The following is a 57671-nucleotide window of genomic DNA, read 5'->3' as shown; positions in this document are numbered from 1 at the left end:
ATAAACAAGCTCGTATATTGGTATTTTCTTCTCTTCTGAGGCTATTATCACTTCAGGTTCAGGTATTTCTTCAGGAAGTTCTCTTTTTGAATGAACCCTTTCAAAATGTTCTTTTGCTTTTATTGCAGCATCTTCGTCATGAAATCTGGTTACTATATACATTGCAAGCTGTTTTTTTACTTCCATTGGATGAAGTGTGCCTGCTTCAACGTCTTTTTTCATCTTTTCTATCTCTTCAACTGTAAGGTCAGTAAGTAGTTCCCAGTAATCCCACATAAGCTCGTCCGGAATAGACATTATCTTTCCAAACATCTCCTCAGGTGGTTCTGTTATGCCGATGTAGTTTCCGTATGATTTACTCATTTTTCTAACGCCGTCAGTTCCAACAAGGAGAGGAAGAAGAATTGCCACCTGCGGTTTTTCTATGCCGTATTCCTTTTGAATATCCCTTCCTATTAGGAGATTAAATCTTTGGTCTGAACCTCCAAGCTCAACATCTGCTTTTATTGCAACAGAGTCATAAGCCTGAAGTAATGGATAAATAAACTCATGTATAGCAATTGGTCTGTTTTCTTTGAATCTTTTTTTGAAGTCATCCCTTTCAAGCATTCTTGCCACTGTATACTTTGCTGTTAGCCTGATAAGGTCTTCTGCTGTCATGTCCCCAAGCCATTCGCTGTTGAAAACAACCACTGTTTTTTCAGGGTCTAAAACCTTAAAAACCTGCTCTTTATATGTTTTTGCATTTTCTAAAACTTGTTCCCTTGTTAAAGGTGGTCTTGTTTTGTCCCTTCCTGAAGGATCTCCTATCATAGCTGTAAAATCACCGATTATGAAATAAACAGTATGTCCAAGCTGCTGAAAAGTTCTAAGTTTTTGCAAAAGAACTGTATGTCCAAGATGCAGGTCTGGTGCTGTAGGGTCAAAACCTGCCTTTACAATAAGAGGTCTTCCTTCCTTTAATTTTTCAAGGAGCTCTTCCTCATTTATGATTTCAATAACACCTTTTTTTATTATTTTTAGCTGCTCCTCTGGAGACAGACCATGAAATTCCATCAATATAAAATTTCCTCCTAAAACTTTTTAGGAATTATTATATCTGATTAAGAAAATCTTTTATGTCTGATAAGCAACATCTACCGCTTGGATTTTTGATTTCACACTGACAGCCTATCTCTTTTATTTTTTGTTTTATTTCTTCTACGGTGTTTTCATTTAAATCCTCTATATTATAGCCGAAACAATAGCAGATAGGTCTTGGAGGCTCTTTTTCTTTAATGCCGACACGGACATTAAGCTGGTCTTTTTTGATAGTTATTTTTGCTGTGTTGTTAAAATAAACCACTTCACAATCTGGATTATGACAAAAGAAAAAGCCGGCATAGGTTCGCAGCGGTTGTTGAACAAAATTTTTTAATGTAATTTCTTTTACAGGGAAACCCCTTTGTTTACACTCTGGACAGTTTTCAATTTCTGATAATTTCCCAAGTCCTGAAAACACAATTTCCATAGCTGGTGCTCCTGTTTTATAATTTTAGTGATAATTACGAGTATATCAGGAGAATAAATGGCTGAAAACTTTATTGAAGAAGGAAATAAATATCTAATTGGAAATTATGCCAGATATCCGGTTTCTTTTGTAAAAGGTGAAGGGGTTTATCTGTATGACACACAGGGAAAAAAATACCTTGATATGCTTGCCGGTATAGCGGTTAATACCTTAGGCCATGCAGACCCAGATTTAGCAGAAGCTATCTGTAATCAGGCTCAGCAGGTTATTCATGTATCAAATCTTTTTTATATACAACCCCAGATAGATGTGGCAAAAATTCTTGTGGAAAATTCCTGTTTAGACAAAGTCTTTTTCTGTAATTCAGGTGCAGAAGCCAATGAAACAGCAATAAAACTTGTTAGAAAGTATTTTTATGATAAAGGAAGACCGGACAAATATGAAATAATAACATTTACTGGCGGATTTCACGGAAGAACAATAGGTTCATTGACAGCAACAGCCCAGCCTAAATACCACGAAGGATTTAAGCCTCTGCTTCAGGGGATTAGATATGCCTCTTTCAATGATATAGACAGTCTTAAATCTGCGGTAACAGAGAACACAGCAGCAATAATGTTTGAACTGATACAGGGAGAAGGTGGTATTAATCCAATAGATAAGCAGTTTTTACAGGCTATAAAAGAACTTGCAGAAAAACATAAGCTCTTAATTGTGATAGATGAAGTCCAGACAGGAATAGGCAGAACAGGAAAACTGTTTGCATATCAGCATTATGATATATGCCCTGACATAATAACACTGGCAAAAGGCCTTGGTGGAGGTGTGCCAATAGGTGCAGTCCTTGCAAAAGAGAAAATAGCTGCTTCTTTTACTCCGGGAACTCATGGTTCAACATTTGGGGGGAATTATCTGGCAACAACAGCGGCAAAAGTTGTCTTAAATAAGGTGCTGCAAAAGGGGTTTTTAGAAGAAGTAATCGAAAAAGGAGAATATCTAAAAGAATTGCTTACAGATATTGGTCTTAATCCAAGGGGAAAAGGCCTTATGATAGGTTGCCCGCTTCCTCCGGAAAAAGATGCATCCCAGATAGCCAAAAATTGTCTTGAAAATGGGCTTATAATAGGAACTGCAGGCGGAAACACACTGCGATTTGTTCCTCCTTTAATCATAACAAAACAGCAGATTGAAGAAGGGATAAAAATACTAAAGGATTGTCTATAAACAATTTATAACTTAATATGTTAGATAGATATTAAATGGTAAGGGGAGTATATGGATATAACAGAAAAAGATATTATTAATTTTTTAAAGCATAGAGGAAAACCTGTCTATTTTAAAATGCTCCAGAGGAAATTAGGAGTTCCTAAATCCGAAAAAAAAGTTCTCCGCAAGCTCCTAAAAAAACTCCAAAAGAAAAAAATAATCAGATATGAAAAAGGAAAATATCTGCTTACAGAATGGAAACAAAAGGAAGAAAATCTAATTGAAGGCAGAGTAGAAGCCCATCCAAGCGGTTATGGATTTCTAATCATAGGGGATGAGGTTGAGGATTTATTTATCCCTCCTCCGGAAATGAGATATCTGTTTGACGGAGATATTGTTCTTGCCCGTGCAGTTAAAAGAAGAAAAAAAGATGAAGCAAAAATAGTAAAAGTAATAGAAAGAGCGATAAAAACAGCTGTTGGAAGATATTATAAAGACAGGACAGGACATTATATTCTTTTATCAGACACAGTTTTACCCCATAAAATATATATTTCAAAAAAAGAAGCAAAAAAACATAAATTAGAACCGGGAACTTATGTTGTTATAGAAATAACCCAGTATCCAGCACCCCGTATCAGAGGCAGAGGGAAAATACTTAAAGTCTTAGGAAAAACAAAAAATACATTAACAGTAGCAGAAATCATAGCCAGAAAGTATAACCTGCCAACAGAACATTCAAAGGAAGCAATAGCTGAAGCAGAAAAACTGCCATCAACAGTTAGGATAACCAAAAATAGAAGAGACCTTACAAAGCAGATATGTTTCACAATAGACCCACCATCCGCCAGAGACCATGATGATGCGGTGGCAATAGAAAAAGAGGGTAATTTATACAGACTTTATGTCCATATAGCAGATGTATCCCATTATGTTAAAGAAGGTTCTGCAATTGATAGGGAAGCATTTGAGAGGGGTAATACATACTATCTTCCTGAAAGAGCACTTCACATGCTACCAGAAAGACTTGCAGCAGAACTTTGTAGTTTAAGACCAAACGAGAAAAAATATGCTTTTACCTGTGAGATGCTTATTAACAAAAAAGGTCAGGTGGTTGAATACGACATATATGAAAGTGTTATCGTAAGTAAAGCAAAACTGACCTATGATGAAGCACTGAGACTTATTGTTGGTGACCCTGCACTTGAGGAAAAATATCCGGATGTTGTTCAACCCCTTAGATATATGGAAGAACTGGCAAAAATCCTTATGAAAGCAAAGGAAAAAAGAGGAAGCATTGATTTTGATATGCCAGAAAGTCAGATATTATTCACAGAAACAGGAGACCCTTATGATGTCGTTCCATACGAGAGACATCTGGCACACCGAATAATAGAAGAATTTATGATAATTGCCAATGAAACAGTTGCAAAACATATGTTCAAAAAAGAACTGCCTTTTATATACAGGGTTCATGAAGAACCAGATTTAGACAAAGTTATAAAATTTGTTGACCTTGTTGCAGGTCTTGGATATGACGTTTCATACCCAGAGAAAATAACACCAAAATTTATCCAGAAAATCCTTGAAAAAGTTGCAGGCACCCCTGAGGAAAATCTTGTCAGATTTATGGCTCTAAGGACTATGAGACAGGCTAAATACTCCACAGAAAACATAGGACATTTCGGGCTTGCTTCCGATTGTTACACTCATTTTACCTCACCGATTAGAAGATATGCAGATATAAATGTCCACAGAATGCTCAAAAAAGAGATAAAAGGAAAATTCACCAAAAAAGACCTCCAGATACTTCCTGCCAAACTTGAAGAAATTGCCAAACAATGCTCAAAAATGGAAAGGGTCGCTGACGATGCAGAAAGAGATGCCCTTGAAATCTTGAAACTAAGAATTCTAACTAATCATATAGGTGAAGTATTTGAAGGAATCATAACAGGAGTTGTTTCTTTTGGGCTATTTGTTGAAATTGAAAAATATTTAATAGAAGGACTTATTCCTATAGCCACATTACCTGGATATTTCAAATATGATGAACTCAACCAGAGACTTATCAGCGAAGGCAAAATTTTTAGATTAGGAGACAAAATCAGAGTAAGGATTGAAAATGTTGATGAAGACCTAAAAAAATTAGACCTTTCTTATGTGGAAACTTAAAAATTCTTTGAATCTTAATAACTCTCTGAAGATTTCATAAACAAGTATAACACTTTATCTTTGAACTTTATATAACTATTGTGATATGATAATTAAGATTGAAATCAATCTGTGGAGGACTTAGGAGAATGCCTGAGGTTCATGTAATACCGGATATTACTCTGTTTGTGCAACTTGCCATATTCCTTGTTTTTATGTTCATTATGAAAAAAATCTATTTTGACCCTTACCTTGAAGCATTTGACGAAAGGGAAAAAACTGTAGAACAGCTTTTAGCAGAAGCTGAAGAAAATAAGAAAAAAACAGAAAAAATCCTTGAGGAAGTAGAAAAAATCCTTGCTCAAACAAGAGAAGAATCTAAGAAAATTATGGAACAATACCACAAAGAAACTACACAAATGGTAAATGATATTCTCAGAAAAGCTCAGCAAGAAGCAGAAAAAGAAATAGAAGATGCCAAGAAGGAAGTGGCTTTAACAGTTGAAGTAGAAAAGAAAACAATGGACAAAATAATAGAAAAAATTGCAGAAGAAATTACAGAAAAACTACTTCTCAAGGAGAAAGCAGCATGAGAAAAATCTTCCTGTTAAATCTGGCTATTGTTTCCCTGTCTGTTGCCTCAGAAGGAGAAGGCAGTTTAATGTTGTGGAAAACTATAAATACTCTTATTTTGGTTGCTCTTTTGGTATGGGTTTTCAAAAAATGGATAGCTCCTGCTTTAGAAAACAGAAGACAATCTGTAGCTTCAATGGTTCAAGAGGCACAAAAAGCACAAGAAGAAAGCAAAAAAGCTCTTGAAGAAGCACAGGCAAAACTTGAAGAAACCAAACAAAAATTCCATGAAAGCTTAAAAATAGCAGAAGAAACTGCAAAAAAAGAAAGAGAAGCAGCTTTAAAAGAAGCTGAAGAAATAGCCCAGAGAATAAAAGAACAGGCTAAAGAAATGATAATGGTTGAGATTAAAAGAGGAGAAAACGAACTTAGAAAATATGCAGTTCAAAAGGCTATAGAAATTTCAGAAAAAATTGTAAAAGAAAAAGCAAATCCAGAAGTTGAGAAAGAATTAATTCTTAAAACTCTCAAAAGCATATCCTAAAACGGAGGTTCAAATTGAAAGTAGATAAAAAGATATTAAAAAGAGTTGTAAAAGTTCTTTTAAATAAACTTCCTAAAGAAGAATCAGTTTTAATCAAAGTTGCAGATGATCTTTCTCTTGTTCAAGATTTATACAGAAAAGATAAAACATTTAGAAATATAATCCTCAATCCACAATTACCTTACGAAGAAAAAGAAAAAGTAATTAATCTTCTTGCTGAAAAAGCATCTCTTAATGAGCATGTAGTAGAAGCTCTTAAATATATTGTTAAGATTAACAAAGGTAATATTCTTAGGGAAATTTCAGATCAGTTCTCATTTGAGGTTGAAAAATTCTTTGCAACTGTGAAAGGAGAAGTAATTACAGCCTATCCAATAGATGAGTCGTTACTAGAAGAAGTAAAAAAAGCAGTTGAAAGTAAATTAGGTAAGAAAGTTGAATTTGAAGTAAAACAAGACCCATCAATAATAGCAGGAATTATCGTAAAAGCAGGAAGTTATATTCTTGATTCCTCTGTAAGAACATATCTGAGAAAATTAGAACAACAATTAACATCTTACTAAGAAATAAAATTAAGAAGATAAAAGGAGGTTTTAGATGTCTGCAATAAGAGCGGAAGAAGTAGCTGAAAGCCTTAAAAAACAATTAGAAGAATTTGAAGCTAAAGCAAATCTTGAAGAAGTTGGAACAGTTCTTCAGGTTGGTGATGGTGTTGCAAGGGTATTTGGTCTTGAAAAGGCTATGTATGGTGAAATGGTTGAATTTGAAAATGGAAAATTAGGTGTTGCATTCAACCTTGAAGAAGATAACGTCGGTATTATTCTTCTCGGTGATGAAACAGGAATAGAAGAAGGAACTATAGTAAAAAGAACAGGAAAGATACTTGAAATCCCGGTTGGAATGGGGCTTGTAGGAAGAGTTGTTGATGGGACAGGAAAGCCAATAGACGGAAAAGGACCAATAGAAGATATAGCATACTACTCACCTGTTGAAAAAATTGCTCCAGGTGTTGTTACAAGAAAATCTGTTCATGAACCACTTCAAACAGGTATCAAAGCTATTGACGCAATGATACCTATCGGAAGAGGACAGAGGGAGCTTATTATCGGTGACAGGGCTACAGGTAAAACAACTATTGCTATAGATACTATCCTTAACCAGAAAGGTGAAAATGTTTACTGTGTATATGTTGCAATAGGGCAAAAAAGGGCTGTTGTTAGACAAATAGTTGAAACACTCCAGAAACACGGAGCTATGGAATATACAACAGTTGTTGCTGCTACAGCTTCTGACCCTGCAACAATGCAGTATATCGCTCCATTCGTTGGTTGCACAATTGCTGAATACTTTAGAGATAACGGAATGCACGCTCTTATTATATATGACGACCTTACAAAACATGCTTATGCATATAGACAGCTTTCACTTCTTCTCAGAAGACCTCCGGGAAGGGAAGCTTACCCTGGTGATGTTTTCTATCTCCACTCAAGACTTCTTGAAAGAGCTGCTAAGCTGAATGATGACCTTGGAGCAGGTTCATTAACAGCTCTCCCAATTATTGAAACACAGGCAGGTGACGTTGCTGCTTACATCCCAACAAACGTTATCTCTATTACAGATGGACAGATATTCCTTGAAACTGACCTTTTCCACAAAGGTGTAAGACCTGCTATTAACGTTGGTCTTTCTGTTTCAAGGGTTGGTGGTGCAGCTCAGATTAAAGCTATGAAACAGGTTGCAGGAACACTCAGACTGGAGCTTGCACAGTTCAGAGAGCTTGAAGCTTTCGTTCAGTTTGCTTCTGAACTTGATAAAGCTACTCAGCAACAAATCGCAAGGGGACAAAGACTTGTAGAACTCCTCAAACAGCCACCAAACAAACCGGTTCCGGTAGAAAAACAGATAGCAATCATATATGCAGGAACAAAAGGATACCTTGATGATGTCCCTGTTAACGCAATACAGAAATTTGAGCAGGAATTCTATACATTCCTTGACACAGAAAAACCTGAAGTTCTTGAAATGATTAGAGCAGAGAAAAAACTTACAGATGAAATAGAAACAAAACTGAAAGAAGCAATAGAAGAATTTAAAAAGAAAGTTGCCTTTTAGTGAGGTAAGGAAGAATGGCAAAACTCTCACCAAGGGATATTAAAAGAAAGATACAGGGTATAAAGAATACACAGCGTATAACAAAGGCAATGAAGGCGGTTTCCGCCGCCAAACTTAATAAAGCAAGGGCGATGCTCAATGCAACCCGCCCTTATTCTGAAAGGCTTTATGACCTTATAAATGACCTTGCAATGTTTGTTGATAGGGATATACATCCCCTTTTAAAAATTAGAGAAGAGAAGACTATAGATTACATCGTAATCACAGCAGACAGAGGTCTTGCAGGTGCATTTAACTCTTATGTTATAAAGCAAACCCTTAATGATGTTAAAAAATTCGAAGAAGAAGGCAAAAATGTTAATCTTATTCTGATTGGAAGAAAGGCTGTTCAGTTCTTCAAAAATAAAAACTTCAATATAATTGCAGAATACGAAGATATTTACAGAGACCATTTAAACCTTGCTTTCACATCTCAGGTTGGCGGAATAATTGCAGAAAGATATGAAAATGAAAAAACAGATGCAGTTTATATGGTAAATAATGAACTACTGACAACAGCCACCTATGAAACAAAAGTCAGAAAACTTTTCCCTATTGAGCCGGAGCTGGATTTTTCAAAACTTTCTGAACTTTCAAGATATAACATAGAACCATCTGCAGAAGATGTGCTTGAAGAACTACTTAAAAGATATATAAACTTCCAGCTTTACAGGGCATTGGTTGAATCCTCAACTGCAGAGCATGCAGCAAGGATGATAGCAATGGATAACGCAACCAGAAATGCCGGAGAAGCAATCAAAAAATGGACAATTATATTTAACAAAGCAAGACAGGAAGCAATTACTACAGAACTTATTGATATTATTAATGCTTCTAATGCAATTCAGTAAAAAGAAATATAGGAGGATATAAAGAATGGCAGATAACAAGGGTAAAATTGTTCAGGTCGTAGGACCTGTAGTAGACGTTGAATTTGAAACAGAAGAACTTCCAGAAATAAGATGGGCATTAAAAACAACAAGAATAGCAATTGATGACAGGGGAAACGAAACAACAGAAGACCTTTATCTTGAAGTTGCACAGCACCTTGGAGAAAAAAGGGTAAGAACTATTGCTTATGGTCCAACAGATGGTCTTGTTAGAGGACAAGAAGTTGAAAGTATAGGTGGACCACTTCAAATACCGGTAGGCAAAGCAGTTCTTGGAAGAATATTCAACGTTGTTGGACAACCAATTGACGATGCCGGACCTGTTGAGGCTGAGGAAAAATGGCCAATATTCAGACCTGCACCATCATTTGAAGAGCAGTCAACAAAAGTAGAAATATTTGAAACAGGTATTAAAGTTATTGACCTTCTTGTTCCATTCATCAAGGGTGGAAAAGTTGGTCTATTCGGTGGTGCTGGAGTTGGAAAAACAGTTCTTATGCAGGAGCTTATCCACAACATAGCTAAGTTCCACTCTGGATACTCTGTTGTTGTTGGTGTTGGTGAAAGAACAAGGGAAGGAAATGACCTTTGGATGGAAATGAAAGAATCTGGAGTTCTTCCATATACAGCTATGGTTTACGGACAGATGAATGAGCCTCCAGGGGTTAGATTTAGAGTTGCCCAAACAGGTCTGACAATGGCTGAATACTTTAGAGATGTTGAAAAGCAAGACGTTCTTATTTTCATAGATAATATCTTCAGATTTGTTCAGGCAGGTGCTGAAGTTTCAACACTTCTTGGAAGACTTCCATCTGCTGTTGGTTATCAGCCAACATTGGGAACTGACGTTGGTGAAGTTCAGGAAAGAATTGCTTCAACAGTTAATGGTTCTATTACATCTATTCAGGCTGTTTATGTTCCGGCTGACGATATTACAGACCCAGCGCCAGCATCTATTTTCGCACACTTAGACGCTACAATTGTTCTCCAAAGGAGACTTGCAGAGCTGGGTATTTATCCAGCTATTGACCCATTAGAGTCTACATCTAAAGCCCTTGCTCCTGAGTATGTAGGAGAAGAACATTACTACGTTGCAAGGGAAGTTCAAAGAATTCTCCAAAGATACAAAGAACTGCAAGAAATTATCGCAATTCTTGGTATGGAAGAACTTTCTGAGGAAGACAAGGCACTGGTTGGTAGAGCAAGAAGACTTCAAAGGTTCCTTGCTCAGAAATTCCACGTTGCTGAGCAGTTCACAGGACAACCCGGTGATTACGTAAAAAGAGAAGATACAATCAGATCATTCAAAGAAGTTGTTGAAGGTAAATGGGATCATCTTCCAGAACAGGCATTCTACATGGTGGCTGACATAGAAGACGCCAAAAGAAAAGCAGAAGAAATTATGGCAAAACAAGGATAATTAATCTACAAAGCGGGTTGACAGCCCGCTTTTTTAATTTTTTCATAATATTCCAAGTTATTCATATTTCAATTAGATTAATAAACACTCTTTACCATTAGTAAAAACCTGTTTTATTATTAATAATTAAAAACATATTTGCAGGGTATCGTATGGATTTTAGTATATTAGAGCCTCATATAGAAGACGTTTTTAAAAAATTTTATGATGAAATACTATCGGACCAGTATTTAAGAACATTTTTTAAATCAGAGGAACAAATTAAAGAACTTATTAAGAAACGAGTAAAAAATCTCCAGGAAACATTTAAAGAAACAGACAAAGAAATTGAGCTTAGATATTACCATTTGGGTAATCTTCATTATGATTTAAAAATTCCATTTGTTAATCTATTATCCGGCGTAGATTTTATTAAAAATGAGATATATAAAGTCCTTGCAGAAAAAGAGGTTCTTGACGTTTATTTCTTTGAAATAAATACTCTGTTTGAAAAAATAAAAAATAGTCTTGCAAAGGCCTATCTTGACCGTTCTCTTGAGGAAATAACAGTTGGATTTAATCCGGAATACAAAAACTTCAAATTTTTTAGCTATCATGTCCAGTGGCTTGAAAGATTAAAAGATGTTGCAACTTCCCTTGATAAAAGCCATATTCCAGAACTGGATAGTAGATACTGTAATTTAGGTAGATGGTTTCATACAAGGGAATTTGAACTGATATGTGGGGATAGAAAAAAATGTTTCATTATTTCTGAACTTCATGAACTTATCCATAATACAGGTAAAAGTCTTGTATTTTATATATTCCACAGAAAGTATGTTGAGGCGTATTTACTTTTTAAAACTTTGAATGGGCTTTCCCTGAAAATTATGAATGAACTTTATGAAGTTTATCTCAATTTCCTAAATAATAGAGAGGAAAAGTTTTTATACTATCTGTCTAAAAGACTTCAAGAAATAAAAGCAGGATATTTGTCTATTATTAATGTAAGAAAATTAAAAGCTATCAATGAAATATACGGTAAAACTACAGGTGATTATATTCTTGATATAGTAGAAAGACTTATAAAAGATAAGTTGGTAAAAAATGAAGACTTACTTATAAGGGGGATATCTGGAGAGTTTTATATATTTTGTGAGAATAATAAAAGGAAAATAATGGAAAAGTTAAAAGATATAAAAAAGTATATAGAAAGTTATAAAAATTTTCCGATGAATGTGAAAATTAGCATAGGTATCCTGGAATTTCCTGAAAATATATCCCTTTCACCTGAAGATTTAAGAAAAGTAATAAATACAGTAAGAGAAAAAGCAAAACATGAAGAAAATTTCTATTTTGCAAATAAAACAGAAATTAAGGAAAAAATATTACCTCGAGTAAAAACTCAATTTGAGGACTTTACTTTTGTTAGTAAAGCTATATCAAAGGGTGAAGTTGATATTTTTTTCCAGCCTGTTGTTGATCTTAAAATCGGAAATAAATATGGACTTGAAGCCCTTGCCAGAATAAAAAAAGATGGTAAGTATATTCCTGCCGGGGTATTTATAGACCCTGTGCACAGGCTCGGAATAATTATTGACCTTGATAAAGTAATTATAAAAAGAATTCTTAAACTCTCGGACATAATTTCACAAAAAACGGATGTTTTATTTGTTAATGTTAGTCCGGAATCCTTGAAATCAGAAAGTTTTGTTAATCTTTTAACAGATAGTATGAAATTACTTAAAGAAAAGGGTATAAAGGTTATTCTTGAACTTACAGAACAATCTTTTTTAAAGAATATTGAAGTCATTAGATTTTTGCATGAAGAATTTGATATATCCTTTGCCGTTGATGATTTTGGAACAGGATATTCTTCTCTTAAAACGGTAATAGATTTATCTGAATCAAAACTGATAGAAATTTTAAAAATAGATGGGAGCCTGATAAAAGGTATTACTTCTTCTGCTAAAAATAAAAAAATAGTAAGTCTGATAGTAGCAATGTCAAAAAATCTTGATATCAAAACTGTTGCAGAATATATAGAAAATGAAAAACTACTCCAAATTGTAAAAGATATGGGAATTGAATATGGACAGGGATTTGGTATAGGAAAACCGGTTCCTATTTCTGAAATTGTCTAATGTAGTTCACAAACTTATCCAGTCTAAGCCTTGCTTTTCCTTCAAAGGAAAAATCTATTGTTTCACCAGTTTCTGAAAATCTCTTATACCCTGTAAAAGCAACCATTGCTGCATTATCAGTGCATAGATAAAGAGGTGGAAAATAAACATTTAAGTTTCTTTTTTCTGCCTCTTGCAAAAATCTTTCTCTAAGTCTCGAGTTAGCAGATACACCACCTGCAACAACTATATTTTTAATACTAAACTCATTTGAAGCATCTAAAGTTTTACTTACAAGAACATCTACAACAGCTTCCTGAAAAGAACGGGCAATGTCTTCCTTTTTGTAAATACCCTTTTCAACTTCTCTCAAAACAGCACTTTTTAGTCCTGAAAAAGAGAAATTAAATCTATTTTTTCCTTTGTCTGATAAAAGCGGTCTTGGAAACTTTATTACTTCCTGTCCTTCTTTAGCCAGTTTATCTATTATTGAACCTCCAGGATATCCAAGGCCAAGCATCCTTGCAACCTTATCATACGCTTCTCCGGCTGCATCATCTAAAGTTCCACCTAAATAAACGTAATCCTCAAATCCCCTTATTATATAGAGCTCAGTATGTCCACCTGAAACAACCAGTGCGATAAAAGGAAATTCAATTTTCCTTTCTATAAAAATCGCAAATATATGGGCTTCTATATGGTGAACAGGAATAAGTGGTTTTTTATGAACCCAGCTTAAAGCCTTAGCTGCAGAGATACCAATAACAAGAGAAACTATAAGTCCAGGAGCTACGGTAACGGCGATACCATCTATATCTTCCATAGATATATTTGCATCTTTTAATGCTTTGTCAAGAACAGGAATAATATTTTTTGTGTGCTCTCTGGCCGCAAGGTCTGGATAAACTCCACCCCACTGGGCATGGAGTTTTACCTGTGAAGAAACAACATTAGAAAGAAGCCCTTTTTCTGAATCATAAACAGAGACCCCTGTATCATCACAGGAGGTCTCTATTCCAAGGATTTTCATTTTTCAGCTTTTTTTGCAAAGTTTATTATTTTAATAGCATTAATTGCAGTATCAAGCTGAGGGTCTTTGATTTTAACTTTTGTTCCGTGTATTTTTGCTTCCCTTTCAGCTTTAATTCTTTCCATTTCCTCTTTTTCAGAAACATGAACAACTATATCCGGTGTTATTCCTTTGTGCATTATCATCTTTCCACTTGGTGTGTAATAGTGTGCGGTGGTCAGTTTTATACCAGAACCGTCAGGAAGAGGAATAAGTGTTTGAACAGATGCTTTACCGAATGTCTTATCTCCGACAATAAGGGCTCTATTATTATCTTTTAATGCACCTGTAAGAATTTCTGAGGCACTTGCAGAACCTTTATTAACGAGAACTACAATAGGAATTTCTGTTGGGATAATAGGGTCATGTTCAGAGTAATATTTTTCATTTGCTCTTGGATCTCTACCCTTTGTATAAACAATCAATTCACCCTTTTTGAGAATCATATCTGCAATAGCAACGGCGGTTGATAAAAGTCCACCGGGGTTATTCCTCAGGTCTATGATTATTCCTTTTTTATTTTTGAATTTTTTAAGGGCTTTTTCAAAATCTTCTGTGGAGTTTTCCTGAAATTGTGTAAGCCTTATATAGCCTATATTGCTATTTTCCAATTCTTTTGTTTTTACACTTTTGATTTTTATAATTGCTCTTGTAATTGTTACTTTAAATGGTTTTTCAACTCCTTTTCTCCAGATTGTTAATGTAACTTTTGTCCCAGGCTTACCTCTCATTTTTTTGACGGCCTGGAGTAAGGTCATTTTATCTGTAGGCTCACCGTTTATTTCAAGTATCACATCTCCAGGTTTGAGGCCTGCTCTCCAAGCTGGTGTGTCCTCAATTGGAGCTACAATAATAAGTTTGTGGTTTTCCATTATGATTTCTATTCCCAGTCCGCCAAACTCTCCATGGGTTTCTGTTGTAAAATCTTTAAATTCTTCTGGGGTAAAAAATGTTGAGAATGGGTCAAGGGCATTCATCATACCCCGGAGGGAACCGTATATTAGCTTTTTAGAACTTACAGGTTCAACGTAATGTTCTTTGACAATTTTGAAGACCTCCGTATACATACCTAGTAATTTGAGGTCTTCCTTTAGTTTATCTTGTTGTGATGTTTTTGCAGCTATTCCAAAACTAAGGCCTGCAACAAATATCAGTATTATTCCGGCAACAAGGGAAATTCTACTTTTCATTCTCCTCTCCATAAACAAAATTTTTATCAAATTATCTCATACAAACTTTTCTTTTTTCAAAAAAACATTGTTGTATAATCTATAAATCAAAAATGAAAAAATGGAGAAAAAATGGGCGTTTTACGTTTTCTTAATGCCGGAGAATCCCATGGACCTGCTTTAACAGCTATTATTGAAGGAATTCCATCAAATCTGGAAATTTCCCATGAATACATAAATAAAGAACTTGCCAGAAGGCAGCAAGGTTACGGTCGTGGCGGCCGTATGAAAATAGAAAAGGATAAAGTAGAAATTCTTTCAGGGGTTAGATTCGGTAAGACCCTCGGTTCTCCAATTACATTAATGGTCAGAAATAAAGATTGGGAAAACTGGACAGATATAATGGCCGTAGAAGGTCAGCCTGTTGATAAAAGAAAAATAACAAATCCTCGTCCCGGGCATGCTGACCTTGTAGGCGGAATAAAGTATGGTTTTGATGATTTAAGAAATGTTCTTGAAAGGGCAAGTGCGCGGGAAACAACAACACGGGTGGCAGTTGGAGCTGTTTGTAAAAGGCTACTTGAGGATATAGGTATAAAAATAGGTAGTTATGTAGTAAGTATCGGTGAGCTTTCGGTAAAAGAGCTAATACAAGACATTCCCCTTGAAGAAAGATTTAAGTTGGCTGAAGAATCTGTGGTTAGAACACCGGTTCCTTCTGAAGATGAAAAATTCAAAAAACTGATTGATATGGCAAAGGAAGAAGGAGAAAGCTTAGGTGGTGTTTTTGAGGTTTTTGCCACTGGTGTTCCAATAGGGCTTGGCTCATATGTTCAATGGGATAGTAGACTTGATGGAAGGATTGCTCAAGCTTTTATGAGCATTCAGGCCATAAAAGGCGTTGAGATAGGCGAAGGTTTTGAACTGGCAAAAAAATTTGGCTCACAGGCTCATGATGAAATATTCTGGGATAAAGAAAGGGGTTTCTATCATAAAACAAACAGAGCCGGTGGAATAGAAGGTGGTGTGACAAATGGAGAGCCCATCATAGTAAGGGCAGCAATGAAACCTATCCCAACACTAATGAGAAAGAAATCTTTACATTCGGTAAATATAGAAACAAAACAGCCTTTTGATGCAGCAAAGGAACGTTCTGATGTAACCGCTGTTCCTGCTGCAGCTGTAGTAGGTGAAGCAATGCTTGCAATCGTTCTGGCACAGGCTGTTCTGGAGAAATTCGGCAATGATAACTGGATAGAAATAAAAGGAAGAATAAAAGAGTATATTCAATACACAAAACGATTTTAGTGGACACTGACTAACAAATTTTGTTATAATATTCGGAGTTTGTGAAATCACACTAAACATTACGGAGGCTGCATTGGAAGGGCTCTATACCGGTCATATAGTAATGGCTTTACTTGTTCTGATAGTAATTCCTATTGTATTTATGATATTTGCTAAAAAACCTTCTTTGATACCCACTCCGGTTCAAAACCTGTTTGAAGTCTATATTGAGTTTGTTGATAACATGCTCAAAGAACAGATGGGTAAAGAAGGAAGGAAATTCTTTCCTCTTGTTGCAGGACTGGGATTGTTCATATTTTTCGGTAATCTGATGGGAATGATACCTGGCCTTGAGTCCTACACTGCAAATATGAATACCACACTTGGTCTTGCGTTAATGGTGTTTTTCCTTTACAACTTTATAGGCTTCAAAAAACACGGAGTTAAGTATATAAAGCATTTTATGGGGCCAATTCCTGTAGCTGCTCCAATATTTTTTATAATAGAAATAATTTCCCACATAAGCAGACCTATTACACTTGCTTTACGTTTATTTGCAAATATGACAGGTGGTGAGCTTATTACAGTAGTTATGATTTTACTTATTCCACTGCTTGTTCCATTACCAATAATGGTTGTTCACCTGATAGCAGTATTTCTGCAAACTTACGTATTTATGATACTTACAACTGTTTATATAGCTGGAGCACTTGTTGAGGAAGCACATTAAGGAGAGGTAGATGGAGATTAAAAAAATATTAGCCTGTGTGGATTTATCACCTGCATCAATAAAAGGACTTGAATGGGCAGTAGAACTTGCAAGGAAATTTGATGCAGAACTTGTTATATATCATGAACTTGAAGATGTTTACACAATGATAAAAACAAGTGCATCTTTTGGAATGCCAGCTGCACCGGATTTAGAGGCAAAATCAACTCAAAATGTAAAAGATAAGCTTGAACCACTGGTAAAAGAAACAGGTGTAAATTACAGATTTCTAATAGAAGCAAAAGGTAAAACTATAGACAGATTACCTGTGGTGGTTGATGAAGAAAAGCCTGAGCTTACAGTTATTCCTGTAGATTATGAAAGGGATATTCCAAAAATAAACTCGCAAGTATTGGTGATAAAATAAAAAATTACATAAGGAGGTTTTTACAGTAATGAAGAAATACTCAACGGCACTCTTAATGCTATTCATGGTTGCAGGTGCACTTACAGCTGCTTTTGCAGGGGATGGTTCTGATGCACTGGCAAAAGCTGTATTTTACGGAGGAGTTGCTATCGGTGCTGGTGTTGCAATTGGTGCTGCAGCTGGTGGTGGTGCTGCTGGTCTCGGTAATGCAGTAAGAGGTGTTCTTGAAGGAATGGCAAGAAACCCAAATATGGGTGGAAAACTCTTAACAACAATGTTTATTGGTATGGCTCTTATTGAAACATTCGTTCTTTATGGACTGCTTATTGCAATTATCTTTATCTTCACAGGAATATTCGACGCTAAGTTTTTAGGACACTAACAGATTTTAAATAAAAGTTAATATCTTTAAGAGCGTGCATATATTTATGTGCGCTCTTTTATTTTTTATAAGGAGGTAATAAAATGTCAGGAAAAATACAAAACAGGATTTCAAATAAGAAAAGAAAGAGAACTTCTGGATTTTTAGCAAGAAAAAGAACAAAATCCGGAAGAAAAATCTTAGCAAGAAGAAGAGCTAAAGGAAGGAAAAGACTGGCCGCTTAATGCTGAAAACTCTAAAAAGTTCAGAGATTAAATCTATTCTAAAGGAAGGCCGGTCTTTTAAAACACCTCACTTAATCGTTGTTTATCGGAAAAACAATCTGGGGTCTCCCAGATTTGCTTTTGTTGTCTCAAGGAGATTTTCCAAAAAAGCAGTGGTTCGCAACAGAGTAAAAAGAATTATAAAAGAAGCAATAAGGCTAAGTAATGAACTTTTGGAAAAATTAAGCTATGATATTGTTTTGATTCCTAAAAAAGATATTTACATGAAAAAAATGACAGACCTGCTTCAAGATATTCAGGAAATTAAGAGAGTTTTAGAAAACAATGTTTAAAAAATTTGTTATAAAATTTTTAAAGGGATATCAAAAATTTATTTCCCCGATTTATCCGCCTTCTTGTAGGTATTATCCTACCTGTTCCCAGTATAGTATAGAGGCTGTAGAAAAATACGGAGTGGTAAAGGGGCTTTTAAAGGCTATCTGGCGGGTACTGAGATGTAATCCTTTTGCAAAAGGTGGAATAGATAAACCATAAAGAGAGGTTGTCCATGGATAACAATCAACAGGATATGCAAAAAAGGGTATTTATATTCTTTGCTGTGGTGGCTGTGTTAATGATAGGTTATTCTATTTTTGCATCACTTTTTCTGCCTGATAAGAAAAAACAGGAACCCCAGCAAGTTGCACAAAAAACAGAAATTGCTCAGAAAACAGAGGCATCTCAAAAAACGCAAGCAACACAAGAACCACAGCCAAAACAGGAAGCAGCAGTTATATACTCTACTGGAGGAACATTTAATCTTTTACTGGATAGCAGAAGATTCAGAGCAGATGACCTGAAAAATTTAGTAACTTTAAAAACCGAGTTTGGAACAGTTAAATTCTCTAAAATAGGTGGAAGAGTAGTATCAATCTATATTGACAGATATAAAACGGATGTTATAGGTAGTTTCTCAAAACAAAATAAGATTTTCCCTACTGAAATAATAACCACAGACCCACAAATAACAGCTTTAATAAACTTTTCCGAATATCAGGTTTCCCAAAATGGAAATAAATTAGTCTTCACCCTGAAAAAAAATGGGATAAAAGTAATTAAAGAATTTATCCTTGATAAAGCAGTATTTACCGTAAATATTAAAACTGAAGGTCTTGATAAATATGGATTGGCTGTTATAGATGGTGTTGCCCTTGATAAAATTCCCGGTAGATCTTACGGCCATTACGGTCCTGTAGTAAAAACAGCAGATAAATTAATGCAATTAGATGCTGATATAGAAAAAGAACAGATCATTAGAGGCAAAATCCTCTGGGCTGGTGAAGAAAATAAATATTTCATTCAAATGATAGCAAATAAAGATGGATTTTCTGCCGTTCATATAATCCCTGTATCAAAAGATAAGACAATTGTTTTATCTGAAATAAATAATGGGGTTAATGGTTTTTTCTTAGGAGGACCTAAACTCTATTCGCTGTTAAAAGAACTTACAGAAAAATATCAAAAAGAATGGGGTGTTAACTTAGCCCTTCAGGATACTATAAGTTTTGGAATATTTGGTATTTTAGGAAAACCATTATTTATAGTGCTTCACTTTTTCTACAGTTTTACACATAATTGGGGAGTTGCCATTATACTCCTTACAATTCTTATAAGAATTATTTTCTTCCCACTGAACCACAAAAGCTTAAAAGCAATGAAAAAAATGTCTGATCTTGCCCCAGAGATTAAGAAGTTACAGCAGAAGTATAAAGACAATCCGGAAAAACTCCAGCAGGAAATGATGAAACTGTATGCAGAACACGGGGCAAATCCAATGTCAGGATGTCTGCCTATACTGGTTCAGATACCTGTTTTCATAGCCCTTTATAATGTGTTAATGGTAACGGTTGAACTGAAAAATGCTCCTTTTATCCTCTGGATTACAGACCTGTCATCTAAAGACCCATATTATATACTTCCAATTCTGATGGGACTTTCTATGGTTGCCCAGCAGTGGATAACACCTTCCTCAGATAAAAATCAAAAAATGATTATGTATATAATGGCTATTGTATTTACATTTATGTTTATGAATTTCCCATCAGGACTTGTTTTATACTGGCTTACGAATAATATATTAGGGTTACTACAAAGTTATATAATCAACAAAAAATTAGGAAGATATGAGAAGAAGCCAGCTAAATAATGTATGAAAAAGATACTATCGTAGCCAATGCAACACCGCTTATCCCTTCCGCAGTTGGAATAATCAGGATAAGCGGTGAAAAAGCTTTTGATATCGGAAAAAAACTTTTCCCTTTAAAAAAAGAACCTCAAGAAAGAAAAGTTTATTTTGGAAATATAGTAGATAGAAAAGGACACATAATAGATGAGGGGCTTATTGTGTTTTTTAAAGCCCCTAAAAGTTTCACAGGTGAAGATGTAGTTGAGATATATCCACACGGTAGCGTCCCTGTGATAAAAAAAATAATATCTGAAGCTATTGCCCTTGGAGCCAGAATGGCACAGCCTGGTGAATTTACCAAAAGGGCGTTTTTTAACGGCAAAATTGATTTAACCCAGGCTGAAGCTATAGCTGACCTGATTGAAGCAAAAACGGAGAAGGCATCACAAGCAGCTGTCCATTTACTTGAGGGTAAACTTTCAAATCAGGTTAAACAGCTTAGAAATTCTTTGCTTGAAATAGTTTCTCTAATAGAGGCTGAACTAAATTTCCCTGAAGATGTAGAAGAAATTGATTTTGATATGGTTAAACAGACCTTAAAAAAGGTTATATCCCAGATAGAAAAATTAATGACCACATATAAAAAAGGCGAGCTTATTAGAGAAGGTATAAAACTGGCAATAGTTGGAAGACCAAATGTTGGGAAATCCTCACTATTTAATGCACTGGTGGGATATGAAAGGGCAATAGTCTCAGAATATCAGGGAACAACAAGGGATTTCATTGAGGAAAGCTTTTCTATTCAGGGTATCCCTGTAAAACTTCTTGATACGGCAGGTATTAGGGAAACTCAGGACAAAATAGAAAAAATAGGAATAGAAAAAGCCCTTGAAAAAATTCAGGAAGCGGATATAGTTTTATTTGTCTTTGATGCTTCCGAAGGTGTAACAGAAGAAGACCTGAAGATTTACCAGCTTGTAAAAAACAAAAATCCTATAATAGTAGCTAATAAATCAGACTTAATACTTGATAAAAATTCTCAAAAGTATTATTTTAAGGATATAATCTTTGTAAGTAGTAAAACCCAGGAAAATCTGAATAAATTAGAGGAAAAAATCCTACAAACACTTAATTTAATTGAAGACAGTGATACAGATATTTATATTAATCTAAGACATTATGAAGCGCTCAAGAAAGCAAAACAAATCATTCAAGAGGTTCTAAACAATATTGAAAATTATAAAGACCATAAAGAAATCCTTATGCTTGAACTTACGGAAGCAGAAAAGCATCTTGAAGAAATAACAGGAGAAATAACCACAGAAGATGTTCTTGGAAACATTTTCAGTAAATTCTGTATAGGAAAATAAAGAAAACAAAAGGAGGTTTAGATATACCATGGCAACTCAAACATTGTCAGTTGAAGAACTGAAAAGGATGACATTACAGGAACTTCAAAAACTTGGTAAAGAAGTTGGTCTTCAAAGAACAACAGGATTAAAAAAAGCTGAGCTTATAGCAAGAATATTAGAGAAAAAAGCCCAGGAAGAAGGGCTTGATTTTATAAGGGGAGTCCTTGAAGTCTTACCTGAAGGATATGGTTTTATAAGGTCAATTGAAAATAACTATGCTCCCCACTCTACAGATATATATGTATCCCCATCCCAAATTAAAAAATTTGGTCTTAGAACAGGGGATTATATTATCGGAATAGCAAGACAGCCAAAGGATAATGAAAAATACAGAGCTCTGATAAAGATAGAGGCTGTTAATACAATTGAACCTGAACTTGCAAAGAAAAGACCAAGATTTGATAGCCTTACACCATACCACCCAACAGAAAGATTTAACCTTGAGTATGACCCTTCAGACCTTTCCACAAGGATTGTTAGCCTTATAACTCCTATAGGTAAAGGACAAAGGGGTCTGATAGTTGCTCCGCCAAAAGCTGGTAAAACAGTTTTAATCCAGAGACTTGCAAAAGCTTTAATTAAAAATCATCCGGAAACACATCTGATTATCCTGCTTATAGACGAAAGGCCGGAAGAAGTTACCGAGATGAGAAGGATTGTTGGAGAAGGTGCTGAGGTTGTAGCTTCAACATTCGATGAACCCCCTGAAAGACATATGCATGTTGCAGAGCTTATTGTTGAAAGGGCAAAAAGACTTGTTGAACTTGGACAGGATGTTGTTATTCTACTCGACTCAATGACAAGGCTTGCAAGGGCTTCAAACGCTATTACTCCACCTTCAGGAAGGGTTTTATCCGGTGGTCTCGAAGCTACAGCACTACAAAGACCTAAAAAATTCTTTGGTGCAGCAAGGAATATAGAAGAAGGCGGAAGTTTAACAATTCTGGCTACTGCACTTGTGGAAACAGGTTCAAAGATGGATGATGTTATATTTGAAGAATTTAAAGGAACAGGTAATATGGAACTTTACCTTGACAGGAGATTAATGGAAAGAAGAATATTCCCTGCTATAAATATTCCAAAATCTGGAACAAGAAAAGAAGAACTTCTGCTGGAAGATTGGGAACTGCAAAGGCTCTGGATTCTCAGAAAGTTCTTATCTACAATGGATGAAGTTGAGGCTATGGAGTTCCTACTTAGCAAATTATCTAAATTTAAAACAAATGAAGAATTCCTTAAATCTATGAATACTTGATAAAGCTTTTATTAAAAGCTAAAATATTAGTTTGCCTGATTTTTTCACTGGAATATATTTAAAGGAGGTATTAAATTGAAAAAAGATATTCATCCGGAGCTTAAATTAACACATTTTGTATGCGGTTGTGGAAATGAGTTTGATTTACTTTCAACAAAGGGTGGAGTTGTTCACCTTGAGGTATGTAACCAATGCCACCCATTTTATACAGGAAAACTGAAAATAAAGCCATTCTTCCTTGAAATAAAAGGAGCAGCAGCACAAGAAAGTAAGTAATGCTGAATGAATACATTTTAGAAAAACTTGATAAGATAGAGGATAAACTTAAGAAATTAGAAGCGGAGCTTTCTAATCCTGAGGTCTTAAAAGACCAGAAAAAGCTCCAGCAAGTAGCAAAAGAACATAAAGAAACTGAACATCTTTATAATCTTTACAAAGAATACAAAAAAGTAGAACAGGATATAAAAGAAACAAAATCTCTATTAAACAGTCCAGATGAAGAAATGAGGGCTCTGGCAGAGGATGAACTCCAGAGCCTTCAAAAAAGAAAAGAGGAACTGGAAAAAGAAATTCAACTGGAACTTTTACCTAAAGACCCTAATGATGATAAAAACGTTATCCTTGAAATAAGACAAGGGGCAGGTGGTGAAGAGGCTGCACTGTTTGCTGCTGAACTTTTTAGAATGTATCAGAGATACGCAGAAAGAAAAGGCTGGAAAGTAGAAGTTTTATCAATACATCCTACAGATAGGGGTGGAATAAAAGAAGTAATAGCCCTTATAAAAGGTAAAGGTGCCTATTCAAGACTGAAATATGAAAGTGGAGTTCATAGAGTTCAAAGGGTTCCTGAAACTGAAAGCTCAGGTAGAATTCATACATCAACTGTAACAGTAGCAGTTCTTCCGGAAGCTGAAGAGGTTGATGTTGAGATTAAACCTGAAGAGCTAAAAATAGAAACAATGAGAGCCTCAGGAGCAGGTGGACAGCATGTTAACACAACAGACTCTGCTGTGAGAATAACACACCTGCCAACAGGTATTGTTGTTAGCTGTCAGGATGAAAGGTCACAGCTTCAGAACAGAGCAAAAGCAATGCAAATTCTGAGGGCAAGACTTAAAGATTATTACGATAGACTTGAAAGGGAAAAAATAGAAAAGGAAAGAAGGTCACAGGTTGGAACAGGGGATAGATCAGAAAAAATTAGAACATATAACTTCCCACAAAATAGAGTAACAGACCACAGGATAGGATATACATCCCACAGGATACATGAGATACTTGACGGTGATCTTGATGAGATTATAGATAGATTAATAGCCAAAGAACAGGAAGAAAAACTCCTTGCCATCAAAGATAATTAAGCGCCCGTAGCTCAATTGGATAGAGCACGTGACTACGGATCACGAGGTTGCAGGTTCGACTCCTGCCGGGCGCGCCATCATTAAAATTCCTTTTCAATACTAATGGTGTATCTCCTATCAACACCTGAATATAGTCCTTCTCCCCTATAATAAGCAAAAAACACTTTTTCCCCTTTATTTAAAAGATTTTCACCTTTTATCTTAAAAGTCCATCCTGATTTTAGATGATAAGAGATGCCTGCACTCAGATCGTAAGAATCAGGAATTCTTGTCTTATGAACTTTTATACTCTTTTTATACAGAAATGTCAGGAAATATTTCCAGTTATCCTTTTTCCCTATCCATATCAGGTTTGCACCTGTTTTAGGAGAATAATAGCCAAGTTTGTTTTTATTTAAAGTCCACAGATATCCCCTCAGTTCGTTATTTGTAAATTTTTGTTGATACTCTATTACATAGATAAAACCATGTTCTTTTACAGGAATATTAGCATAACCATTAATATTTGGATTAAATATTATTGGATTTTTTAGTTCTAATTTTCTGATATGAAAGGATAATCTTTTCTTTTCATCAGGTATATAGTCTGTGGAAAGGACATAGGAAGTTATTCTGTAAGGCTTAAGTTTATGGTTTGGTGAGTTCTCAACATTTAGCATTGAAGGCGGTATGTATATATTAAAATTAATCAATTTAAATAGAAATTTACCCACTTTATATGAAATTCCAACCTTCCAGTTTTCATCAAGATGGTCTTCATTCTTGTTCCAGTCATACTTTTCAAACTTTAAGCTCAAATATCCTGTAAGACTTTTATTAAACCTGTATTGGTCTTCTGCAAATATTGAGTAAATATGAATATATTTTATGTAAAAGGGTTTTACATTTTGTCTGAATGCAGTTCTGTATCGTATATTTTCACTGTTATGTTGAAAATAATTTCTTAAATCAAATCCTATAAAAAGTTCATTTTTCTTTGAATGAAATCTTTTTCGTGTAGAAAAGATAATTTTTTTGAAATCTCTCCTATCATATACATAAACCGGATATCCCAGCGATCTATTGTATGCATAGGATATATTGAGATAGTTGTTATTTTTTTCTTCTGCTTTTCTCCTTTGCTGGTCATAGGAAATTAAAAATTCAAGGGATTTATCGGATAATGTTTTTAGTTTTGCAGATATAAACATATCTGTTGAGTTTATATACCCATATTCAGGTGAAAAATCAAATGAAAAACCACCCCATATTCCCCTGTGAACCTTTGAACCGGAAAACTGGAGACTGAAATCTTTGTATTTCATTTTAAAATAGGCATGTATTCTTTCTTGATTTCTATCTAAATCATTTCCATTAAAATGAAACTTACTAAACTTTTTTTCTCCCTTACTTAGCATTACAAAGTAAGATAGATCTGCAGACAACTGTCTTGCATCTGAGAAAACCACATTATAGCTTTTTTTATTATCGTATAATCCCTGAATGAAAGATAGATTTTCTTTATCAGGCTCTTTGGTATATAGCTTTATAATAAGGGGACCATTTTCAGATGATAATTTCGTATTAAGCCCGGCATAATATACCTTCACAAAATCAACATTTGCGAGAGGATATTCATCATAGGTAAGAAATGGGCTTAAACTGTGTATTGAGCTTACTTCATGGTCGTCTATGAAAAGTCGTATATAACTGGGGATGTTTATTTTGAGGCCGGCCATATTTAAACTTTCTATTCCAAACCGGTTTGGAAGGTATGATGTATGGGGAAGTAATCTTAAAAGGTCTGCAAGGGTATTTGCCTGCAGTGCTTCAATTTCATCCCTTGTAAAAATATAAACCGGCCCTAAAGTTTTGTCTTCCGTTTCCTGTATTCTAAGGGCTTTATACCTATTTAAAAGCTCTGCAAGTTCTTCCTGCGCCTGAGCCTCAAAAAACAGTAGCGATATACATATACTTATTAGATATTTTCTCATTACCTAAATAGCAAAAAAATTTTAATAACCATATTTTAAAATATTTTTCGGATAATACGAACTGGTGTATAATAGATATATAGAAAATGGGGTCGTAGCTCAGCAGGGAGAGCGTCGCCTCGGCATGGCGAAGGTCGCGGGTTCGAATCCCGCCGACTCCACCATTAATTATTTCTGAATATATTTTTTCTCAAGTTTATCAATCAAAAATGCCAGTAATATGAAAGTCATACCAAGAGCAATAGCCACAATCAGTTTTGCGAGTCCTTCAAGTCCAAGTAAATCAAGTATTGATGGATTTCCAAATGTTGGTCCATGTAAGAAAGAATGATGATAAACAGGATATATAACCGTAAATATAACACCGCCGATTATTCCGGATATAATACCGAGAAGTGCATCCATTCTACCTTCACCAACAGCTTCAGGCATACTTCCCGGACAGTATCCAACTATTACCATTCCAACACCGAATATTAGACCACCAAGAGCAACACCTACAGGATAAAGGGGCTTTATATGAAAATCTATAATCCCAAAATAATTAAGTGTGTATAAAGCAATAGCTCCAAATCCCATTGCCACAAGAAGAGCTTTTGGAATAGTCAAATCCTTTAATAAAAATGCACCTATAACCTTAGACAATCTATCAAGAAATCCAAGCTGCATTATAGCTCCAAAAATCATTCCCAGTATAAAAACCTTAATCATCTGAATACCTCCTTCTGTAAATCAGATGTGCTGTAATTAAACCACCTGCAAAGGCAAAAATTCCAAAAAGTAATGAACTTGCTGCCAGCTGCATTCCACCGCTGAACATATGCCCTGATGTGCAGCCACCGGCCATTCTCGCACCAAAGATCAATAAAAATCCTCCTAAAAATGCAAAGGCTATTCTGGATTTTGTTCCAAGTTTCAATCTTTTTTCCCAGTAAACAGGTGTAAATGTAAATCTAAAAGTCCTTGTGATTAATGAAGTTATTATTGCACCGATAAATCCACCAGCAAGGAACCATACTTCCCATCTCCCGGCTTTTTCTATCTCAGGGAGATATTCGTTGTTAATCACAGGTAAAATCAGATTTCCAACATAAGGAAATGCTGTAGAAGCACCTATCGGCCTGTGTTCAACAATAAAAACAATAATGTTTATTGTTGCAAGTGCCAGGCCTGCCCAAAACCAATTAAGAATAGGTTTTTCTCTCAATTTGAACCTCCACGGTTAGTTTTCATTAACTACATTAACATACTGATAAAAAAAAGATTTTTTAGTTTTTAAATAGGCTAATTTGTAAATTCAAATCTGATATAATCTAAGAAAAAACGGAGGTTTCCTTATAAATGAGAGCATCCCAGTTTTTCATGCCTACACTAAAAGAAGCACCGTCAGAAGCAGAAGTTCCAAGTCATATATATCTTGTCAGGGCAGGATTTATAAGACAGCTTGCTGCAGGTCTATATGAATATCTACCTTTAGGATTTAAAGTTCTTAAAAAAATAGAAGGCATAATCAGAAAATATATGGATGAGGCAGGAGCCCTTGAGGTTCTATTGCCAATATTAACCCCTGCAGAACTATGGCAAGAAACAGGTAGATGGGATGTTTACGGTAAGGAGCTTTTCAGGGTGGAAGACAGAAAAGGTAGAATGTTTGCCTTAGGGCCAACACATGAAGAGACAATAACAGACCTTGTCAGAAAAAATATCCGTTCTTATAAAGACTTACCTAAAAATTTCTACCAGATACAGACAAAATTCAGAGATGAAGCAAGGCCAAGATACGGTCTTATCAGAGGTAGAGAATTTATTATGAAGGATGCTTATTCCTTTGATGTATCAGAGGAAATGGCCATTAAATCCTATGAAATAATGAAAGAAACTTATAAAAAGATATTTGATGAGCTAGGACTTGATTATTTGATGGTTGAGGCTGACACAGGAGCTATAGGTGGTAAATTTTCCCATGAATTTGTTGTAAAAGTTCCAAACGGTGAAGCCCATATTGTTTACTGTGAAAAATGCGGATATGCCGCAAATGTAGAAGCTGCAAAGTATGAGTTTGAGCTGGATAAACTTCCTCCTGAAGAAGAAAAACCTCTGGAAAAGGTTCATACTCCCGGTGTTTCATCAGTTGAAGAAGTGGCTGAGTTTTTAGGGGTAAGCCCTAAAAAAATTGTAAAAACACTGGTATATATCCTTGATGATGGTTCTGCTGTTGCTGTTGTTATAAGGGGAGACAGAGAGTTAAACGAAACAAAACTTGCCAATTATTTCAATGTGATAGATACAAGACTCGCAACATCTGAGGAATTGGAAAAACTCGGAATAGTTGAAGGATTTGTAGGACCTATAGGAATAGATATCCCTGTTTATGCAGATATGTCCGTAAAAGACCTTCATAATTTTGTGGTTGGAGCAAATGAAAAGGATTATCACTATATAAATGTTAATATTCCAAGGGATTTTAAGCCTGTTGAGTTCGTTGATTTTTCAACTGCAAGGGAAGGAGACCCTTGTCCTGTATGTAAATCACCTTTAAAAGAGACAACAGGACTGGAAGTCGGTCATATCTTCCTTCTTGGGACAAAATACTCAGAGGCAATGAAAGCATATTTTGTGGATAAAGACGGCAGAGAAAAACCAATAATAATGGGCTGTTACGGTATAGGTGTAAGTAGATTAATGGCAGCTGCCGTTGAACAGAACCATGATGAAAACGGAATAATATGGCCGGAAAATATTGCGCCTTTCAAACTCCAGATACTTGCCCTTAATGTAAAAGATAGCCAGATTAAAGATATAGCAGAAAATATTTACCAGAAGGCAAAAGAAAAAGGGATAGAAGTTCTTTATGATGACAGGGATATGTCCCCAGGGGCAAAATTTAAAGATGCTGACCTGATAGGAATTCCTTACAGAATAGTTGTAGGTAAAAAAGTAAAAGAAAACAAAGTTGAAATTCAAAAAAGAGCCACAGGGGAAAAACAGGAGATAGAGATAAACAAAATTGATGAATTTTTAGAAGATCTCAGGTGAATTATGGAAGATTTTATTTATCAGCTTGCCAAAGAGCTGCTTACCCATTTAAGTTTAAAAGAATTATTAATCAGTATCTCAGACAAAATAAAAGATTACATAGGGGCCGAAAGGGCCTCTTTATTTATATATGACCCTGAGGATAATACCCTTAATTCTGTAGTTTTACTGGCAGATAAAGGCACTTACAAACGGGTTGAAATCCCCGTTTCCAAGGATAGTATAGCAGGGTATACAGCAATAACACGCAAAATTCTAAATATAAAAGATGTTCACAACCTAAAGGAGCTAATGTCACTGGATAAAGAGCTTAGATACCATAGCCACTGGCTTTATATTCCCGGAATGAAAACAAAATCAATGCTTTCTGTGCCTATAACAAAAGATGGGAAACTTCTGGGGGTTTTTCAGGCTATTAATAAGGAGCCTTATTTTTCCAAAGAAGATGAGGAAATTCTGAAAAAACTATCACCACTGATTGCACTGGCAATAGATAGAGCTATATCCCTTGGTAATTTAGAGATGATAAGAAGTATAGAAAAGACAATACTGGATAATGTCCTTGAAAGTATAGTTCTAATTAGTCCTGATATGAAGATAAAAGAAATGAACACTTCTTTTTTGGAAATGATAGGTTTTAGATTTTCTGAAGAGGAAATTAAAGACAAAAGCATATTTGAGGTTATACCTGCCCTTGAAAAATTCAAAAACAGAATAGATTTTGCAATGGAAAATATGATTTCAGAAGAAATAAATATGGAACTGCTAAAAGTAAAAATAGTTCCAATTCAGTGGGAGTGTATTTATAAAAAGAATGTTAATTATCTGGCATTAATTTTTAAATATCCCAACGGGTGAAGATGAAGGTAAAAATAAAAAGAGCAGCTCCGGAAAAAAGCTTTATAGACCTAATTATTGAGAGGTTAGGACTTACTCCGGAAGAAATCAGAGAATACCAATTAAAAGCAAAAGCAGAGAAGAAAAGTCTCCTTCAGATGCTTGTCCAGCAAGGATATTCTGAGGAAGAAATTGCAAAGATAAAAGCAGAATACTTCGGATATAAATTTGATAAGCTTACAAACTACATTCCACCTGAAGATATAGTAAATATATTCAGCAAAGAGTTCCTTAAGGAAAGGCTTGTTTTACCCCTTAGCTATGAAGGGGGTATTCTTAAAATAGCGATGGTAGAGCCTACAGATGTTGTCAGTATCAATGAAGTTGTTGAGAGGTTGAGGAAACATGGCAAAGAAATAGTTGAGGTTGATATTGTTGTTACTACAAAAAAACAGATTATTGAAAAAATAGACCTGATTTTTGAAGAAAAGAAAAAGGTTGAGGAACTTCTGAATGTTCTTGAAATAGAAAAAGAAGATATATCTGAAGAAATATCAAAAGAAGAAACAATAACCGAAAAATCCTCACCAATTATAATGCTAGCAAATAAAATAATTGAGGATGCATATAAAAAAAATGCTTCTGATATTCATATTCAACCTACAGAGAGGAACTCTATTGTAAGACTGAGAATAGATGGAGACCTTACAGATTATCTGATATTGCCTAAGTATGCCCATGAGCCTCTAATTACAAGATACAAAATAATGTCAAATATGAAAATTGATGAAAAAAGGGTTCCACAGGATGCCCGTATAAATTTTGAGAGATATAATCCGGAGATAAAACTGGATTTAAGGGTTTCAACTGTGCCTACTATTTATGGTGAAGACCTTGTTATGAGGCTTCTTTTAAAGGAAGGGGCCATTTTAGACCTTGAAAAGCTTGGTTTTTCTGAGGAGCATCTTGCCCTTTATAGAGAAGCCATAAGGAAACCTTACGGAATTATTCTTCACGTGGGTCCTACAGGCTCAGGTAAAACAACTACCCTTTACTCAGCATTAAAAGAGATAGATACCCCTGAGAAAAAAATTATAACCGTTGAAGACCCTGTTGAGTATACCCTCGGCGGTTCAATTGTTCAGACCAGCATTAACCCATCTGCAGGTTACACATTTGCAAAAGCAATTAAAGCATTTTTGAGACATGACCCTGATGTTATGCTGGTAGGGGAAATCAGGGATATAGAGACTGCAAGAATAGCTGTTGAAGCATCTCTGACCGGACATTTGGTTTTCTCTACCTTACACACCAATGATGCAGTTTCAACAATAACAAGGCTTGAGGAAATGGGAATAGAAAGCTATTTATTGGCAGACTCCCTTCTTCTTATATGTGCCCAGCGTCTTGTCAAAAAAATATGTTACAACTGTAAAACAGAATATAAACCTTCCAAAAAAGAGGAAATAATTATAAAAAATGCAGGATTTGATATTACAGAGGAAACAAAAGTTTACAAAGGTATGGGTTGTAAAGTATGCAATTTCACAGGATATAAAGGAAGAACAGGAATACATGAACTACTTAAGGTTGATGAAGATATAAAGCAAATGCTGATTGAAAAAAGATCTACAGAAGAAATTAAAAGGGTTGCACTGGAAAAAGGAATGAAAACTCTCAGACAGGATGCTGTAATGAAAGCCCTGAAAGGTATAACCACAATAGATGAAGTAATCAGAGTGACTTTAGAATAAAATAAATTCCAAAAACAGTTATACTCAAAGATACCAGTTCCTTAAATCTCTGGGTTGAAAGCTTTCCAGTTAAATAATCCCCCAGATAAGCACCGATAACAACACCTGCCAGCCCGGGAACGACAATTTCCCAGTTAAATAGACTCCTTAGTTCTGGAGACAGCAGATAAAATATAATCCTTTCCACATTCAAAATGGCAAACACAAAGGAGATGATAAACTTAAAATCATTTTTATTATGGATTGTCTGATTTAAATAAAGGGCATACAGAGGTCCAGCACCACCGATAAGTCCTGATATAATACCGCCAAAGGTTCCTGTAAATACACCAAAAATAGTTTTATGTTTGCTGTGAATAAAAATTTTTTTCTTCTGGGAATAAAAATCATAAATTCCTGTCAAAGCAATAACAATACCGAAGATTAACTCTACATCCTTTGGATTTAACCTTTCCAGTAAAAAACTTCCTATACCTGCACCGATAAAAGAAAAAACAGACAAAATGAAAATTTCTTTCAGGAAAAAATTCCTTCTGTAATTTTTCCAGCTGAGATAAACTGTGCCTGTAAGGGCAATAATAGAAAGGGATACAACAACCTCTTTGGCATTAAAAAAGAAAAGTAAAATAGCGGTGGATATAATCCCGGAGCCAAGTCCTATGAGCCCCTGAACTATCCATCCGATTAAAACTGATAAAAAGGCTATCATTTATACATTAAATCTGAAATGTATTACATCCCCATCCTGAACAACATAGTCTTTACCTTCAATCCTGAGAAGACCCTGTTCCTTTGCTTTTTGAAGTGAGCCAACTTTTATAAGATCATCGTAGTTTATAACCTCTGCAGCAATAAATCCCCTTTCAAAATCAGAATGTATTTCTCCTGCTGCCTGTGGTGCTTTTGTGCCCCTTTTGATAGTCCATGCCCTTGCTTCTTTTTCACCGGCTGTAAAATACGTAATTAAATCAAGCAAGTTATACCCTGTTCTTATCATTTTGTTCAGTCCCGGTTCCTCAAGGCCATAGGCCTCTAAAAGCTCTTTTCTCTCTTCCTTTGGAATTTCTATAAGTTCCTGTTCAACCTTTCCGCATAAAACAACCACAGGTGCATTTTCCTCTTTTGCTTTCTCTTTTATCGCCTGAACATGTGGATTTCCTTCCCCATCAGGAAGGTCTTCCTCATTTATATTTGCAACATACATAATTGGCTTTATTGTAAGAGGGAATAATGTTTTTCTCAGATATTCCAGCTCTTCCTCTTCAAACTGGTCTAAATGGGTTCTTAGAGGTTTTAACTCTTCAAGGATTTTTCTTGCTTTTTCCAGAACCTGAACTTCAAATTTGGCCTCTTTATTACCTGATTTGGCAGGTTTTGATACCTTTTCAAGTCTTCTTTCAACTGTTTGAAGGTCTGCCAGTATTAACTCTGTTTCAATAATTTCTGCGTCTCTTACAGGATTTACGGAGCCTTCAACATGAACAACGTCGCTATCCTCAAAACATCTAACAACATGAGCTATCGCTGATACATTTCTTATATTTGCAAGAAACTGGTTTCCAAGCCCTTCCCCCTTACTTGCACCTTTAACAAGTCCAGCAATATCAACAAACTCAATTGTTGCAGGGACTATTCTCTGGGAGTTTTCTAATTCTGCCAGTTTATACAACCTTTCATCTGGAACATTAACTATTCCAACATTTGGGTCTATTGTGCAGAATGGATAGTTTGCCACTCCTGCCTTTGCTGTTTCTGTTAATGCATTAAAAATTGTTGATTTTCCAACATTAGGAAGTCCCACAATACCTACATTAAGTTTCATTTTACCTCCAGTAAATATTTTTTCAGGAATTATAGGAATTTATTAGGATTTTTCAAACTGTTTCAACAGGCTGTTCTTCAGATTGTTCCTGTGTTTCTTCTGCAAAAATCTTTTTTAATCTATTATATGCATCATTTTTATTGTTAAACAGTGCAACTCTTCTCTCATCAGGCTTTTCGTAAATAACCTTTACCTGATATTTTCTAACAGGTTTCACAACAAGGTCAAATTTTAATCCGTCTTTATAACCGCTTACCCATATTTCATTGGTTTTTTCATATATAAAAAAGTCATATCCTTTTTCTTCTGATATTTTCTTTAGAAAATCATATATCCTTTTCATCCTCTTTCTCCTGTTTTAATGCAGGTCTTAAACGGATATAAACAAGAAATATCATTGTTGCAAGATAAAGCACAAACATCAATATAATAATCCATTTCATATCAATAACCCTGCTTTTTGTCAGACAATATATAATATTGCAAAAATAGATAAGAGGCAAAATATGAGGAAGTTCTTAACAGTAGAAAATTTAACCGTTTTAGGAATAGTTCTGGGAATTATTGCAGGCATATATATTCCGGAACTTATGCTAAATTTAAAGGTTATAGGTGATGTTTTCCTTAATCTTTTAAAGATGATTGTTATTCCCCTTATTTTTGTATCTATCTTTATAAGTATTGCTTCCCTTTCTTCGTCTGAAGATTTAAAAGACCTTGGGATAAAAGCATTTTTGTATTATGTATCTACAACAGCGCTGGCTGTTTTAACAGGAATTATCATAACGAATATTATCCATTTTGATGTTTCTAATATTTCCCAGTCATCAGAAACTATAAAGGTAAATCATTTTACATGGGAGAGCTTTATAAACAACCTGATACCTTCTAATATCTTTAAAAGTTTTGCAGAAGGAAAAGCCATCCATGTGATTATATTCTCTATTTTATTCGCCATAGCTGTTGTGGGACTTGCCAATAGAAAAAAAGAAATCATAGTCAAATTTTTTGACGGGGCAAATGATGCATTTTTAAAAATTGCCAGATGGATTATAGCCCTTTCTCCTGTGGGTGTATTTGCTTTAATCGGATATGTGGTGGCTGATAAAGGGATAGGAGTGATTATTTCCTTGTGGCAATATGTTGTTGTTGTTTTGATAGGTATATTTATACATGCAGTTATAAATCTGGGGCTGATTGCTTATATATTTGGTAAGGTAAATCCATTTAAATATTTTAAACAGGTTAGGGAAGCTCTACTGATTGCATTTTCTACCTGTTCTTCATCTGCCACTTTACCTGTTTCTTTGGAGGTGGCAACAGAAAAGGCAAAGATCGATAAAAAAATTGCCGGATTTATTCTTCCCCTTGGTGCAACAGTCAATATGGATGGAACAGCTTTATATGAAGCTGTAGCGGCTGTTTTTATAGCATCTGTTTATGGAATTGAGCTTTCTTTATTTCAGCAAGTTTTGATATTTATAACAGCTACCCTTGCAGCAATAGGAGCGGCAAGTATCCCTTCTGCAGGTCTTGTTACTATGACACTGGTATTTTCTGCAGTTGGACTACCACTTGAAGGAATAGCACTTATAATAGCTGTTGACAGATTTCTGGATATGTTCAGAACGGCAACAAATGTATGGGGAGATTTGATAGGGGCAAAAGTTGTGGCGAGGTTTATGAATAAATGATAAAGGCTTTATTCCCCGTTTTGCTATATTTTTCTGCAGGTTATCTGTCCAGAAAGTTTAGGCTATTTGATGAAAATGCCTCACAGGTTTTAATTAAATTTATTATCTATATTTCCTTCCCGGCTCTTGTTATTTATAATGTGTATTTTCTAAAATTCCAGTGGTCGTTTTTATGGGTGTTATTGTCAGGCTGGGGGGTAATTTTATTTTCAATTCTTATTTCCTTTTTGATTGGTAAAGCCCTTAAACTTAATAAGCCTACCCTTGCTTCCTTTATTATGGTGTCAACCTTTGGAAATACATCTTTCTTAGGATTTCCTTATCAGATGGCTTTTTTAGGGGAAGAAGGCCTCAGATATGCCGTAGTTTTTGACCAGTTCTCCTCATTTTTGCCGGTATCTTTGATATCTCCTTTTATACTGGCTTATGGACAGGATAAAGGAGATTTTTCTGTGGATATAAAGAGGATAATCACCTTCCCGCCTTTTATAGCGATAATATTTGCATTTTTTATTAAAAATTTTTATATACCGGATTTTGTTTTGGATAGCCTGAAGATGATAGGCATGACGGTTATTCCCCTTGCCCTATTTTCTGTAGGGATAAACCTTAAATTTTCCAGTGTAAAGGAAAGGATAAGGGATATTTCAATTGTGATTTTTATAAAGATGATACTTGTTCCGGTTCTATTTGTGCTGTTTCTCCATTTAATAGGTGTAACTATAAATACCCAGTGGCAGTCTGCCGTTATAGAGATAGCAATGCCTCCTATGGTTCTTGCTTCTATTTTTGTGATTGGGGCAGGTCTTGACAAAGACCTTGCAGTTTCTGCAGTCGGGGTGGGGATACTGGCAAGTTTTATAACCGTTCCCTTTGTTTTTTATCTACTTAAAGTCTTATAATAGAAGTCATGATTTATCTGGATAGCGCAGCAACAACACCGGTTTTTGAGGAGATTATAAATAACCAGAGCAAATGGATTAAGGAGTATTTTGCCAATCCAAACTCTCTTCATCCTGACGGTCAAAAAAGCAGAATTGCCCTTGAAGAAGCAAGAAGATATTTTGCCGGTCTAATAGACTGTTTAGATGAGGAAGAAGTTATATTTACTTCCTGTGCTACGGAGAGTAATAACACCATAATAAAAGGATTGGCTGAAAGCAATCCGGAGAAAAAACATATCGTAATTTCCCCTATAGAACATAAATCTGTCCTGATGCCAGTAAAATATCTGGCAAAAAAGGGATATAAAGTAGATTTCCTGAAAATTGATAGTCAGGGGAAGATAGATTTAGACCATCTTAAGAAAATAATAAATCCGAAAACCCTTTTTGTCGGAACAATCCATGTTAACAACGAAACAGGAGTTATTCAGGATATAGCTGAGATAGGAAAAATATGCAGAGAAAAAGAAGTTCCATTTTTTTCTGACATTGTCCAGAGTTTCGGAAAAATAGATATTCCCTTTAAATATCTGGATTTCTTTTCTGTTTCAGGCCATAAAATTAATGCACCTAAAGGTATTGGTTTACTGAAAATAAATAAAAACATTGATATAACCCCTTTACTTCACGGGGGTGGTCAGGAAAATGGCTTTCGTTCAGGGACGGAAAATGTTGTTGAGGCTATAGCTTTAAAAGAGGCTACACAAAATTGGATAGAAAATAAAAAAAATCTATGGGAAAAGTTTAAAAAGCTGGAAAAATTACTAATAAATGGTCTCAGAGAAAATATCCCTGAAATAAAAGTGGTTTCTGAAAATAACAAAGTTCCGTATATAACCACCGTTTTATTTCCCGAGGTTACAGGTCAAGAAATGGTTGTGGCTTTAGGCAGAAAAGGTATAGATGTATCCTCTGGTTCTGCCTGTTCGACAGGTAGTCCAATGCCATCACATGTTTTGCTTGCCTATGGTTTTTCTGAAAAAGATGCCCTGTCTGGAGTGAGATTTTCTTTTGGTTTTTATACAGAGGAAGAAGAAATTATTAAAGCAATTTCTGCTGTTGTTGAAACATACAAAAAATTAAAACTTTTTAGCTCTTTTTCTTAAGGTATTCAAGTATTTTTTCTGCTACTTTTTCTGGTGGAACATTATACTGGCCTTTTTCAATCATTTCTTTAATCCTTTCAATCTTCTGTCTTCTCAATTTTTTCTCCTCTGAAAGATATTTTTCTATTTTTTGAATATCCTCTTCCTTCAGATTTCCTAATTTTTCTTCTATCAATTTCCTTAATTTTTTTTCATCCACTTCCTTCTTCCTTCTGCTTAATCTTTTCGGTATAATCTGTTAATTATTTAATAATATTCGTAATTCATAATCGGGTATATAAGATGTTAATCTCAATAGATACCTATTCGGAGAACTTGGGAATATCTTTGATAGATGGGCATAAGCTTGTTGTGAAGCAGGTTTACCATAAATTAAAACCATTTTCCGAACTCCTTATGGAAAAAATAGATATAATTTTTAACCAGCTTGGATACTCCCCCTCGATTTTATATGCTGTATCTGTAAATAAAGGCCCTGGAAGTTATACAGGGCTCAGAGTCGGTATTACTGTTGCCAAAACAATTTCATATTCCCTTAATATTCCAATATACGTATTTGGCTCACTTGAGGCAATGGCTTATAAATATAGAGCCCATAAAGGTAATATTACTGTTGCTATTAATGCAGGCAAAGGCGAGTGTTATGTTGCAGATTTCCGGTCAGATATTTCCGATATAACCTGGATATCAGAAATTAGATTGATAAAAATAAACGAATTTAAAAAGGAAATCCCTGAAAATCTTGTTGTGGTAAAGAATTTAGATATCCATGGGAATAACATTATCCATGATATTGAGGATTTATCCACTGAGGGAGCATTTTTAGCCCTAAAACATCAGCAAAAAGAAGATCCAATGAAACTGGAACCTGTATATATCAGGCCTTTATAATCTGAGGAAAACTTTTGTTGAATTTCTCAAAACAAAAGGGAAAGTAATCAATCCAAAAATAATTCCGACAGTCAAAAATCTAAATGCAGTATCTTTATGACTATATAGAAAAGTATTGTAAATTATTGTTTTACCAAGCATTATTAAAGCAATCAAAAGGATTAATAAACTCAAAGCACCAAGGGATATATAAAACAGGTGGTTCTGTCCATTGTTTCTAAATCTGTAGTCCAGAAAATATAAAAATCCCAGTGAAAATATAAAAACCGTTGTAAGACTAAACCCAAGACCTATACTTAGTATCTCAACCATTAAATTTCTCCATTATTTTTTTAATTACAGCCCCGTGCCTGAGACCCCAATCACTAACAGTAATGCTATCTTTTTTGAAAAAGTCAAGAGCTGTATCAAATATTACCAGCCCAGAAACTATTGCTTCCGCCCTTTTATCCTCAATTATAGGAATTGATTTTCTCTCTTCTATTGTCATTGAAGACAGCTTATCAAGCCATTTTTTAACAGCTTCTCTGGAGAGAACTGTTTTATGGACTTTTGCTGAATTATATGGGAAAACATGTTTTTCCAGTGCAGCAATTGTGGTTATTGTTCCACCCAGACCTATGAACTGTTGTGCAGATGAATAGTTTTTAATCTTTTGGAGATATTCCAGTATAAACTGCCTCATATTTTCTAATTCTTCTTTTTTGGGGGGGTCAGACTTTATAAATCTTTCTGTAAGGGAAACAATACCAAATGGGAAAGAAATAGAGTCTTTTATCTGGTATCCATTATTTTTTTGTCCATAAACAAACTCAGTGCTTCCACCTCCCTGGTCTATAACAACAAAATCAGATTGGGGCTTAACACCATAAGCAGTTGCAAGAAAGGATAAATAAGCCTCCTCTTCTCCTGAGATTAGCTGGACATCAATTCCCAGTTGTTTAATCTTTTCAAGTAATTCATCACCGTTTTTTGCCTCTCTACAGGCCTGTGTGGCGTATCCATAAATTTCTTTGACACCGTATTCTTTGGCTATAAGGACGTATTCTTTTAAAGTGGATAAAACCTCATTAATTGCTTCTTCCTGCAGATATCCTGTCTCTTTAAGTTTCCTGCCTAAAGCTGTAATTCTACCGACAGACAGGATATCCTCTATACTATCAAGTGTTTCCTCAAGGGTGTCTTTTATATGAACTGCAGATATCAAAAGACGGGTAGAATATGTCCCTATATCAACTACTGCTATTTTTTCCACCACTTTTTATTTACTCCATAAAAACCTGTCCTTCCAGTGGTGAAACTTCTATTCCCTGTGCCTCCATATATTTGATTGCTTCTTCAATCTGGTCTTCATCCCCGGTTAATTCCAGCTCAAGCCAGCCGATAGTATCCGTTACATTGGCCTTTCTTATGTTTATTTCAACATCAAAATTTTTACATACACGGCTGAGAATAGGCTCTTTTATCTTATCTTCAGGATAGATAAGCTTTAGCTTTATGGATTCCATATTAGACCTCCAGTCCCCCTGCAATAGCTGGAATTATTGCAACAACATCTCCATCTTTAAGCTCAGTATCTTTTCCCTTTAAAAATCTGATATCTTCATCATTAACAAAAAAGTTTACAAACTTTCTAATTTCTCCATTTTCCTCAACAAGTCTTTCTTTTATTCCTGGGAATTCCTTTTCAAGAGCATCAATAAGTTCTGCAATTGTAGAAGCTTCTACTTGAACTTCACCTTGTCCCTGTGTCACCCTTCTTAAAGCTGTTGGTATTCTAACTGTTACTGCCATTTATTTTTCCTCCTTTAAACCTTTATTCCAATTACTTTTTCTTTGAACTCATGTAGAGAAGGTTTTATATGTATTGGCTGATTTAGATGACCTTCCAGCACTTCCATAGTTTTATATCCATTTCCTGTTATATATGCAACAACAATCTCATCTGGGTCAAAAGCCCCTTTTTCTGCGAACTTTTTCAGAACAGCAATAGTTGTTCCACCTGCAGTTTCTGTGAAAATACCTTCTGTTTCAGCAAGTAATTTCATACCTTCTATTATTTCTTCATTTGTTGCTATTTCCATATCACCGTTACTTTCTCTGGCAACTTTTACTGCATAAGGACCATCAGCAGGGTTTCCAATAGCTATTGATTTTGCAATTGTGTCAGGTTTTTCCGGTATTATCCAGTCTCTACCTTCTTTAAATGCTTTGTAAATAGGGCTACATCCTGCAGCCTGTGCTCCATACATTCTCGGAGGATTGTCGGATATAAGGCCTACTGTTTTTAGCTCATTAAAGCCTTTCCAGATTTTTGTATATAAAGAACCTGATGCCAAAGGAGCCACTACAGCTTGGGGAGCTTTCCATCCAAGCTGTTCTGCAACTTCAAATGCCAGTGTTTTTGAACCTTCTGAGTAGAATGGTCTTACATTTATGTTAACAAAAGCCCAACCAAACTCATTTGCCACCTCGGAAGATAACCTGTTGACATCATCATAGTTTCCTTCAACGGCAACAACTGTTGGATTAAATACCAGTGAACCTATTATTTTGTTTGTTTCCAGATTTGCAGGGATGAACACATAGCATTTCATTCCTGAAGCAGCTGCGTTTGCCGCAACAGAGTTTGCAAGGTTACCTGTGGAAGCACATGCAGCTGTATCAAACCCAAATTCTTTAGCCTTAGACAGAGCAACAGCAACAACCCTGTCTTTAAAGGAAAGTGTTGGATGATTTACAGAATCATCTTTTATATAAAGATTATTTAATCCTAATTCTCTTCCAAGTTTTTCAGCTTTAATAAGTGGTGTAAATCCTGCAGACAAACCTACTGTTGGGTTATCAACAGGTAAAAGGTCTATATATCTCCACAGGCTTTTTGGCCCTTTTTCAATTTTTTCTCTGGAAATATTTTGTTTAATTTCATCATAGTCATATTCAATTTCCAGTGGTCCAAAACAGAACTCACATACATGAATAGGTTCTATTGGATACTCTTTGCCACATTCTTTACATCTTAATGCTTTTACTTTTGCCAATTTGTAGACCTCCGAGGAAATATAGAGTAATAATTATAATATAAAATACAGTTTCATAAAAAAGTATTGACCTTGCTCATGTTTGGCTCTTTAAACTACTCAAAAGTTATTCAAATATACACAGTTATTGAAAATAATGATAAAATAGATAAAATTTCATAAATAACTCAAAATCCTTTAAACAGGAGGTCAAAAATATACATGTTTAATGAATTAACCATAGAGGAAGCCCTTACCTTTGATGATGTTCTTTTATTGCCTCAGAAATCTGACGTTCTTCCCCACGAAGCAGATGTTAGTTCTTATCTAACACCAAAAATAAAACTTAATATCCCAATTGTTTCTGCAGCAATGGACACTGTTACTGAACACAGGCTTGCTATTGCACTTGCCAGAGAAGGCGGAATAGGAATAATCCACAGGAATATGTCAATTGAAGACCAGATGAAAGAGGTTGAGAGGGTTAAAAAAGCTGAGTCAGGGATGATAACAGAACCTGTAACAATCAAACCTGACCAGACTGTAAAAGAAGCACTTGAAATTATGTCTAATTTCAAAATATCCGGTGTTCCGGTAGTAGATGACGAAGGAAAACTAATAGGAATTCTCACAAACAGAGACCTTAGATTTTTACATAAAAAGGATTATAACAAACCTGTGTCACAATTTATGACAAAAGCCCCATTAATCACAGCGAAAGAGGGAACATCCCTTGAAGAAGCCATGGAAATTCTCCAAAAACACAAAGTAGAAAAACTCCCTGTTGTTGATGAAGAAGGGCATTTAAAAGGACTTATTACCATAAAAGATATTGTTAAAAGAAAACAATATCCAAATGCATGCAAAGATGAGCTTGGGAGGCTCAGAGTCGGTGCAGCTGTTGGAACTGGACCTGACACTATGGATAGAGTTGCAGCACTGGTTGAGGCAGGAGTTGATGTTATTGTTGTTGACACAGCTCATGGACATTCAGTTAGGGTCTTAAAAACAGTTGAAAAAATAAGAGGAGAATATCCAGAACTTAATATAATAGGTGGAAATATTGCCACAGGAGAAGCAGCCGAGGATTTAATAAAAGCTGGTGTTGATGCAGTTAAAGTTGGAGTTGGCCCCGGTTCTATATGCACAACAAGGGTAGTTGCAGGAATCGGTGTTCCACAAATCACAGCTGTGGCAAAATGTGCCGAGGTTGCCCATAAATACGGAAAAACGGTAATAGCAGACGGAGGTATCAGATACTCAGGGGATATAGTAAAAGCAATAGCTGCAGGAGCAGACACAGTAATGCTTGGTTCCCTATTTGCAGGAACAGAAGAATCCCCAGGAGAAAGAATTTTCTATCAGGGTAGAGCATATAAAGTCTATAGGGGAATGGGTTCCCTTGGAGCAATGAAAGCAAGATTTTCATCAGATAGATATTCACAGGAGAATGTTGAAAAATTTGTTCCTGAAGGAATTGAAGGAAGAATACCATTTAAAGGGCCTTTATCTGATATTGTTTACCAGCTTGTTGGTGGTCTCAGGTCAGGTATGGGATATACAGGAAGCAGAACTATAAAAGACTTGCAACAAAACGGTAAATTCATAAAAATCACAAATGCAGGTCTTAGAGAAAGCCATGCCCATGATGTTTATATAACACAAGAAGCACCTAACTACTGGATAGACTAAGGAGGTGTGAAAAATGCACCACGAACCAATTACAGCAGTAATATCTGCTATAGGCTTTGTTATATTTTTTATAGTAGTTCTTGGGTTCATTATAAAAGATGCAATGAACCGTTTTAGAAACCAATAATATCAATATTTACTGAGGTCTTTAAAATATGAAAAAAGAGATTTCTTCTTTTGATATGCTTCTGACACAGGAGCTTACTAACTTGGAGAGATTTATAGTCAAAAGTCCATTAGGGACAAATGAGTTCTGGAGTGAATGGCAGGAAAAAACCGGTGAGATTGTAATAACTAAAGCTGCAATAAAAAGAGCACTTAGAACGCATAAAGGACAGCTTTCGGAGGATGAAATAATAAAACTCTCATCAATGCTTGAAGCATTTAAAGAGATAGCAAGTTATCTTGAACTCCTTAGACAAACAGCCCTAAAAATAAGGGGCATTGATGCAGGAGATTGGGATATTTTAGGTGGAATAGAAGGTGAAAGTGAAGGAGAGGACGATTTACCATTTTAGGAGGGCAAAATGTTCAACGGATATATGACACTGGAAGATGTTGATGTCTCAGGAAAAAGAGTTTTTGTCCGTGTTGATTACAATGTTCCCCTTGATGAACATGGAAATATTGTCGATGATGTCCGAATAAGAGAAACTATTCCTACAATAAATTACCTTATAGATAGGGGAGCAAAGATAATACTTGGTTCCCACCTTGGAAGACCTAAAGGGGAAAGAAATCCCAAATACTCTCTTTATCCTGTGGCAAAAAGACTTGAAAGGCTTCTTGAGAAAGAGGTTAAGTTTTTACCCGATTGTATAGGCCCAGATGTTGAAGAAACGGTAAACTCAATGAAAGAAGGGGATGTTGTTCTCCTTGAGAACCTCAGATTTCATCCAGGTGAAGAAAAAAATGACCCTGAATTTGCGAAAGCCCTTGCTTCCCTTGCTGATATTTATGTTATAGATGCCTTTGGAACATGCCACAGAAAACATGCATCAATGTATGGAATAAAGGATTATATCCAGCCTGTAGTTATGGGCTTTTTGCTTGAAAGGGAACTTAAATATTTTGAAAAAGCCCTTGTTAACCCACAAAGACCTGTTGTTGCATTTTTGGGTGGTTCAAAGGTTTCCTCAAAACTTGGAGTGATAACACATCTTTTAGATAAAGTGGATAAGATTTTTATTGGCGGAGCTATGGCATTTACTTTTCTGAAAGCTCAGGGATATGATGTGGGGAGTTCCCTTGTTGAAGAAGATATGTTTGATGAGGCTTTATCAGTTATAGAAAAAGCAAAACAATTAGGGGTTAAGTTTTATCTGCCCGTTGATTTTATCTGTGGGCAGGCTGTTTCTGAACAAACTCCTGTTATTGAGGTTGCATGGCAGGAAATCCCAAAAGGCTGGATGGGGCTTGATATTGGACATGCTTCAACTACCCTTATTAAAGAAATTCTCAAGGATGTTCAAACAATTATATGGAACGGTCCAATGGGCGTTTTTGAACTGGAAAAATTCAAATATGGAACATTTGCCCTTGCCCATGCAATAGCTGAATCTCCGGCTCTGTCTATAGCGGGCGGTGGAGATACAGACTATGCAATTCATAAGGCTGGTGTTGTAGATGATATAAGCTACATTTCAACAGGTGGTGGTGCTTTTCTGGAACTTCTTGAAGGAAAGCAACTTCCATGTCTTGAAGCAATAACAAGAAAAACCGGAGAATAGTAGTGGATTTACGGAATTTTATCCAAACAGCAAAGGAAGCTGCCGTTTTAGGTGGCTATATCCTGAAGGAAAATTTTAAAAAGATAAAACGGGAAGATGTTGAATATAAAGCTAAAAAAGATTTTGTAACCTATGTGGATAAACTTTCAGAAGAAAGAATAAAAAACTTTATTCTGTCTGTATATCCGGATCATAGCTTTCTGGGAGAAGAAGAAGGAACTTCAGGTTCAAAAAACAGCGAATACAGATGGATAGTAGATCCACTTGATGGAACCAAAAATTATATTAATGGATTTGAGATATTTGCTGTTTCTGTAGCATTGGAAAAAGATAAGGAAATTATTGCCGGTGCAATATATATCCCCATGTTAGATAAACTTTATTGGGCTGGGAGAGGCTATGGTGCTTATATGAATGGCACAAAAATCTCAGTGTCAGACCGTCCAGCTGACATGGCTGTTATAGCAACAGGTTTCCCTTTCAGACATCAAGAGGAGATAGACATCTATCTAAAAGCATTTAGAGAAGCTATGATTACTTTTTCTGCTGTTAGAAGACCGGGAGCTGCTGCAGTTGACCTGGCTATGACTGCAGAAGGAGTTTTTGATGGATTTTTTGAAATGAAACTTTCTGTGTGGGATATAGCAGCAGGAGTTTTACTGGTAGAAGAGGCAGGAGGAATATTTACAAATTTTAATGGCACCAGAGAATTGGACGGAAACGTTGTAGCCGGTGGTAAGGAAATCCACAAAATACTTTTTGATATTGTTCAGAGGAATCTGGTATAAATGGATTACAAGCAGAAGCTTCAACAGCTTAGAATTCAGATAGACCAGATAGATGAGGAGATATTAAAACTTCTCAATAAGAGGGCACAGCTTGCCAAAGAAGTAGGAGAGATAAAAAAAGAGCATAAACTACCTATATACGTTCCAAGCAGGGAACAGGCTATATTCCAGAGGCTTGAAGAACTTAACAAAAAATATGGGGAAATATTTCCCACAGATTACATAAAACCTGTTTTTAGAGAAATTATATCCGCCTGCCGCTCAACAGAAGAAAATCTAAAAGTTGCATATCTGGGACCTAGAGCAACATTTACCCATCAAGCTGCAATGGAACATTTTGGACAGGCTGTAGAATTTATACCTGTTCAAACAATAAAGGATGTTTTTGAAGAAATAACAAAAGAAAAAGCAGATTTTGGTGTGGTTCCTGTAGAGAACACAATAGAAGGAATAGTCAATTATACCCTTGACCTGCTTGTTGATTATCCGTTAAAAATCACAGGGGAAGTAATACTTGAAATATCACTACATCTAATGGGTATTAACCCAAATATCAATGAAATTCAAAGGGTTTACTCCCACAGACACGCCCTTGCAGAATGCAGGGAATGGCTGATGAAAAATCTACCACAGGCACAGCTTATTGAAGTAGAATCAACGGCAAAGGCTGCCGAAATGGCAAAGGATGATTATGAAGCAGCAGCTGTTGCCAGTGAAGCAGCAGCAGATATTTACGGTCTCCATATAATAGAAAGGAAAATAGATAGACATACCCATAATTACACAAGATTTTTAATCATAGGCAAAGACATTCCTCCACCAACAGGAAATGATAAAACCACATTTGTCTTTTCCCTGAAAAATCAGGTAGGGGCACTTTACAAAACCCTTGAACCACTTTATAAACATGGAATTAATATGACTAAAATAGAATCCCGTCCATCAAAAAAGGAAGCATGGGATTATATATTTTTCACAGATATAGAAGGTCATATAAGCGAAGAGAAGGTAAAAAATGCTCTTAATGAGTTAAACGAATTATCACCATTTTTCAAAATACTTGGTTCATATCCTAAAGCTCACTGAATTTCAACTTTTTAAACAATAAAGCTCCAATAACCAGATACACAATATCCACAGAAAATATAGCATAAAACGGTATAACATTTGTTGAAGCTATAGATGTTAAAAATGCTGTTGCATACCAATAAACAACTATAAGTCCTGCAATTACTCCAATAACATATTTTTTTCTGCTCCATAACAAAGGGTAAACCACAAATCCCAATATAAACGGGGATACTACAGTGGCCAATTTAGAGTAAAATTTACTCCAATATAAAGATGCTGGATGACCAAACTTTTCTGCAATTTTTGCGACTTTATAATATTGTCTAATTGAGACAGGTTTTTTGATTTTTATTAATTTTTTAAAGCTATTTAAATCTAATTTTTTATCATAACTATATTCAGGAAATTTTTTGATTGTAAAGTCTGTAAAGCTTTTAAGATCAATTATCTTGGCATTTTTTATTTTTACCTTTTCCTCAACATTAAAATTAGAACCTTCTATTCTTAAGACAGGGTCAAAATCTTTATTGAATTTGATAATAACTATATTTTTTCCGACCTTTTTTCTAAGGTCTAAAAAACCAAAGTACATAAAAGTTCTTTTGTCTATTGTTACCCATGAGTTATAAGCAATAAGAGGCTCATTTTGAGGTCTGTTTTTTAAAAAAAGGTAAACCTCCTGTGCTTTCATTTTTGCCTTTGGCATTACAAATTCAAGATTAGCAAGTTGGACAAAGGATAGAAGAACAGGAAAAATAAAGATTATTGTTCCTAATTTTTTCAAGGAAATCCCGTTTAGTAAAATTGGATATATCTCTCTGCGGTTTATCAGGTCTTTTGCAAGCAGAAAAAAGGCAATCACAACAGAAATAGGCAAAATATAGTAAATCTTTTCAGGAAGCTGGTATAAGGTATACAGTGCAATTGCGGAAAAATCCAGATTTTTTGCCTTCCTGAGCAGTTCAATAAGTTCCACCAGTATAGCAACAATAGAGAAAGATGGAATTATAATTAGCAGATAAATTGTTAGTTTTTTGTATAGATATCTATATAGTATTTTCAATTTTTATCCTTAAACCACTGGTATTTATTTGATAGATATGATATATTATTTAAGTTTTTAATCACAGTCAAATAAACACGCTTCCCGCTGCAAAAGGGTTGCCCTTTGTGGTTTTTGGGAGGCGGAAGAATAAACCCTTAGGAGGTAGTATTATGCCATTTGAAATTACAATGAGAGAACTCCTGGAAGCAGGAGTGCACTTCGGTCACCAGACAAGAAGATGGAATCCCAAGATGGCTCCTTACATCTTTACAAAAAGAAACGGGATCCATATCATTGACCTTGCAAAAACAATCCCTCTATTTAAAACAGCATGGGAATATGTAAGGGATGAAGTTGCAAACGGAGCCACAATCCTGTTTGTTGGAACAAAAAAACAGGCACAGGAAATTATCAAAGAACAGGCTGAAAGATGTGGAGCTTTTTACATCAACGAAAGATGGCCTGGAGGACTGCTTACAAACTTCCAAACAGTCAGAAAATCCATTGATAAACTGAAAAAACTTGAAAGAATGGAAGCAGAAGGTGCTTTTGAAATTCTTCCTAAAAAGGAAGTTGTAAAGCTTAAAAAGAAAAAAGAAAAATTAGAAAAAATCCTTGGTGGAATCAAGGATATGGAAAGAATCCCTGATATCTTATATATCGTTGATACTGTCAGGGAAGAATTAGCTGTAAAAGAAGCTAAAAAATTAGGAATTCCTGTAGTTGCAATAGCAGATACAAACTGTGACCCAGACCTTATAGATTACCCAATTCCAGGAAACGATGACGCTATAAAAGCTATCAACCTGATCACAACAAAAATAGCAGATGCAGTTCTTGAAGGAAAATCTGTGAGAGAAGCAACTGTATCTGAAGCTGGAGAGATTGAAAGTGTAGAAGCAGAAATGCTCAGAAAAGCTCAGGAAGAAGGAGTTGCTGAAGTAAGTGTTGTTGAATCAGGAGTCCACGGGGCAAATGCTCCTGAAAAAGAAGAAGCTTTAGAAGAAGCTATAGATAAAGAAGTTAAAGAAGAACTCCCTAAAGAAATTGAAGAAGCAAAGGAGGAGCTTAAATAATGGCAGTAGATGCAAAATTAGTTAAAACATTAAGAGAAATGACAGGGGCAGGTGTTTTAGAATGTAAAAAAGCCCTTGAAGAAACAGGTGGAAACCTTGAAGAAGCTGTTGAGCTTCTCAGAAAAAGAGGAATAGCAAAAGCTGCCAAAAAAGCAGGTAGAGAAACCAAAGAAGGTATAATCCACGCTTATATCCATGCAGGTGGAAGAGTTGGTGTTTTACTGGAACTCAACTGTGAAACAGACTTTGTTGCAAGAAACGAAGTTTTCAAAGAGCTGGCAAACGAGCTGGCACTCCAGATTGCAGCAATGAAACCCCAATATGTAAGCAGAGATACAGTTCCTCCTGAAGTTATAGAAAAAGAAGGGGAAATTGCAAGGGAAGCTGCACTTGCTGAAGGGAAACCAGAACATATTGCAGAAAAAATAGCAGAAGGAAAAGTTGAAAAATTCCTTAAAGAAGTTTGTCTTCTTGAGCAGCCATACATAAAAGATGATAAGAAAACAGTTGAAGACCTTATTAAAGAATACATTGCAAAACTTGGAGAAAACATTCAGGTAAGAAGATTTACAAGATACGAAATCGGAGACTAAGAAATTGGGACTCAAATACAAAAGAGTTCTTTTGAAACTTTCCGGTGAAGCGTTAATGGGGGATCAAGACTACGGGATTGATCCCCTTTTTATTGATGAACTGGCAGAAGAAATAAAATCTGTTTATGAGATAGGAGCAGAAATAGCCATTGTAATAGGCGGCGGTAATATATTCAGAGGGGTAAAAGGCTCCTCAATGGGAATGGATAGGGCAACAGCAGACTATATGGGAATGCTTGCCACTGTAATAAATGCCCTTGCACTTCAGGATATCCTTGAGAAAAAAGATGTCCCAACCAGAGTAATGTCTGCCATAGAAATGAGGCAGATAGCTGAACCTTATATTAGAAGAAGGGCTATACGACACCTTGAAAAAGGAAGAATAGTAATATTTGCAGCAGGGACAGGAAGCCCATTTTTTACTACTGATACAACAGGTGCCCTTAGAGCTACAGAAATAAAAGCAGATGTTTTATTAAAAGCAACGAAAGTTGATGGCATATACGACAAAGACCCTGTAAAACACCCTGATGCAAAACTCCTTAAAGAAATCTCTTATCTTGATGTAATAAATAAAAATCTCAAAGTTATGGATCACACAGCATTAACACTTTGTATGGAAAACAACCTTCCAATCATAGTTTTCAATATAAAGAAAAAAGGAAACCTTATGAAAATTCTTCTTGGGGAGCCTATAGGTTCTGTCGTTAAATAACCCTACCTTAATTTTCATTCGCAGAAACCCTCTACCAAATTTTAAGCTATAATAAAATATTAGTCTTTATCAGTATTAAGGAGGATGGGATGATACAGGAATATCTCAAAGATGCAGAATCCAGAATGAAAAAAGCAGTTGAAAAATTTAAAGAAGAACTTGCAGGTATTAGAACATCAAGAGCATCAACAGCAATAGTTGAAAATATAAAAGTTGATTATTATGGCGTTGAGATGCCAATAAAACAGCTTGCAACAATAACAATACCTGAGCCTTCCCAGATAGTTATTCAGGCCTGGGATCAAAATGCAATTCCGTTAATAGAAAAAGCATTAAAAGAGGCAAATATAGGTGCAAACCCTCAAACAGAAGGAAATATAATAAGACTCATCCTGCCTCCTATGACAGAAGAAAGAAGAAAAGAAATAGTTAAATTTATAGGTAAACTTGCTGAAGAAGCCCGTATTGCTGTTAGAAATGTCAGAAGAGATGATAAAGAAAGACTTGAAGAACTCAAAAAAGAAGGATTTTCTGAAGACGAAGTTAAAAAAGCTTTAGAACAACTCCAAAAAATAACAGATAAATATATACAACAGATTAATCAATTGGCCGAGCAAAAAGAGGAAGAGGTACTTTCCCTCTAATCCTTTGAAATTTCCCTACAAAATTCTTATATTTAATCCTGAAAAAATTAATTTGGGGTAATGTAGATTTGAAAGAACAGATTATTGAAAGGGTGAAGGAACTTTTACAGCCTCTTATTGAGGAAAGGGGTTTAAAACTGGTTGATGTTGAGTATATAACAGCAGGAAAGCCTGTTTTACGTATATATGTTTATAATCCAGAAGGAACAAGTATAGAAGACTGTGAATGGATTAGCCGCAGAATAGGAGCATTACTGGATATAGAGGATTTAATACCTGTTTCCTATATATTAGAAGTCTCATCGCCGGGACTTGATAGAAAACTAAAAAATAAAGAAGAGTATGACATTTTCAAAGGTAGAGATGTAAAGATAGTTTTATCTGAGCCGATAGAAGAGGGTAAGAATGTTTATGAGGGGGTTTTACAGGGGTTAGAGGACGATAATGTCCTTTTAGAAACAGAGGGAGAAATAATAAAAATACCTCTGGAAAAAATATCAAAAACAAATTTAGAGTTTAAATTAGACGGAGAGAGATAAAATGCCGGTAAAACTAAAAAATGTAATAGAAGCAGTAGCAAAAGAAAAAAATGTGCCTGAAGATATTATAGAAAAGGCACTTATAGATGGGATAAAAACAGCTGTTCAAAAAGAGTACGGATATAGAGATAACGTTAGGGTAGTTTTTGATAAAGAAAATGACGAGCTAAAGGTATATCTTAGAAAAAGAGTTTCCCCATTTATAGAAAATCCCAAAAGGGATATAACCCTTGAAGAAGCAAAAAAATATGACCCAAATGCAGATATAGGAAAGTATATAGATGTTCCCCTCAGCCTTGAGGATTTAGGAAGAATAGCCCTAAATGCTGCAAAGGAAGTTATTACCCATAAAGTTGCAAAAGTTGAGAAAAATATACTATTTAAAGAATTCAAAGATTTAGAAGGTAAAGTGGTTACCGGAACAGTTAGAAGATTTGAAAACGGAGATATTATTGTAGACCTTGGTAGAGTAGAAGCAATTTTACCAGAAGAAGAACAGATTAAAAAAGAAAAATATAAAATAGGAGACAGAATAAGAGCACTTATTCTAAAAGTTATAAAAGATGGCTCATTCCCGGTATATGAAAAAGGTAGAGTAAAAAGATATATACACCCAATAGATAGGGATAAACCACTTGTTATACTTTCAAGAACCCATCCAAACTTCCTTGGAAAACTACTTGAAATTGAGGTTCCAGAGATACAGGAAGGAGAAATAGAAATAAAAGCTATTGCCAGAGAACCGGGAGAAAGGGCAAAAGTTGCTGTTTATTCTAAGGACAAAAATATAGACCCTGTTGGTGTGGTTGTTGGTTTAAAAGGAAGTAGAATTCAAAATGTTACAAATGAACTATCAGGAGAAAAAATAGATGTAATTCAATGGGATCCTGACCCGGCAGTATTTGTGATGAGAGCATTATCCCCTGCAAAACCAACAAAATGGAGATTACTGGAAGATGAAAAGAGAATAGAAGTAGCTGTCCCAAGAAATGAACTATCTCTTGCTATAGGAAAAGGAGGAATAAACGCAAAATTAGCCCACAAACTTACAGGCTGGCATATAGATATACTAAGCGAGGAAGATTTTGAAAGATTACAACAATTACCGAGAGCAGGAGAATAAGCCGGTAAGAACCTGTATAATCTGTAAAAAAAAAAGACCTAAATATCAGCTTATAAGGTTTGTCCAGAAAACCAAAGAACCTGATATTCTAAAAAAGAAAGGAGGAAGAGGGGTTTATATCTGCCCCTCATGTATTTCAACAAAAAAATTCAAAAAGCTCATGAAAAAGGAAAAAGAAGAAATAAAACAGGCATTACTAAAGCAAATAATAAGTCTAATCCAGATAGGCTGGAGAGGTAGGCTTATAAAAATAGGATATGAAGATACAGAAAAAGAACTGAAAAAAGGGAAAAAAGGATTCTTGATTATAGCAGAAGATATAGCAGAAAGAACAAAAAGGAATATTTTAAGAGAAAGAAATACTGAGTTTTATCAGTTATTTACAAAGGAACAACTGGGTAAATTTATAGGAAAGAAAGAAGTGGGAATAATATTTGTCCCTCTTAATAAATTTGGTTTAAAATTAAAAGGTTTAATTGCTCAATACTTTGAGCTTGAAAGGAGGTAATGTAATTTGTCAAAGGTTAAGATATCAGACCTTGCTAAAGAATTTGGAATGACTTGGAAACAGCTTGCTGAAGAGATTCAAAACCTTACAGGAACAAAAATAAAATCACCATCTACCAAAATAGATGAAGAAGTGGTTACCCTGTTAAGAGATGTTCTCGGAGAAGCACCGGTAGCTGTGGAAGAGAAGGTGGAAGAAAAGGAAGGGAAAAAAGAAGGCATAAAAGTATGGGATATGGCACATAATTTAAATATATCCCACGAAGAAGCAGTTGAAGCATTAAGGGCTATAGGGTATGAAGGAGAAATCAGCAGTTTCACAGAAGTAACACCACAGCAGGTAGAAAAAATAAAAGAATATCTCAAAGAAAAAGCAAGAAAAGAAGAAGAAAGGAAAAAAGAGCTTGAAAAAGAGAAAAAAGAAGCCCTTAAAAAAGAAAAATTAGAAAAAGAGAAAAAAGAAAAAAAACCACAACCTGAAAAAGTAGAAAAACCTATTGAAGAAAAAATAGAAAAGCCAAAAGTAGAAAAGAAACCACCTGCTGTTGAAGAAAAACCACCGGTAAAAGAAAAGACAATTGCTGGGGAAAAACCTGCTAAAAGACCTGTAGCTAAAAAAGAAGAAAAACTGAAGAAAAAATTTGAAAGAAAACCACCTGTGGAAAAAGTAGAGAAACCTAAACCAAAACCAGCACCAAAACCCAAAAAAGAAGAGAAACCTGAAGAAATTACAGAAGTAAAAGAACAAATCTCAGAAAAAGAAAAGATAAAATTAAGCAAAGAAGAAAAGGCAGAATTAGAAGCACTCAAAAAGTTAATGGGTGCACAACCTAAGAAAAAGAAAAAGAAGAAGAAAAAGAAAGAAGAAGAGAAAAAACCAGAAACAGCAACCAAGGAAGAGGAAGAGCTTAAAATTGCAATTATTCCAGAAGTCGTTACCGTCAGGGAACTGGCAGAGATACTTGACCTGCCTGTTAACCAAATAATGGCAGACCTGCTCAAAAAAGGAATACTTGCTTCAGTAAACCAGACTATAGACCCAGAAGTAGCACTTCAGATAGCAGAAGAACATGGCTTTTTAGCAGAAATACAGAAGGAAGGAGAAGAGGTATCTATAGTAGAAGAACTTCCTGAAGAAGAAAAAGCAAAAATACTTGGAGAAGAAGAGGAAGAAGGTGAGCTTGTAGAAAGGCCTCCTGTTGTTACTGTAATGGGTCATGTTGATCATGGAAAAACAACACTCCTTGACACCATAAGGAAAACAGACGTAGCAGCAAGGGAAAAAGGCGGAATTACACAGCATATAGGTGCCTATAAAATACAATTACCAAATGGTAAAGAAATTACTTTCCTTGACACCCCGGGACATGAAGCATTTACAACCCTTAGAGCAAGAGGTTCTAAAGTTGCAGATATAGCAGTCCTTGTTGTTGCTGCAGATGATGGAGTAAAACCGCAAACAATAGAGGCTATAAACCACGCAAAAAATGCCGATGTTCCTATAATTGTTGCAATAAACAAGATAGACAAACCGGGTGCTGACCCTGAAAGGGTAAAAAGAGAATTATCCCAATACGGTCTTATCCCGGAAGAATGGGGCGGAGATATCATAATGGTTCCTGTTTCTGCAAAAACAGGACAGAATGTTGAAGAACTCCTTGAAAATATACTTCTTGTGGCTGAAATACTTGATCTGAAAGCAAACCCAAACAAACCAGCAATTGGAACAGTAATAGAATCAAAACTTGATCCTAAAAAGGGTCCTGTTGCAACAGTTCTTATAGAAAACGGAACTCTCCATCAGGGTGATTACTTTGTTGCCGGATACACATGGGGTAAAGTCCGTGCAATGTTTGATGAAAGGGGTAATCAGCTTAAGGAAGCTGGTCCTGGAACTCCTGTGGAAATCTTAGGATTTAATGATGTTCCACAGGCAGGGGATAAATTCATAGTCAAACCTTCAGAAAGGGAAGCAAGACAGCTTGCAGAACAGAGACTAAGAAAAAGAGAAGAAGAGCTTCAAGCCAAAAGAGCCAGAATGCATTTTGAAAGCCTTGCAGGAGAAAAAGAGGTTAATATCATTGTTAAAGCTGACGTTCAGGGTTCACTTGAAGCAATACTCAAATCCTTGGAGGAATTATCAGAAAAATTTGAGGATGTTAGCATAAACGTAATCCATAGCGGTATAGGAAGAATTACAGAAAGTGATGTTATGCTGGCAGCTGCATCTAATGCAATCATACTTGGTTTTAACGTAAGACCGGATGCAGCAGCAAGAAAAGCCGCAGAAGAGGAAGGGGTAGATATCAGGGTTTATGGTATTATCTACGACCTTATTGAAGATATGGAAAAAGCCCTTAAAGGAATGCTTGAACCTGAAGAAAGAGAGCAATTCCTTGGAACATGCGAAGTTAAACAGATATTCAGAATTAAAGGTGTTGGGACAGTTGCAGGATGTATTGTTACAGAAGGGGTTATAAGAAGAAATGCAAAAGCCAGACTGGTTAGAGATGGCGTTGTTATATACGATGGAGAGATAGCATCCCTCAAAAGATTTAAAGAGGACGTGAAAGAAGTGGCAAAAGGATATGAATGTGGAGTGATGTTAAAAGACTTTAACGACGTCAAGCCCGGAGATATTATAGAATCTTACGAAATCGTAAAAGAGAAAAAAGAATAACAACAGGAAGGGGGAGTTTTCCCCTTCCATATCTACAAAATGAAAAAAATAATTCTGAAAAAATCGGCTCTCCCAAAAATCAAACAAAAAAATCTCTGGATATACAAAAACGAAATCAAAAAACTACCGGATATCAAAGCCGGTGAAATAGTTGATATCTATATTGGCAACGAATATCTTGCCACTGGATATATAAATCCAGACAGCAAAATAACAGTCAGAATTTTATCCTTTGAAAAAACAGACATAAACAGTCTCATCAAGAGGAGAATAAAAGAGGCTATTAATCAAAGAAAGCATCTAAAGACCATAACCAATGCCTACCGTATAATCCACTCAGAAGCAGATTTACTCCCCGGACTGATAGCAGACTTTTATAACGGCTATATTGCAATCCAGATAAACACAGCAGGAATGGAAAATTTCCGCCATCTTATACTTGATACATTTATAGAAACCCTATCCCCAGAAGGAATAATAGATAAATCCGATGAAAAAGTGAGAAAAAAAGAGGGGCTTACCACAGAAAATAAAGTTCTGTATGGCAGTATTCCGGATAAAATTTTAATAACAGAAAACAACATAAACTTTAGCGTTTATCTGAAAGAAGGCCAGAAAACAGGATTTTACCTTGATCAGAGAAAAAACAGGAAACTGGTTTCTGAGTATGTCCAGACAGGCTTTAAAGTCCTTGATTTATTCTCAAATGCAGGTGGTTTTGGAATTTATTGCGGCAAAAAAGGGGCAGATTTTATAAAGTTTGTTGATGTATCAGACCTTGCTTTAAATCAGGTTCAGGAAAATTGCCGTTTAAACGGAATAAACAACTTTCAAATTATCAAAGAGGATGCATTTGATTTTCTCAAAAATGAAACAGACAGCTATGACCTGATTATTGTTGACCCTCCATCATTTGCAAAAAGCAGACATGAAAGGCAGGGAGCACTAAGAGGTTTTAAATATTTAATAGTAAACAGCCTGAAAATACTAAATCCAAAAGGCTATCTTGCTGTATTTTCCTGTTCACATCATATCTCCATGCAGGATTTGATAGACCTTACAACTTCCAGTGCTGCAATAACAGGAGATATTCTTGAAATAAAGGAATTTATGTATCAGGACAAAGACCATCCGGCAGTAATAAATATGCCAAACACACTATATCTTAAGGGATTATTAGTCCAGAAAAGATGAAAATTAAAGAGGCTATTGAGCAAGGGGTAAAAAGGCTTAAAGAAGCTGGTGTAAAAACACCAGTAACAGACACACATCTAATTTTGTCAAAAGTTTTAAACATACCCCGCTGGAAATTAATCATAGAAAAAGATAAATACCTATCAACTGAGGAAAAAAGGAAATTCTTTTCCCTAATAGAAAAAAGGGCAGAAAGATATCCCCTTGGATATATTTTAGGGGAAAAAGAATTTTTTAACATAAAGCTAAAAATTGAAGAAGGAGTTTTAATCCCAAGGCCAGAAACAGAGCTTCTTGTTGAAGAAGTTCTAAAAAGAATTCCGGAAAATAAAAAAACAATTGGTCTTGAGATAGGAATAGGCTCAGGAGCAATATCAATAGCACTGCTTAAAAACAGACCAAATCTAATCATGTATGGTGTTGATATATCAGAAAAAGCCCTGCAGCTTTCAGCCTTAAATGCTAAAATAAATAATGTTCTTGACAGGTTTATAATTATAAAAAGTAATCTGTTTGAGAACATTCCGGACATAAAATTTGATTTTATAGTTTCAAATCCACCTTATATAGCCCAGGAAGAATACGAAACCCTTGAAGAAGAAGTAAAAAAAGAGCCTATAGAAGCTCTGATTGCAGGTAAAGAGGGGACAGAATTTTACGAAAGGATTATAAACGAGGGTATTAACTACCTGAAAGAAAAAGGCTTTTTTGCCTTTGAGATTGGCTACAGACAGGGAGAATACGTAAAAAAACTCCTTGAGAATAAAGGATTTAAAGTATCAATAATAAAAGACTATCAGGGACATGATAGAGTAGTAATAGGAGAAAGATAATGCTTAAATCACAGGAAGGAATGATTGAATATTTAGAGATAGAAGGTCAAAAAGACCTGAGGGGAGTAGTTGAAATATCAGGTGCAAAAAATGCTGCTTTGCCCTGTATGGCAGCTACTATCCTGTCTGATGAACCTGTAATTCTTGAAAATGTCCCTGACCTGCTTGATATCTCCACAATGAAAGAACTCCTTGAACATATAGGAATTCAGGTTGAAGAACTTCAACCACATAGATTTATTTTTTCCCATGGCAAAATGCCTTCCTTTGAGGCACCCTATGAGCTTGTTAGCAAAATGAGAGCCTCAATTCTTGTTTTAGGGGCTATGCTTGCCAGATACAAAGCTGCAAAAGTAGC

60 protein-coding genes, 2 tRNA genes and 1 pseudogene (1 of these 63 running past the window's edge) are annotated in these 57671 nt (G+C 35.4%); 46 read left to right on the top strand and 17 right to left on the bottom strand.

What is annotated here, in order from left to right; all coding sequences use genetic code 11:
* Together tyrS and MVE07_RS02130 are read right to left on the bottom strand one after the other, a co-directional pair.
* Positions 1-1056 carry the 5' portion of a tyrosine--tRNA ligase gene (tyrS, locus tag MVE07_RS02135; RefSeq protein WP_297453312.1) on the bottom strand. 186 nt of this gene lie to the left of the window's left edge, so 1056 of the gene's 1242 nt are visible here — the first part of the coding sequence; the start codon lies at positions 1054-1056; the stop codon falls past the left edge of the window.
* Positions 1057-1093: 37 nt separating this feature from the next.
* Positions 1094-1510, bottom strand: coding sequence for a hypothetical protein (locus tag MVE07_RS02130; protein ID WP_297453309.1), 417 nt, complete (start codon positions 1508-1510; stop codon positions 1094-1096).
* Between the two features lie 57 nt (positions 1511-1567).
* Here MVE07_RS02130 and MVE07_RS02125 point away from each other — a divergent pair, with 57 nt between their 5' ends.
* The 9 genes from MVE07_RS02125 to MVE07_RS02085 all read left to right on the top strand — a co-directional run bounded on the left by MVE07_RS02125 (position 1568) and on the right by MVE07_RS02085 (position 12568).
* Complete coding sequence (locus MVE07_RS02125; RefSeq protein WP_297453307.1) at positions 1568-2734, top strand: aspartate aminotransferase family protein; 1167 nt, start codon at positions 1568-1570, stop codon at positions 2732-2734.
* A 51-nt stretch (positions 2735-2785) separates the two neighbouring features.
* Positions 2786-4888, top strand: coding sequence for a ribonuclease R (gene rnr, locus MVE07_RS02120; protein ID WP_297453305.1), 2103 nt, complete (start codon positions 2786-2788; stop codon positions 4886-4888).
* Positions 4889-5016: 128 nt separating this feature from the next.
* Entirely contained in the window at positions 5017-5460 is a 444-nt protein-coding gene (locus MVE07_RS02115; RefSeq protein ID WP_297453303.1) for an ATP synthase F0 subunit B, read from the top strand.
* Positions 5457-5984 (top strand): ATP synthase F0 subunit B, encoded by a 528-nt coding sequence (locus tag MVE07_RS02110; protein WP_297453301.1) that lies wholly within the window; start codon positions 5457-5459, stop codon positions 5982-5984. Before MVE07_RS02115 ends, MVE07_RS02110 begins: the two co-directional genes overlap by 4 nt.
* 14 nt (positions 5985-5998) lie before the next feature.
* On the top strand, positions 5999-6547 hold the full coding sequence (atpH, locus tag MVE07_RS02105; RefSeq protein ID WP_297453299.1) for an ATP synthase F1 subunit delta: 549 nt from the start codon (positions 5999-6001) through the stop codon (positions 6545-6547).
* Between the two features lie 34 nt (positions 6548-6581).
* Positions 6582-8096 (top strand): F0F1 ATP synthase subunit alpha, encoded by a 1515-nt coding sequence (gene atpA / locus MVE07_RS02100; protein WP_297453297.1) that lies wholly within the window; start codon positions 6582-6584, stop codon positions 8094-8096.
* Between the two features lie 14 nt (positions 8097-8110).
* Positions 8111-8986 (top strand): F0F1 ATP synthase subunit gamma, encoded by an 876-nt coding sequence (locus MVE07_RS02095; RefSeq protein ID WP_297453295.1) that lies wholly within the window; start codon positions 8111-8113, stop codon positions 8984-8986.
* A 25-nt stretch (positions 8987-9011) separates the two neighbouring features.
* On the top strand, positions 9012-10445 hold the full coding sequence (gene atpD, locus MVE07_RS02090; protein ID WP_008288863.1) for a F0F1 ATP synthase subunit beta: 1434 nt from the start codon (positions 9012-9014) through the stop codon (positions 10443-10445).
* Positions 10446-10597: 152 nt separating this feature from the next.
* Positions 10598-12568 carry an EAL domain-containing protein gene (locus tag MVE07_RS02085; RefSeq protein WP_297453291.1) on the top strand — a complete coding sequence of 657 codons (1971 nt, stop codon included), beginning with the start codon at positions 10598-10600 and terminating at the stop codon, positions 12566-12568.
* On the opposite strand, the gene tsaD is transcribed toward MVE07_RS02085, so the two are convergent.
* Positions 12549-13577: a tRNA (adenosine(37)-N6)-threonylcarbamoyltransferase complex transferase subunit TsaD gene (tsaD, locus tag MVE07_RS02080; protein ID WP_297453289.1), complete on the bottom strand. Its 1029-nt coding sequence runs from the start codon at positions 13575-13577 to the stop codon at positions 12549-12551. The two genes, MVE07_RS02085 and tsaD, sit on opposite strands and share 20 nt — an antisense overlap.
* On the bottom strand, positions 13574-14806 hold the full coding sequence (locus tag MVE07_RS02075; protein WP_297453287.1) for a S41 family peptidase: 1233 nt from the start codon (positions 14804-14806) through the stop codon (positions 13574-13576). Before MVE07_RS02075 ends, tsaD begins: the two co-directional genes overlap by 4 nt.
* Before the next feature lie 111 nt (positions 14807-14917).
* On the opposite strand from MVE07_RS02075, the gene aroC reads away from it, so the two are divergent.
* The 13 genes from aroC (at position 14918) to MVE07_RS02010 (ending at position 24083) form a co-directional block, all read left to right on the top strand.
* Positions 14918-16093 (top strand): chorismate synthase, encoded by a 1176-nt coding sequence (aroC, locus tag MVE07_RS02070; RefSeq protein ID WP_297453285.1) that lies wholly within the window; start codon positions 14918-14920, stop codon positions 16091-16093.
* A gap of 73 nt (positions 16094-16166) precedes the next feature.
* On the top strand, positions 16167-16802 hold the full coding sequence (gene atpB, locus MVE07_RS02065) for a F0F1 ATP synthase subunit A (RefSeq protein WP_297453283.1): 636 nt from the start codon (positions 16167-16169) through the stop codon (positions 16800-16802).
* Positions 16803-16812: 10 nt separating this feature from the next.
* The gene (locus MVE07_RS02060) at positions 16813-17208 is read left to right on the top strand and encodes a universal stress protein (RefSeq protein WP_297453281.1); all 396 of its coding nucleotides are present in this window, start codon (positions 16813-16815) and stop codon (positions 17206-17208) included.
* 28 nt (positions 17209-17236) lie between these two features.
* The gene (locus MVE07_RS02055) at positions 17237-17590 is read left to right on the top strand and encodes an ATP synthase F0 subunit C (protein ID WP_297453279.1); all 354 of its coding nucleotides are present in this window, start codon (positions 17237-17239) and stop codon (positions 17588-17590) included.
* Positions 17591-17673: 83 nt separating this feature from the next.
* Positions 17674-17814, top strand: a complete 141-nt coding sequence (gene rpmH / locus MVE07_RS02050; RefSeq protein WP_029520426.1) for a 50S ribosomal protein L34 — start codon at positions 17674-17676, stop codon at positions 17812-17814.
* On the top strand, positions 17814-18146 hold the full coding sequence (gene rnpA / locus MVE07_RS02045; protein ID WP_297453277.1) for a ribonuclease P protein component: 333 nt from the start codon (positions 17814-17816) through the stop codon (positions 18144-18146). The genes rpmH and rnpA overlap by 1 nt, the downstream gene beginning before the upstream one ends.
* The gene (gene yidD, locus MVE07_RS02040) at positions 18139-18348 is read left to right on the top strand and encodes a membrane protein insertion efficiency factor YidD (RefSeq protein ID WP_297453275.1); all 210 of its coding nucleotides are present in this window, start codon (positions 18139-18141) and stop codon (positions 18346-18348) included. Before rnpA ends, yidD begins: the two co-directional genes overlap by 8 nt.
* A gap of 13 nt (positions 18349-18361) precedes the next feature.
* Entirely contained in the window at positions 18362-19999 is a 1638-nt protein-coding gene (yidC, locus tag MVE07_RS02035) for a membrane protein insertase YidC (RefSeq protein ID WP_297453273.1), read from the top strand.
* The gene (gene mnmE, locus MVE07_RS02030) at positions 19999-21348 is read left to right on the top strand and encodes a tRNA uridine-5-carboxymethylaminomethyl(34) synthesis GTPase MnmE (RefSeq protein WP_297453271.1); all 1350 of its coding nucleotides are present in this window, start codon (positions 19999-20001) and stop codon (positions 21346-21348) included. The genes yidC and mnmE overlap by 1 nt, the downstream gene beginning before the upstream one ends.
* Before the next feature lie 28 nt (positions 21349-21376).
* Positions 21377-22645, top strand: a complete 1269-nt coding sequence (gene rho / locus MVE07_RS02025; RefSeq protein ID WP_345781537.1) for a transcription termination factor Rho — start codon at positions 21377-21379, stop codon at positions 22643-22645.
* Positions 22646-22720: 75 nt separating this feature from the next.
* Positions 22721-22921 carry a 50S ribosomal protein L31 gene (gene rpmE, locus MVE07_RS02020; protein WP_297453269.1) on the top strand — a complete coding sequence of 67 codons (201 nt, stop codon included), beginning with the start codon at positions 22721-22723 and terminating at the stop codon, positions 22919-22921.
* Positions 22921-24006 (top strand): peptide chain release factor 1, encoded by a 1086-nt coding sequence (gene prfA, locus MVE07_RS02015; RefSeq protein ID WP_297453267.1) that lies wholly within the window; start codon positions 22921-22923, stop codon positions 24004-24006. The genes rpmE and prfA overlap by 1 nt, the downstream gene beginning before the upstream one ends.
* Positions 24007-24083 (top strand) — tRNA-Arg (locus tag MVE07_RS02010).
* 3 nt (positions 24084-24086) lie between these two features.
* On the opposite strand, the gene MVE07_RS02005 is transcribed toward MVE07_RS02010, so the two are convergent.
* Complete coding sequence (locus tag MVE07_RS02005; protein WP_297453265.1) at positions 24087-25979, bottom strand: TonB-dependent receptor; 1893 nt, start codon at positions 25977-25979, stop codon at positions 24087-24089.
* Between the two features lie 88 nt (positions 25980-26067).
* Here MVE07_RS02005 and MVE07_RS02000 point away from each other — a divergent pair.
* Positions 26068-26143: transfer RNA gene (locus MVE07_RS02000), tRNA-Ala, on the top strand.
* Positions 26144-26147: 4 nt separating this feature from the next.
* Here MVE07_RS02000 and MVE07_RS01995 read toward each other — a convergent pair.
* The gene (locus MVE07_RS01995) at positions 26148-26690 is read right to left on the bottom strand and encodes a YeeE/YedE thiosulfate transporter family protein (protein WP_297453263.1); all 543 of its coding nucleotides are present in this window, start codon (positions 26688-26690) and stop codon (positions 26148-26150) included.
* The gene (locus tag MVE07_RS01990; protein ID WP_297453261.1) at positions 26683-27186 is read right to left on the bottom strand and encodes a YeeE/YedE thiosulfate transporter family protein; all 504 of its coding nucleotides are present in this window, start codon (positions 27184-27186) and stop codon (positions 26683-26685) included. The genes MVE07_RS01995 and MVE07_RS01990 overlap by 8 nt, the downstream gene beginning before the upstream one ends.
* Positions 27187-27320: 134 nt before the next feature.
* Here MVE07_RS01990 and MVE07_RS01985 point away from each other — a divergent pair, with 134 nt between their 5' ends.
* From MVE07_RS01985 to MVE07_RS01975, 3 genes are read left to right on the top strand one after another with little or no spacing between them, the layout of a single operon-like run.
* A complete protein-coding gene (locus MVE07_RS01985; protein ID WP_297453259.1) occupies positions 27321-29015 on the top strand; it encodes a proline--tRNA ligase in 1695 nt (564 codons plus the stop codon).
* 3 nt (positions 29016-29018) lie between these two features.
* Positions 29019-29873 carry a GAF domain-containing protein gene (locus tag MVE07_RS01980; RefSeq protein ID WP_297453257.1) on the top strand — a complete coding sequence of 285 codons (855 nt, stop codon included), beginning with the start codon at positions 29019-29021 and terminating at the stop codon, positions 29871-29873.
* A 2-nt stretch (positions 29874-29875) separates the two neighbouring features.
* Positions 29876-31606: a GspE/PulE family protein gene (locus tag MVE07_RS01975; protein ID WP_297453254.1), complete on the top strand. Its 1731-nt coding sequence runs from the start codon at positions 29876-29878 to the stop codon at positions 31604-31606.
* On the opposite strand, the gene MVE07_RS01970 is transcribed toward MVE07_RS01975, so the two are convergent.
* From MVE07_RS01970 to MVE07_RS01960, 3 genes are read right to left on the bottom strand one after another with little or no spacing between them, the layout of a single operon-like run.
* On the bottom strand, positions 31587-32315 hold the full coding sequence (locus tag MVE07_RS01970) for a sulfite exporter TauE/SafE family protein (protein ID WP_297453252.1): 729 nt from the start codon (positions 32313-32315) through the stop codon (positions 31587-31589). The two genes, MVE07_RS01975 and MVE07_RS01970, sit on opposite strands and share 20 nt — an antisense overlap.
* A complete protein-coding gene (gene ychF / locus MVE07_RS01965; protein ID WP_297453250.1) occupies positions 32316-33428 on the bottom strand; it encodes a redox-regulated ATPase YchF in 1113 nt (370 codons plus the stop codon).
* A gap of 52 nt (positions 33429-33480) precedes the next feature.
* Positions 33481-33771 (bottom strand): hypothetical protein, encoded by a 291-nt coding sequence (locus tag MVE07_RS01960; protein ID WP_297453248.1) that lies wholly within the window; start codon positions 33769-33771, stop codon positions 33481-33483.
* Positions 33772-33934: 163 nt separating this feature from the next.
* Between MVE07_RS01960 and MVE07_RS01955 the strand changes: the two genes are divergently transcribed.
* Genes MVE07_RS01955 through MVE07_RS01945 form a run of 3 tightly spaced genes read left to right on the top strand, consistent with a single transcriptional unit; the run spans position 33935 to position 37172 of the window.
* Positions 33935-35122, top strand: a complete 1188-nt coding sequence (locus MVE07_RS01955; RefSeq protein ID WP_297453246.1) for a dicarboxylate/amino acid:cation symporter — start codon at positions 33935-33937, stop codon at positions 35120-35122.
* Positions 35119-36024, top strand: a complete 906-nt coding sequence (locus MVE07_RS01950) for an AEC family transporter (protein ID WP_297453244.1) — start codon at positions 35119-35121, stop codon at positions 36022-36024. The genes MVE07_RS01955 and MVE07_RS01950 overlap by 4 nt, the downstream gene beginning before the upstream one ends.
* An 8-nt stretch (positions 36025-36032) precedes the next feature.
* Positions 36033-37172 (top strand): cysteine desulfurase family protein, encoded by a 1140-nt coding sequence (locus MVE07_RS01945; RefSeq protein ID WP_297453243.1) that lies wholly within the window; start codon positions 36033-36035, stop codon positions 37170-37172.
* Here the strand turns inward: MVE07_RS01945 and MVE07_RS01940 are convergent.
* Positions 37156-37371, bottom strand: a complete 216-nt coding sequence (locus MVE07_RS01940) for a flagellar biosynthesis anti-sigma factor FlgM (protein ID WP_297453241.1) — start codon at positions 37369-37371, stop codon at positions 37156-37158. The genes MVE07_RS01945 and MVE07_RS01940 overlap by 17 nt on opposite strands.
* Positions 37372-37454: 83 nt before the next feature.
* Here MVE07_RS01940 and tsaB point away from each other — a divergent pair, with 83 nt between their 5' ends.
* A complete protein-coding gene (gene tsaB, locus MVE07_RS01935; protein ID WP_297453239.1) occupies positions 37455-38063 on the top strand; it encodes a tRNA (adenosine(37)-N6)-threonylcarbamoyltransferase complex dimerization subunit type 1 TsaB in 609 nt (202 codons plus the stop codon).
* Here the strand turns inward: tsaB and MVE07_RS01930 are convergent.
* Genes MVE07_RS01930 through thrC form a run of 5 tightly spaced genes read right to left on the bottom strand, consistent with a single transcriptional unit; the run spans position 38058 to position 41104 of the window.
* Positions 38058-38375, bottom strand: a complete 318-nt coding sequence (locus MVE07_RS01930; protein ID WP_297453237.1) for a hypothetical protein — start codon at positions 38373-38375, stop codon at positions 38058-38060. The genes tsaB and MVE07_RS01930 overlap by 6 nt on opposite strands.
* On the bottom strand, positions 38368-39318 hold the full coding sequence (locus MVE07_RS01925) for a Ppx/GppA phosphatase family protein (RefSeq protein WP_297453235.1): 951 nt from the start codon (positions 39316-39318) through the stop codon (positions 38368-38370). Before MVE07_RS01925 ends, MVE07_RS01930 begins: the two co-directional genes overlap by 8 nt.
* Before the next feature lie 10 nt (positions 39319-39328).
* Positions 39329-39571, bottom strand: coding sequence for an NIL domain-containing protein (locus MVE07_RS01920; protein ID WP_029523286.1), 243 nt, complete (start codon positions 39569-39571; stop codon positions 39329-39331).
* Position 39572: 1 nt separating this feature from the next.
* Positions 39573-39857 carry a ubiquitin-like small modifier protein 1 gene (locus tag MVE07_RS01915; protein WP_029520404.1) on the bottom strand — a complete coding sequence of 95 codons (285 nt, stop codon included), beginning with the start codon at positions 39855-39857 and terminating at the stop codon, positions 39573-39575.
* Positions 39858-39871: 14 nt separating this feature from the next.
* A complete protein-coding gene (gene thrC / locus MVE07_RS01910) occupies positions 39872-41104 on the bottom strand; it encodes a threonine synthase (protein ID WP_297453232.1) in 1233 nt (410 codons plus the stop codon).
* Between the two features lie 201 nt (positions 41105-41305).
* Here thrC and guaB point away from each other — a divergent pair, with 201 nt between their 5' ends.
* From guaB to pheA, 5 genes are all read left to right on the top strand, one after another.
* Complete coding sequence (gene guaB / locus MVE07_RS01905) at positions 41306-42775, top strand: IMP dehydrogenase (RefSeq protein ID WP_297453230.1); 1470 nt, start codon at positions 41306-41308, stop codon at positions 42773-42775.
* A 155-nt stretch (positions 42776-42930) separates the two neighbouring features.
* Positions 42931-43293, top strand: coding sequence for a hypothetical protein (locus MVE07_RS01900; protein ID WP_297453228.1), 363 nt, complete (start codon positions 42931-42933; stop codon positions 43291-43293).
* 9 nt (positions 43294-43302) lie between these two features.
* Positions 43303-44505: a phosphoglycerate kinase gene (locus MVE07_RS01895; RefSeq protein ID WP_297453226.1), complete on the top strand. Its 1203-nt coding sequence runs from the start codon at positions 43303-43305 to the stop codon at positions 44503-44505.
* A gap of 2 nt (positions 44506-44507) precedes the next feature.
* Positions 44508-45293, top strand: a complete 786-nt coding sequence (locus MVE07_RS01890; protein WP_297453224.1) for an inositol monophosphatase family protein — start codon at positions 44508-44510, stop codon at positions 45291-45293.
* Complete coding sequence (gene pheA, locus MVE07_RS01885; protein ID WP_297453222.1) at positions 45294-46379, top strand: prephenate dehydratase; 1086 nt, start codon at positions 45294-45296, stop codon at positions 46377-46379.
* Here the strand turns inward: pheA and MVE07_RS01880 are convergent.
* Positions 46366-47427 (bottom strand): LptF/LptG family permease, encoded by a 1062-nt coding sequence (locus tag MVE07_RS01880; protein ID WP_297453219.1) that lies wholly within the window; start codon positions 47425-47427, stop codon positions 46366-46368. The genes pheA and MVE07_RS01880 overlap by 14 nt on opposite strands.
* Positions 47428-47579: 152 nt before the next feature.
* Between MVE07_RS01880 and rpsB the strand changes: the two genes are divergently transcribed.
* The 11 genes and pseudogenes from rpsB to MVE07_RS01825 all read left to right on the top strand — a co-directional run.
* Positions 47580-48485, top strand: coding sequence for a 30S ribosomal protein S2 (gene rpsB, locus MVE07_RS01875; RefSeq protein WP_297453218.1), 906 nt, complete (start codon positions 47580-47582; stop codon positions 48483-48485).
* Complete coding sequence (gene tsf, locus MVE07_RS01870) at positions 48485-49078, top strand: translation elongation factor Ts (protein WP_029520395.1); 594 nt, start codon at positions 48485-48487, stop codon at positions 49076-49078. The genes rpsB and tsf overlap by 1 nt, the downstream gene beginning before the upstream one ends.
* 4 nt (positions 49079-49082) lie before the next feature.
* Positions 49083-49793 carry a UMP kinase gene (gene pyrH / locus MVE07_RS01865; protein ID WP_297453215.1) on the top strand — a complete coding sequence of 237 codons (711 nt, stop codon included), beginning with the start codon at positions 49083-49085 and terminating at the stop codon, positions 49791-49793.
* An 89-nt stretch (positions 49794-49882) separates the two neighbouring features.
* Positions 49883-50437 carry a ribosome recycling factor gene (frr, locus tag MVE07_RS01860; RefSeq protein WP_029523294.1) on the top strand — a complete coding sequence of 185 codons (555 nt, stop codon included), beginning with the start codon at positions 49883-49885 and terminating at the stop codon, positions 50435-50437.
* 68 nt (positions 50438-50505) lie between these two features.
* The gene (gene rimP / locus MVE07_RS01855) at positions 50506-50976 is read left to right on the top strand and encodes a ribosome maturation factor RimP (RefSeq protein ID WP_297453213.1); all 471 of its coding nucleotides are present in this window, start codon (positions 50506-50508) and stop codon (positions 50974-50976) included.
* Between the two features lies 1 nt (position 50977).
* Positions 50978-52099, top strand: a complete 1122-nt coding sequence (gene nusA / locus MVE07_RS01850) for a transcription termination factor NusA (RefSeq protein WP_297453211.1) — start codon at positions 50978-50980, stop codon at positions 52097-52099.
* Positions 52062-52607 carry a DUF448 domain-containing protein gene (locus MVE07_RS01845; protein WP_297453209.1) on the top strand — a complete coding sequence of 182 codons (546 nt, stop codon included), beginning with the start codon at positions 52062-52064 and terminating at the stop codon, positions 52605-52607. The genes nusA and MVE07_RS01845 overlap by 38 nt, the downstream gene beginning before the upstream one ends.
* Positions 52608-52613: 6 nt before the next feature.
* Positions 52614-55286, top strand: a complete 2673-nt coding sequence (gene infB, locus MVE07_RS01840; RefSeq protein WP_297453207.1) for a translation initiation factor IF-2 — start codon at positions 52614-52616, stop codon at positions 55284-55286.
* Positions 55287-55325: 39 nt separating this feature from the next.
* Entirely contained in the window at positions 55326-56480 is a 1155-nt protein-coding gene (locus MVE07_RS01835; RefSeq protein ID WP_297453205.1) for a class I SAM-dependent rRNA methyltransferase, read from the top strand.
* Positions 56477-57313 carry a peptide chain release factor N(5)-glutamine methyltransferase gene (prmC, locus tag MVE07_RS01830; RefSeq protein ID WP_297453204.1) on the top strand — a complete coding sequence of 279 codons (837 nt, stop codon included), beginning with the start codon at positions 56477-56479 and terminating at the stop codon, positions 57311-57313. The genes MVE07_RS01835 and prmC overlap by 4 nt, the downstream gene beginning before the upstream one ends.
* Positions 57313-57671: pseudogene (locus MVE07_RS01825) on the top strand (UDP-N-acetylglucosamine 1-carboxyvinyltransferase); the annotation flags it as partial. The gene prmC and the pseudogene MVE07_RS01825, both read left to right, overlap by 1 nt.

The organism is Persephonella sp., assembly GCF_027023985.1.
Lineage (GTDB): Bacteria > Aquificota > Aquificia > Aquificales > Hydrogenothermaceae > Persephonella_A.
This window is presented reverse-complemented; position numbering and strand designations above follow the sequence as displayed.

Excerpts from the sequence above, each read along its gene's own strand:
- MVE07_RS02130 (WP_297453309.1), bottom strand. The coding sequence starts at position 1,510 with ATGGAAATTGTGTTTTCAGGACTTGGGAAATTATCAGAAATTGAAAAC.
- MVE07_RS02125 (WP_297453307.1), top strand. The coding sequence starts at position 1,568 with ATGGCTGAAAACTTTATTGAAGAAGGAAATAAATATCTAATTGGAAAT.
- rnr (WP_297453305.1), top strand. The coding sequence starts at position 2,786 with ATGGATATAACAGAAAAAGATATTATTAATTTTTTAAAGCATAGAGGA.
- MVE07_RS02115 (WP_297453303.1), top strand. The coding sequence starts at position 5,017 with ATGCCTGAGGTTCATGTAATACCGGATATTACTCTGTTTGTGCAACTT.
- MVE07_RS02110 (WP_297453301.1), top strand. The coding sequence starts at position 5,457 with ATGAGAAAAATCTTCCTGTTAAATCTGGCTATTGTTTCCCTGTCTGTT.
- atpA (WP_297453297.1), top strand. The coding sequence starts at position 6,582 with ATGTCTGCAATAAGAGCGGAAGAAGTAGCTGAAAGCCTTAAAAAACAA.
- MVE07_RS02095 (WP_297453295.1), top strand. The coding sequence starts at position 8,111 with ATGGCAAAACTCTCACCAAGGGATATTAAAAGAAAGATACAGGGTATA.
- atpD (WP_008288863.1), top strand. The coding sequence starts at position 9,012 with ATGGCAGATAACAAGGGTAAAATTGTTCAGGTCGTAGGACCTGTAGTA.
- MVE07_RS02085 (WP_297453291.1), top strand. The coding sequence starts at position 10,598 with ATGGATTTTAGTATATTAGAGCCTCATATAGAAGACGTTTTTAAAAAA.
- tsaD (WP_297453289.1), bottom strand. The coding sequence starts at position 13,577 with ATGAAAATCCTTGGAATAGAGACCTCCTGTGATGATACAGGGGTCTCT.
- MVE07_RS02075 (WP_297453287.1), bottom strand. The coding sequence starts at position 14,806 with ATGAAAAGTAGAATTTCCCTTGTTGCCGGAATAATACTGATATTTGTT.
- aroC (WP_297453285.1), top strand. The coding sequence starts at position 14,918 with ATGGGCGTTTTACGTTTTCTTAATGCCGGAGAATCCCATGGACCTGCT.
- MVE07_RS02060 (WP_297453281.1), top strand. The coding sequence starts at position 16,813 with ATGGAGATTAAAAAAATATTAGCCTGTGTGGATTTATCACCTGCATCA.
- MVE07_RS02055 (WP_297453279.1), top strand. The coding sequence starts at position 17,237 with ATGAAGAAATACTCAACGGCACTCTTAATGCTATTCATGGTTGCAGGT.
- rpmH (WP_029520426.1), top strand. The coding sequence starts at position 17,674 with ATGTCAGGAAAAATACAAAACAGGATTTCAAATAAGAAAAGAAAGAGA.
- rnpA (WP_297453277.1), top strand. The coding sequence starts at position 17,814 with ATGCTGAAAACTCTAAAAAGTTCAGAGATTAAATCTATTCTAAAGGAA.
- yidD (WP_297453275.1), top strand. The coding sequence starts at position 18,139 with ATGTTTAAAAAATTTGTTATAAAATTTTTAAAGGGATATCAAAAATTT.
- yidC (WP_297453273.1), top strand. The coding sequence starts at position 18,362 with ATGGATAACAATCAACAGGATATGCAAAAAAGGGTATTTATATTCTTT.
- mnmE (WP_297453271.1), top strand. The coding sequence starts at position 19,999 with ATGTATGAAAAAGATACTATCGTAGCCAATGCAACACCGCTTATCCCT.
- rho (WP_345781537.1), top strand. The coding sequence starts at position 21,377 with ATGGCAACTCAAACATTGTCAGTTGAAGAACTGAAAAGGATGACATTA.
- prfA (WP_297453267.1), top strand. The coding sequence starts at position 22,921 with ATGCTGAATGAATACATTTTAGAAAAACTTGATAAGATAGAGGATAAA.
- MVE07_RS02005 (WP_297453265.1), bottom strand. The coding sequence starts at position 25,979 with ATGAGAAAATATCTAATAAGTATATGTATATCGCTACTGTTTTTTGAG.
- MVE07_RS01995 (WP_297453263.1), bottom strand. The coding sequence starts at position 26,690 with ATGATTAAGGTTTTTATACTGGGAATGATTTTTGGAGCTATAATGCAG.
- MVE07_RS01985 (WP_297453259.1), top strand. The coding sequence starts at position 27,321 with ATGAGAGCATCCCAGTTTTTCATGCCTACACTAAAAGAAGCACCGTCA.
- MVE07_RS01980 (WP_297453257.1), top strand. The coding sequence starts at position 29,019 with ATGGAAGATTTTATTTATCAGCTTGCCAAAGAGCTGCTTACCCATTTA.
- MVE07_RS01975 (WP_297453254.1), top strand. The coding sequence starts at position 29,876 with ATGAAGGTAAAAATAAAAAGAGCAGCTCCGGAAAAAAGCTTTATAGAC.
- MVE07_RS01970 (WP_297453252.1), bottom strand. The coding sequence starts at position 32,315 with ATGATAGCCTTTTTATCAGTTTTAATCGGATGGATAGTTCAGGGGCTC.
- ychF (WP_297453250.1), bottom strand. The coding sequence starts at position 33,428 with ATGAAACTTAATGTAGGTATTGTGGGACTTCCTAATGTTGGAAAATCA.
- MVE07_RS01960 (WP_297453248.1), bottom strand. The coding sequence starts at position 33,771 with ATGAAAAGGATATATGATTTTCTAAAGAAAATATCAGAAGAAAAAGGA.
- MVE07_RS01955 (WP_297453246.1), top strand. The coding sequence starts at position 33,935 with ATGAGGAAGTTCTTAACAGTAGAAAATTTAACCGTTTTAGGAATAGTT.
- MVE07_RS01950 (WP_297453244.1), top strand. The coding sequence starts at position 35,119 with ATGATAAAGGCTTTATTCCCCGTTTTGCTATATTTTTCTGCAGGTTAT.
- MVE07_RS01945 (WP_297453243.1), top strand. The coding sequence starts at position 36,033 with ATGATTTATCTGGATAGCGCAGCAACAACACCGGTTTTTGAGGAGATT.
- tsaB (WP_297453239.1), top strand. The coding sequence starts at position 37,455 with ATGTTAATCTCAATAGATACCTATTCGGAGAACTTGGGAATATCTTTG.
- MVE07_RS01930 (WP_297453237.1), bottom strand. The coding sequence starts at position 38,375 with ATGGTTGAGATACTAAGTATAGGTCTTGGGTTTAGTCTTACAACGGTT.
- MVE07_RS01920 (WP_029523286.1), bottom strand. The coding sequence starts at position 39,571 with ATGGAATCCATAAAGCTAAAGCTTATCTATCCTGAAGATAAGATAAAA.
- MVE07_RS01915 (WP_029520404.1), bottom strand. The coding sequence starts at position 39,857 with ATGGCAGTAACAGTTAGAATACCAACAGCTTTAAGAAGGGTGACACAG.
- guaB (WP_297453230.1), top strand. The coding sequence starts at position 41,306 with ATGTTTAATGAATTAACCATAGAGGAAGCCCTTACCTTTGATGATGTT.
- MVE07_RS01900 (WP_297453228.1), top strand. The coding sequence starts at position 42,931 with ATGAAAAAAGAGATTTCTTCTTTTGATATGCTTCTGACACAGGAGCTT.
- MVE07_RS01895 (WP_297453226.1), top strand. The coding sequence starts at position 43,303 with ATGTTCAACGGATATATGACACTGGAAGATGTTGATGTCTCAGGAAAA.
- pheA (WP_297453222.1), top strand. The coding sequence starts at position 45,294 with ATGGATTACAAGCAGAAGCTTCAACAGCTTAGAATTCAGATAGACCAG.
- rpsB (WP_297453218.1), top strand. The coding sequence starts at position 47,580 with ATGCCATTTGAAATTACAATGAGAGAACTCCTGGAAGCAGGAGTGCAC.
- tsf (WP_029520395.1), top strand. The coding sequence starts at position 48,485 with ATGGCAGTAGATGCAAAATTAGTTAAAACATTAAGAGAAATGACAGGG.
- frr (WP_029523294.1), top strand. The coding sequence starts at position 49,883 with ATGATACAGGAATATCTCAAAGATGCAGAATCCAGAATGAAAAAAGCA.
- nusA (WP_297453211.1), top strand. The coding sequence starts at position 50,978 with ATGCCGGTAAAACTAAAAAATGTAATAGAAGCAGTAGCAAAAGAAAAA.
- MVE07_RS01835 (WP_297453205.1), top strand. The coding sequence starts at position 55,326 with ATGAAAAAAATAATTCTGAAAAAATCGGCTCTCCCAAAAATCAAACAA.
- prmC (WP_297453204.1), top strand. The coding sequence starts at position 56,477 with ATGAAAATTAAAGAGGCTATTGAGCAAGGGGTAAAAAGGCTTAAAGAA.